Source organism: Pseudoalteromonas aurantia 208, assembly GCF_014858725.1.
In the GTDB taxonomy this organism is placed as follows: Bacteria; Pseudomonadota; Gammaproteobacteria; order Enterobacterales; family Alteromonadaceae; genus Pseudoalteromonas; species Pseudoalteromonas aurantia.
Map to the genome: position 1 here is coordinate 115,343 of NZ_AQGV01000009.1, position 57,671 is coordinate 173,013.

General features: G+C 42.8%; 37 protein-coding genes (2 of these 37 running past the window's edge). 21 read left to right on the plus strand and 16 right to left on the minus strand.

What is annotated here, in order from left to right; genetic code table 11:
- From recQ to PAUR_RS00570, 4 genes are all read left to right on the plus strand, one after another.
- On the plus strand, positions 1-1,111 hold the 3' portion of the coding sequence (recQ, locus tag PAUR_RS00555) for a DNA helicase RecQ (RefSeq protein ID WP_192506073.1). Its footprint begins 707 nt before the window's first position; 1,111 of the gene's 1,818 nt are visible here — the last part of the coding sequence; its start codon lies beyond the left edge, outside the window; it ends in the stop codon at positions 1,109-1,111.
- Positions 1,112-1,129: 18 nt separating this feature from the next.
- Positions 1,130-1,426, plus strand: a complete 297-nt coding sequence (locus PAUR_RS00560; RefSeq protein WP_192505902.1) for a DUF3630 family protein — start codon at positions 1,130-1,132, stop codon at positions 1,424-1,426.
- 77 nt (positions 1,427-1,503) lie between these two features.
- Positions 1,504-3,210 (plus strand): BamA/TamA family outer membrane protein, encoded by a 1,707-nt coding sequence (locus PAUR_RS00565; protein ID WP_192505903.1) that lies wholly within the window; start codon positions 1,504-1,506, stop codon positions 3,208-3,210.
- Positions 3,173-3,838 carry a mechanosensitive ion channel domain-containing protein gene (locus tag PAUR_RS00570; protein ID WP_192505904.1) on the plus strand — a complete coding sequence of 222 codons (666 nt, stop codon included), beginning with the start codon at positions 3,173-3,175 and terminating at the stop codon, positions 3,836-3,838. The genes PAUR_RS00565 and PAUR_RS00570 overlap by 38 nt, the downstream gene beginning before the upstream one ends.
- A 221-nt stretch (positions 3,839-4,059) precedes the next feature.
- Here PAUR_RS00570 and PAUR_RS00575 read toward each other — a convergent pair whose 3' ends face one another.
- Positions 4,060-5,874 (minus strand): alpha/beta hydrolase, encoded by a 1,815-nt coding sequence (locus PAUR_RS00575; RefSeq protein WP_192505905.1) that lies wholly within the window; start codon positions 5,872-5,874, stop codon positions 4,060-4,062.
- 125 nt (positions 5,875-5,999) lie between these two features.
- Here PAUR_RS00575 and PAUR_RS00580 point away from each other — a divergent pair, with 125 nt between their 5' ends.
- On the plus strand, positions 6,000-7,991 hold the full coding sequence (locus tag PAUR_RS00580; protein ID WP_192505906.1) for a winged helix-turn-helix domain-containing protein: 1,992 nt from the start codon (positions 6,000-6,002) through the stop codon (positions 7,989-7,991).
- 292 nt (positions 7,992-8,283) lie between these two features.
- Here the strand turns inward: PAUR_RS00580 and rpmG are convergent, their stop codons facing one another.
- The 3 genes from rpmG to radC form a co-directional block, all read right to left on the minus strand.
- On the minus strand, positions 8,284-8,439 hold the full coding sequence (gene rpmG, locus PAUR_RS00585) for a 50S ribosomal protein L33 (protein WP_010364212.1): 156 nt from the start codon (positions 8,437-8,439) through the stop codon (positions 8,284-8,286).
- A gap of 11 nt (positions 8,440-8,450) precedes the next feature.
- The gene (rpmB, locus tag PAUR_RS00590; RefSeq protein WP_010364213.1) at positions 8,451-8,687 is read right to left on the minus strand and encodes a 50S ribosomal protein L28; all 237 of its coding nucleotides are present in this window, start codon (positions 8,685-8,687) and stop codon (positions 8,451-8,453) included.
- Positions 8,688-8,961: 274 nt separating this feature from the next.
- Positions 8,962-9,636: a RadC family protein gene (radC, locus tag PAUR_RS00595; RefSeq protein WP_192505907.1), complete on the minus strand. Its 675-nt coding sequence runs from the start codon at positions 9,634-9,636 to the stop codon at positions 8,962-8,964.
- 154 nt (positions 9,637-9,790) lie between these two features.
- Between radC and coaBC the strand changes: the two genes are divergently transcribed.
- The 8 genes from coaBC to PAUR_RS00635 all read left to right on the plus strand — a co-directional run bounded on the left by coaBC (position 9,791) and on the right by PAUR_RS00635 (position 20,310).
- Positions 9,791-10,984 carry a bifunctional phosphopantothenoylcysteine decarboxylase/phosphopantothenate--cysteine ligase CoaBC gene (coaBC, locus tag PAUR_RS00600; protein WP_192505908.1) on the plus strand — a complete coding sequence of 398 codons (1,194 nt, stop codon included), beginning with the start codon at positions 9,791-9,793 and terminating at the stop codon, positions 10,982-10,984.
- Between the two features lie 118 nt (positions 10,985-11,102).
- A complete protein-coding gene (slmA, locus tag PAUR_RS00605) occupies positions 11,103-11,693 on the plus strand; it encodes a nucleoid occlusion factor SlmA (protein ID WP_192505909.1) in 591 nt (196 codons plus the stop codon).
- Between the two features lie 215 nt (positions 11,694-11,908).
- A complete protein-coding gene (locus PAUR_RS00610) occupies positions 11,909-14,656 on the plus strand; it encodes a S9 family peptidase (RefSeq protein ID WP_192505910.1) in 2,748 nt (915 codons plus the stop codon).
- Between the two features lie 175 nt (positions 14,657-14,831).
- Positions 14,832-15,455 carry a guanylate kinase gene (gmk, locus tag PAUR_RS00615; RefSeq protein ID WP_192505911.1) on the plus strand — a complete coding sequence of 208 codons (624 nt, stop codon included), beginning with the start codon at positions 14,832-14,834 and terminating at the stop codon, positions 15,453-15,455.
- A 90-nt stretch (positions 15,456-15,545) separates the two neighbouring features.
- Positions 15,546-15,821, plus strand: a complete 276-nt coding sequence (rpoZ, locus tag PAUR_RS00620) for a DNA-directed RNA polymerase subunit omega (protein WP_010364220.1) — start codon at positions 15,546-15,548, stop codon at positions 15,819-15,821.
- A 204-nt stretch (positions 15,822-16,025) separates the two neighbouring features.
- Positions 16,026-18,128, plus strand: a complete 2,103-nt coding sequence (gene spoT, locus PAUR_RS00625) for a bifunctional GTP diphosphokinase/guanosine-3',5'-bis pyrophosphate 3'-pyrophosphohydrolase (protein WP_192505912.1) — start codon at positions 16,026-16,028, stop codon at positions 18,126-18,128.
- Positions 18,129-18,136: 8 nt separating this feature from the next.
- The gene (locus PAUR_RS00630; RefSeq protein WP_192505913.1) at positions 18,137-18,529 is read left to right on the plus strand and encodes a RidA family protein; all 393 of its coding nucleotides are present in this window, start codon (positions 18,137-18,139) and stop codon (positions 18,527-18,529) included.
- Between the two features lie 167 nt (positions 18,530-18,696).
- Positions 18,697-20,310, plus strand: a complete 1,614-nt coding sequence (locus PAUR_RS00635) for a DUF342 domain-containing protein (protein WP_192505914.1) — start codon at positions 18,697-18,699, stop codon at positions 20,308-20,310.
- A 14-nt stretch (positions 20,311-20,324) separates the two neighbouring features.
- Here PAUR_RS00635 and asnA read toward each other — a convergent pair whose 3' ends face one another.
- Positions 20,325-21,323: an aspartate--ammonia ligase gene (gene asnA, locus PAUR_RS00640; protein ID WP_192505915.1), complete on the minus strand. Its 999-nt coding sequence runs from the start codon at positions 21,321-21,323 to the stop codon at positions 20,325-20,327.
- 187 nt (positions 21,324-21,510) lie between these two features.
- On the opposite strand from asnA, the gene asnC reads away from it, so the two are divergent.
- Genes asnC through recG form a run of 3 tightly spaced genes read left to right on the plus strand, consistent with a single transcriptional unit; the run spans position 21,511 to position 24,816 of the window.
- On the plus strand, positions 21,511-21,969 hold the full coding sequence (gene asnC, locus PAUR_RS00645) for a transcriptional regulator AsnC (RefSeq protein WP_192505916.1): 459 nt from the start codon (positions 21,511-21,513) through the stop codon (positions 21,967-21,969).
- A gap of 45 nt (positions 21,970-22,014) precedes the next feature.
- The gene (trmH, locus tag PAUR_RS00650) at positions 22,015-22,713 is read left to right on the plus strand and encodes a tRNA (guanosine(18)-2'-O)-methyltransferase TrmH (protein WP_192505917.1); all 699 of its coding nucleotides are present in this window, start codon (positions 22,015-22,017) and stop codon (positions 22,711-22,713) included.
- Positions 22,714-22,728: 15 nt separating this feature from the next.
- Positions 22,729-24,816 carry an ATP-dependent DNA helicase RecG gene (recG, locus tag PAUR_RS00655; protein ID WP_192505918.1) on the plus strand — a complete coding sequence of 696 codons (2,088 nt, stop codon included), beginning with the start codon at positions 22,729-22,731 and terminating at the stop codon, positions 24,814-24,816.
- Positions 24,817-24,899: 83 nt separating this feature from the next.
- On the opposite strand, the gene galE is transcribed toward recG, so the two are convergent.
- Positions 24,900-25,916 carry a UDP-glucose 4-epimerase GalE gene (galE, locus tag PAUR_RS00660; protein WP_192505919.1) on the minus strand — a complete coding sequence of 339 codons (1,017 nt, stop codon included), beginning with the start codon at positions 25,914-25,916 and terminating at the stop codon, positions 24,900-24,902.
- Positions 25,917-25,995: 79 nt separating this feature from the next.
- The gene (locus PAUR_RS00665; protein WP_192505920.1) at positions 25,996-26,859 is read right to left on the minus strand and encodes a TolB-like translocation protein; all 864 of its coding nucleotides are present in this window, start codon (positions 26,857-26,859) and stop codon (positions 25,996-25,998) included.
- 126 nt (positions 26,860-26,985) lie between these two features.
- Here PAUR_RS00665 and PAUR_RS00670 point away from each other — a divergent pair, with 126 nt between their 5' ends.
- The 3 genes from PAUR_RS00670 (at position 26,986) to yjjG (ending at position 29,565) form a co-directional block, all read left to right on the plus strand.
- The gene (locus PAUR_RS00670; RefSeq protein WP_010366600.1) at positions 26,986-27,885 is read left to right on the plus strand and encodes a phosphoribulokinase; all 900 of its coding nucleotides are present in this window, start codon (positions 26,986-26,988) and stop codon (positions 27,883-27,885) included.
- A gap of 454 nt (positions 27,886-28,339) precedes the next feature.
- Positions 28,340-28,879 (plus strand): inosine/xanthosine triphosphatase, encoded by a 540-nt coding sequence (gene yjjX, locus PAUR_RS00675; RefSeq protein ID WP_119859963.1) that lies wholly within the window; start codon positions 28,340-28,342, stop codon positions 28,877-28,879.
- A gap of 8 nt (positions 28,880-28,887) precedes the next feature.
- Complete coding sequence (gene yjjG, locus PAUR_RS00680; protein WP_192505921.1) at positions 28,888-29,565, plus strand: pyrimidine 5'-nucleotidase; 678 nt, start codon at positions 28,888-28,890, stop codon at positions 29,563-29,565.
- 72 nt (positions 29,566-29,637) lie between these two features.
- Here the strand turns inward: yjjG and rlmB are convergent, their stop codons facing one another.
- The 9 genes from rlmB to PAUR_RS00725 all read right to left on the minus strand — a co-directional run bounded on the left by rlmB (position 29,638) and on the right by PAUR_RS00725 (position 56,582).
- Positions 29,638-30,378 carry a 23S rRNA (guanosine(2251)-2'-O)-methyltransferase RlmB gene (gene rlmB, locus PAUR_RS00685; RefSeq protein WP_138591017.1) on the minus strand — a complete coding sequence of 247 codons (741 nt, stop codon included), beginning with the start codon at positions 30,376-30,378 and terminating at the stop codon, positions 29,638-29,640.
- A 5-nt stretch (positions 30,379-30,383) separates the two neighbouring features.
- On the minus strand, positions 30,384-32,861 hold the full coding sequence (rnr, locus tag PAUR_RS00690; protein ID WP_192505922.1) for a ribonuclease R: 2,478 nt from the start codon (positions 32,859-32,861) through the stop codon (positions 30,384-30,386).
- 132 nt (positions 32,862-32,993) lie between these two features.
- The gene (locus PAUR_RS00695) at positions 32,994-37,076 is read right to left on the minus strand and encodes an OmpA family protein (RefSeq protein ID WP_192505923.1); all 4,083 of its coding nucleotides are present in this window, start codon (positions 37,074-37,076) and stop codon (positions 32,994-32,996) included.
- Entirely contained in the window at positions 37,069-43,335 is a 6,267-nt protein-coding gene (locus PAUR_RS00700) for an SdrD B-like domain-containing protein (RefSeq protein ID WP_192505924.1), read from the minus strand. Before PAUR_RS00700 ends, PAUR_RS00695 begins: the two co-directional genes overlap by 8 nt.
- Complete coding sequence (locus PAUR_RS00705) at positions 43,332-44,477, minus strand: SdrD B-like domain-containing protein (RefSeq protein ID WP_192505925.1); 1,146 nt, start codon at positions 44,475-44,477, stop codon at positions 43,332-43,334. Before PAUR_RS00705 ends, PAUR_RS00700 begins: the two co-directional genes overlap by 4 nt.
- Complete coding sequence (locus tag PAUR_RS00710; RefSeq protein WP_192505926.1) at positions 44,474-52,393, minus strand: SdrD B-like domain-containing protein; 7,920 nt, start codon at positions 52,391-52,393, stop codon at positions 44,474-44,476. Before PAUR_RS00710 ends, PAUR_RS00705 begins: the two co-directional genes overlap by 4 nt.
- 188 nt (positions 52,394-52,581) lie before the next feature.
- Positions 52,582-54,744, minus strand: a complete 2,163-nt coding sequence (locus tag PAUR_RS00715; protein ID WP_192505927.1) for a hybrid sensor histidine kinase/response regulator — start codon at positions 54,742-54,744, stop codon at positions 52,582-52,584.
- Positions 54,745-54,879: 135 nt separating this feature from the next.
- The gene (locus tag PAUR_RS00720) at positions 54,880-55,482 is read right to left on the minus strand and encodes a response regulator transcription factor (protein WP_192505928.1); all 603 of its coding nucleotides are present in this window, start codon (positions 55,480-55,482) and stop codon (positions 54,880-54,882) included.
- Positions 55,479-56,582 (minus strand): sensor histidine kinase, encoded by a 1,104-nt coding sequence (locus PAUR_RS00725; protein ID WP_192505929.1) that lies wholly within the window; start codon positions 56,580-56,582, stop codon positions 55,479-55,481. Before PAUR_RS00725 ends, PAUR_RS00720 begins: the two co-directional genes overlap by 4 nt.
- Positions 56,583-56,699: 117 nt before the next feature.
- Here PAUR_RS00725 and PAUR_RS00730 point away from each other — a divergent pair, with 117 nt between their 5' ends.
- Together PAUR_RS00730 and PAUR_RS00735 are read left to right on the plus strand one after the other, a co-directional pair.
- Positions 56,700-57,563 (plus strand): DMT family transporter, encoded by an 864-nt coding sequence (locus PAUR_RS00730; protein WP_192505930.1) that lies wholly within the window; start codon positions 56,700-56,702, stop codon positions 57,561-57,563.
- On the plus strand, positions 57,563-57,671 hold the start of the coding sequence (locus PAUR_RS00735; RefSeq protein WP_192505931.1) for a glycerophosphodiester phosphodiesterase. Its footprint extends 596 nt past the window's final position; only the first 109 of its 705 coding nucleotides appear in the window; it begins with the start codon at positions 57,563-57,565; its stop codon lies beyond the right edge, outside the window. The genes PAUR_RS00730 and PAUR_RS00735 overlap by 1 nt, the downstream gene beginning before the upstream one ends.

A 57,671-nucleotide genomic window follows, 5' to 3' on the forward strand; every position in this document is an offset into this window, starting at 1 on the left:
TCAAAGCGGTATTATTTATTGTACGAGTAGAAAGCGCGTTGATGAGATCTCTGAAAAGCTGGCTGATGCCGGTTTTAATGCCGCGGCATATCACGCTGGGATGAGCAATGAACAGCGTCAATTTGTACAAAGTGCTTTTGCGCGAGATGACATACATATTGTCGTTGCAACGGTTGCATTTGGAATGGGGATTAATAAACCCAACGTACGATTTGTGCTGCACTACGATATTCCTAAAAGTATTGAAGCGTATTACCAAGAAACAGGTCGCGCTGGACGTGATGGTTTAGCTGCCGAAGCCATTATGTATTTCGACCCTGCTGATATTGGTCGCGTAAAACGCTTTTTTGAGGACATTGAAGACGAGCACCGCCGGCGCGTTGAAGAGCAACGCTTTAACGCGATGGCAAGCTTTGCAGAAGCACAAACTTGCCGTCGCCAAATACTGCTAAATTATTTCAGTGAATATAAAAGAGAACCATGTGGCAACTGCGATATTTGCCTAAATCCACCCACGTGCTTTGATGGCACTTTAGTGGCCCAACAAGCGTTATCCTGTGTATACCGCGCCGAGCAACGCTTTGGCTTAGGTTATATTGTAGATGTGCTACGCGGTGCCAATACCAGTCGCATTCGGGATAATCAACATCATGAGTTAAGTACTTATGGGCTAGGCAAAGACAAAAGTAATGAGTTTTGGTTAAGTGTACTAAGACAACTCATCCACCATGGACTTCTGAATCAAGATATTACTCAAGGAGCAAGTCTTAAACTCACTGAAGCTGCACGTTCAGTGTTAAAAGGGGAATACGCCTTACAATTGGCTGAACCACGTTTACAGGCGAAACACGTTTATCAAGATAAACTCGCCCAATTCAATTACGACAAGAAATTGTTTGCTAAGTTACGCAGTCTACGTAAACAGTTAGCCGATGAAGACGATGTACCTCCTTATGTGGTATTTAATGATAAAACACTCGCTGAAATGGCCCAACTCACCCCGACGACTGATGGCGAGTTCCTATCGGTGTCTGGCGTTGGTTTTACTAAACTCAGTAAATATGGCACGCCGTTTATGCAACTTATCCGTAATTACCTTGCCTCATGCTAATCTAACTTAGGGCCATTTATGACACAAATAACATTCGATGCCGCCTACAATGTGCTCTTAATTCATGTTCCTGAAATACCAGAAGCAGATGAATATTTATTTTGGGCAAAACTATTTTTGCATCAAGAAGCGCTCACTATTATTGAAGAACTCGAAGGGGCCGATCGTCATCAAACCCGCTTTAGCTATGGAAATAGCACATTTAATATGAACTTCGAGCATTATACAGACAGTATTTGGATAGCGCCTGAGGGCACCGAATCTGAAGAGCAACTCGTTAATTTATCTAAATATTTACTAACAAGTTTTCAATAATCAGATAGACTTAAGAAATAGATTATGGTCATAGTGATCATAATAAATTTCAGTCAATTGATTGTTTGTGGAGCTTTATGCTAGCGAGTATAAAAACACAACTTGCACTCATACTGTGCTTAGTTGCCTCATTTTCTGGCTACAGTGAAACTTCTGTGTTCGCCCATACTGACTCAACTCAATGTGCAAATAAGGGCGATAATGTCGCTCACGATATACCATTGACTCGGCAACTTGATACTCACGCACAATTACCTGTGCAGGCTCCGGGGAAAACCATAACGGCTATCGAACTACAGCAATTGAATGTTTTTGACACTAACCTGCCCGAAGAAGATAACCCCGTATTTCGCTTTGCAAACCGCACGCATATTACCACCAAACCAAACGTGATCATGGCGCTCCTATTGTTCGAGCAAGGTGATGACTATTCAATAAAAAAAGTAGTGGAGTCGGAGCGCTTATTGCGACAGCAGAGCTATCTGTATGATGCTCGAATTTACGCTGATGAAAATTGTGATGGCACTATAAATATCACGGTCGTCACGCGCGATTTATGGACGCTCTTACCTGACTTAAGTTTTAGCCGCAGTGGCGGTGAAAACTCATCTCGTATCGGCTTTAGAGAGAGTAACCTATTTGGTTGGGGAAAACGCTTATCACTCACCCATACTAAAGATCAAGACCGTTCTGGTTACCTATTTGTATACGATGACCCAAACATTTTATCTACGCGTTATCGTGGCCGTGTTGAATATGCTGATAATGATGATGGTTCACGGCATTATGTTGGTATCAATTACCCCTTTTTTTCTACCGATACGCCATACAGTTACGGTATATTAAATTATAAAGATGAACGAAATGAGTCTCTATATCAAGATGGAGAAACCATTTCTGAGTTCTCACAGCACAGCGATGTTAGCCAAATTTACTTTGGTCATGCCCAGCAGCTTAATAATAACTGGACACAACGCCTTACTCTGGGTTATCAATACGATCAGCAAACCTTTAAAAAGTTAGCCAATACCACTTTGCCGCTGGCCCACAATCGCACATTGAGTTACCCCTATATACAAGGTCAATGGTTAGAAGATAAGTTCATAAAGGTCCGTAATTTTGATTCGATATATCGTACTGAAGACTTGAACCTAGGTTGGAATATTAATGCACTGCTTGGTTATTCAGATAAAGCTCTCAGTGATAATGACAATCACTTTATCTACCAATTTTCCGCGAACAAAGCCCATTACACTTCAGATCACAGTTTGTGGCGTATCAACCTATCACTGTCTGGTCAGTGGAATAGCCAAGAAAATACCGCAAGAAACTTTATTACCCAAGTAGGCGCCCAATATTACTTAAATACCACTATCCAAGACTCGTGGTACGCCAATATACAACTGAGATTTGCAAAAAACTTAACAGCAGATCAACAACTTACCTTAGGCGGAGAAACTGGTTTAAGAGGCTTTCCCATCAACTACCAGCATGGCAGCAAAAGCGTACTAGTAAACATAGAGCGGCGCTATTATTGGGAATATGATTTACTGCAACTCTTTAAAGTTGGCGGAGCCGTTTATTTTGATATTGGTCGAGTTAGAGGTAACACACTGGTTCATAGTGATCCTAATTATTTGAAAAACCTTGGAGCGGGACTGCGCTTAGCTCCCAGTCGTGCCAATGCCGGACTCGTCTTACATTTAGATGTCGCAGTCCCCCTTAACGGCCCCGATGACGTAGACAATGTACAATGGCTTTTTACTGTCAAAAACCGCTTTTAAAGGTTTAACGTACCACTATGGCTATACACATTTAACGAGCACTTCTATTTTGACTGACCCAACGCTATTTTTAGATTTTATTTTGGCACAATACAAACTGGTCATCACTGGCCTAATCATCCTACTTTTTCCTATATTAATGCGCTTGAGCATACATTTACTTACCCAGCTCACTCGCGGAAAAATTGATATGCACCGCCAACAAAGAGCCGAGCTTTTACTGCGTGTCATTGTCGCAGTTTTGTTAGTTTGCTTATTGCTTATGTTTTGGGGGATCGAACTAAAAGGGTTATTGGTGCTAGGTTCTTCGTTGTTTGCCATGCTCGGTGTAGCCTTGTTTGCAGGGTGGTCGTTACTGAGTAATTTAACGTCCTTTCTCATTCTGTTTATTCAAAATGACTGCCGTATAGGGTTTTGGGTACGGGTTATTGATGGCAGCAACTTTGTTGAAGGTCGTATTTCTGAAATGGGCTTAATGAATGTGATTCTAGAACATATTGACGGCCATAAAGTGATTTACCCGAACAATATATTTGTCACTCGCCCAGTTATGATTTTATGTAAAGCGCCGAACAAGCGCAGTTCATTACCAGAAAAGCGTCTATTGAGGCCAAAAAAATCAAGGTAGGCCACATGATTGTAGCCACCTTATTATTGAACCTGCACTTAGGTGATAAATGTTACAAAGCACCTACAAATCAAATAACTAACAACTCAAACCTGACAAATTAGTCATTTTTTATAATGCAAATCGTCAGTGCTAACAATCGTTGACTATGACTAAAAAACTCAATGTAGTCATACCTAAAAGTAGCGGTGCCGAATTATTTCGCTCACTGTGCCTTTAGATTACTTATTCTTTTTTAATATTACGGATACTGCCATGCTTACCTTATCTGGGTATTCAAATAACACTTGGTGACTCGCATTTTCTAACGGAATGTACTCACCTTCTGTGTTGCTCGCTATCATCCTACTCCACTCACTACCCTGTACTTGCCATCGAATCAATGCAGCTTGTTCTTCCCCTTCAGCCTTTGCTATATCTAAACGCTCAAAATCACTATCAATCACCGTAATGGGGACATTTAAACTATTTACCAAAGATTTCGCCACTTCTAAATCGTCATGGTAATTCATCATCTCCTTAATGCGTGTGACTTGCTTTGCAATATCGAGCCTTTGTTGCGTAACTAAGTCATAATAAACCCAATCCATTTGATTCTCATACGCTTGTGGGATCAGTCCTGCAATTTCAGTCCTTTCATTCTCGATTCTCTGCGCCGTTTTCTCATTCCAATTACCTGCAGCTATATGCTCTATATATTCTTCTCTATAAGCCCGTAAACTTGCTACTGCACCACTTTGATATAGCTCAATTGAATGGGGTAACAAAATATCCGGGTCAATCCATACCATGGCTTTTGTTTCAACATTTGGATTTGGGGTATGCTGATACATGAGTGTGGCTAAATTACTGTTTGAATAAGCGACAAATACGACAGTTTTTACTGCCAATTTTTCAAGTATATCAGGGAGATCAGTCGCAAACCTTGTCAAAGATGGATCTTCACTATTACTGCTCCAAGCATTGCCTAGTCTGTCTATAACATGTACTCGCCCGAGTTTCGCCAGCTGCTTATGCACCAACGCACTCCACGCTGAGTCGCTATGAAAATACTTGTTGGCCCCTGAAAGTAAAACAATATCGGCGTTATTATTAGACTCCCCTAATGTACGGACGTGATAATGGCTTTCACCCACCTGGTAAAGTGATGACCCCTGCTCAAAGTTATATTTACTGTGATGATTAAAAAACCTAAGTACTTCTTTTGAAGTGGCTAAGTTCGTATGAGACCATTGATGGCGGCCTCCCTTAATGGTCAAAAGCTGATTGGTGATCTGCTGCTCATTTGAGTAAGTTATCGCCATGATGTTAGCGGCAACCTCGCTCTGAACCGACGGGGTTTGTATTTGATTTTCCTCAGCAATTAATGCCATAGCTGCAGGCGATGAAATTAACCCAAAATTATCATGAGTCAGCCCTTCATAAGGAAGCACGCTGTCAAGCTCTCCATGGACCATTAAATAATGCGTCGGTTGTGATATCTGGCAACTTGCCGCTAACTGCCGTGACATCGATGCTGCAACACTTGCGACCCCTTTAAATAACTCGCTGTGTTTACACAGCATATTCTGGCTAAACAAACCACCTTGAGAAAATCCAACCGCATAATTCTCCCCTGCGATAAGATTATATTCTTGATGCATCCGAGCAATAATATTAACAATAAACTCAGCATCATTCGCACCAAGACGATGTGCGATATTACAACCACAACCATCATCCCACTCAACTTCTTTTGAGCTTGGGTATACCACTAAATAATCGTCACTATAAGCTTCAAACTGTGTCATGCTCTGCATATTCTGTGCACTTTGACCCGAACCATGAAATGCTAACAACAATTTATACATCTTGTTGTTATCAAATCCAGATGCAGGAAAAGCAAGCCGATAACTACGCCCATTTAACGCAATGACTTTTGTATTACTCTGACTTGCAGCTTCCTCTGTGGGAGGGGCTGGCTCCGCAGTCTGTTCTCCATTACCACATGCTGATAATAAAATTACAGCCGTAAAAATTACCCATAGTTTACACATAACTTATCTCCTTCTTGTTTTGCTAAAACCCTAACTTCCCTGATACATTGTGTCGTGATAAATGACTGAATTAATCGTTACCTTTTCATGAACTAAAAAATAAAAATAATAATCAAAGGGTTAAAATGGATTACATATTGGGAGGGGTACTCTTTAATGTACATCAACGTACCCTGACATACGAAAAAACACAAAGAGAACTTGAGCTCAAATCTTTTGAGCTACTGATGGTATTTGTGAAACACCAAGGGAAAGTACTGACCCGTGACATGTTAGTTACATTAGTATGGGGTGGTCGAGTTGTCTCCGATAGCGCAATTAACAAAGCAATTTCCAAATTACGACATCATTTTGAAATGCTCAGGCCCGGGAAAGAGTTCATCACAACAAAAGCAAAATTTGGCTACACTCTGTGTATTCAAGTGAATGAATATCAAGCGGCTAAACCACAACTCACACACAAATATTTATATACTTTTGCAGCAATCGTTTTAATCACACTCATCATTATTGGGAGCTTCATATTTATCAAGCTTCCCTTTTCTCAAAGTACGCTAGAACTCAAACGGTTTACAGCTCATGATGGTGTCGAACTCAATGTAACAGCTTCAAAGAAAGGCGATATATTATACGTCTCCACCAGCACAGGCGGGCATAATAAACTCATCATAAAATCTGCCCTTACTCATCAAGAACACACATTGCCACTTAATCCAAAAGATTTTAATGCGGCAATAATAAACCCATCAGGCACTCAAATCGCAGGCATTCGAAGAGGCAGTAGCGGCTGCCAGGTAATGCTTTATGATATTTCATCAAACACGCAAAACCTCATTTTTGATTGTACGGGTAAGAAAAATATTAAGCTGGCATGGCAACATAATGAGCAAGCGTTATTCATCCGCTCGAGAAAAGATAACGCGACACCATTTAGTATTTATAAACTCAAACTAGCAACACAAGTACTCCAACAAATTTCCTTACCACTACAACACGCTGATTTCAAAGGTGACTATTTAATAGCATCACACCCCACTCAAGATCTACTCGCTTATGTGCGATATTTAGAGTCAAATAAGTCAGAACTACATATAATTAATAGTCAGACACTTACAACATTGCTAACCCATCAGCTCGACCATACACTCAATGCCATCACATGGAGCGCCAATAACAATGAGCTCTACCTTGCTAATAAAAAATCACTGTTTCTTTTTGATTTCAAAACCAAACAATCACATGTTATTGCACAAATGAGCAGCCCAATTCACTCGTTGGCTACGAGCTTAATCAATGATCACAATAAACTCTTTATTAGCTTGTTTGATATCAGCACTAAATTACAAACATTCAATATCAAACAAAAATCGACCCAAACTTTTTATAGTAATGCTGCATTAAACCGATTGCCACAGGCCCTCCACAACAATACCATGATGTTTATTTCAAATGCTGCCCACCAGCACGATCTATGGCTATATAAAAATAAGCAAGAAAAACGCGTCGTTTTACCTTTTGAGTTTGGCTTCACACGCTACCAACCTAATTTTGATCATGAATATATCACTTTTGAAAAATTCGGAGCGGTCTATGAATATGAGATTAAAACTGGAAATACCACTAAAATATTTGAAGAATCACATCAGGCATACGTCATAAATTACGATGAAAATAGTCAAAACCTAATATATAGCAGCAATAAAAGTGACCAATGGCAATTGTGGCTATTCGATCGTCAAGACAACAGTCATAAACAATTGACGACTAAAGGAGGGTATAGTGGTTATGCATACAATGGAAAGGTATACTTCAGTAAAAGAAATCACTCGGGCCTTTGGGTTCTAGAAAATCAAACTGAACAACTTATCATTAAAGATTTCAGTAATATAAATTGGCTCAATTGGCAGTTAATTGACGGTAAAGTTTTTTTCTATCGCGCTGAGTCCGGCGTTTGGAAATTTGATTTAGATTCAAACACTGAACAGCTGGTTATGTCCGCTCCACCCAATTTTACTCATCAATATACCGTCCATCCAGACCAGAGCGCAATCACCTATGTACAGGCACAGCCAATGCAAAGTGATATACATATTTTAAGCTTAGATAAGAACCAATAACTAACCTCAGGTTTGGATAAGGGTTTTGGAATAGAAAAGGTTTTGAAAACAAACTTACGTACAATCCAATGATGATATCTTGCTCAATATCAAGGCGCTTTTATGCAGTAATAGCGGGCTATTACCAATGAAAGCAACGCCGAGAGTGAGAAAAATAGCTTTATTGGGCAAATTCGCTTATCCAGAGCTGAGGTTAACTAGCTATACTGCGAAATACTTAAGTGTCATCACATATCGCAGAAACAAAAAACCCAGCCTAAGCTGGGTTTTTAATATTCTTTCAAAAGCAAAATTACTTGATTTTTGCTTCTTTGAAAATCACATGTTTACGAACCTTAGGATCGAACTTTTTGATTTCCATTTTTTCAGGCATGTTACGCTTGTTCTTGTCGGTAGTGTAGAAATAACCAGTACCAGCAGTAGAAACTAAACGGATCTTATCACGCATATCCCAGCTCCTTAAACTTTTTCGCCGCGAGCACGGATTTCAGTAAGAACCGCGTCGATGCCTTTTTTATCAATAATACGCATACCTTTAGTGGTAGTACGTAGTGAAACGAAACGTTTTTCGCTTTCAACCCAGAAACGGTGAGTTTGTAGGTTAGGTAGGAAGCGACGCTTAGTAGCGTTGCGCGCGTGTGAACGGTGATTACCAACCACTGGGCGCTTACCTGTAACTTGACAGACTTTAGACATGTCTATGTATCTCCAATAACTTCGCTCGAGCTTTTAATTTCCCCTTGGACAATACTGTGGCCCCAGGGTAAATCAGAGGGCGCTCTTTATACAGCATATACAGGTAGAGATCAAGGATCTGATCCTATCTAATCAGCTCATGTGTAAATTTGATAGCGGCCAATTATAATGATCGAATGCCGTTAGGGAAAGTAAAAACTGCATTTAAATTAAACTATTTTACAAAAAGGCCCACAAAGCGATGTTTTTTACAGCTTTAATAGTGTCAACCCAGCTAAATTAGGCCTCTTTGCGCAAAAGAAACACACTGCTCAGCTGCAACAATCAAATGATCCAAAACCGCAATATCAACCAAAGCCAACGCTTTTTGCAATTTTTGGGTAATTAATTTGTCTGCTTGGCTTGGTTCAGCCAAGCCACTGGGATGATTGTGGGCAAAAATAATCGATGCAGCATTATGCTTTAATGCTGCTTTAACCACTTCTCTTGGGTAAACTGATGCAGCATTGATGGTGCCTCTAAACAAAATTTCATCTGTGATTAATCGATTTTGATTATCCAAATAGAGCACCATAAATACTTCATGGTCGAGTCCTCTTAGCTGTATCGTTAAATAATCATTAACTGCATTTGGTGAGTCTAAAATATTGCTACGATGGCACTGCTCTTTTATATAACGCTTACTTAACTCTAGCACAGCTTGTAGTTGTACATACTTTGCTTCTCCTAGTCCTTTAAAAGCCGAGAAGTCTGCCAAGTTAGCGTTAAAAAGATTATGAAGTGATTTACTCTGTACTAATAAATAATCAGCCAGCTCAATGGCATTCATCCCTTTTATGCCGGTACGTAAAAAAATAGCAAGTAATTCTGCATCGGTTAGCCTACTGGCTCCTTGAATTAACAATTTCTCTCTTGGGCGGTCATGCTTTGGCAGCATTGTTAGTTGCATTTTCTATCCTTAGTGATGCACCTGTGTAAACAAAAGTGTAGTCAGTCATTGATGAATTTCAAAGACGCGTGTACTGCTTACCTAAACAGCACCGCTTCTGTGTGGTATCTTTAGCACCATCGTGAAACTAAATTATTCTATGATGAGCTAAGTTATGGGCCAACCAATTAAAAATATTGTCCTCGGGATCAGTGGAGGTATCGCAGCATATAAATGTGCAGAACTTGTCAGAAGACTGAGTGAACGTGGCTGTCGCGTCAAAGTCGTGATGACCGAGTCAGCCAAACACTTTATTACCCCACTGACAATGCAAGCCGTATCGGCAGAGCCCGTCGCAGATTCATTACTAGACCCAAGCGCTGAAGCCGCAATGGGCCACATAGAGCTGGCAAAATGGGCTGATTTAATTTTAGTCGCTCCAGCAAGCTGTAATATTCTAGCAAAAATGGCGCAAGGTATTGCCGATGATTTACTCACCACTTTACTATTAGCCACGCCTGCCAAAGTGGCTGTTGCACCGGCAATGAATCAGCAAATGTATGCCCATGCAGCGACACAAGCAAACTTGGACACACTGCAGGCACGAGGAGTCGAAATTTGGGGTCCAGGTAAAGGAGAGCAAGCCTGTGGTGATATCGGTGCGGGGAGAATGCTTGAACCACTAGAACTCGTAGAACATTGCTTAACAGTATCTCACGAACCTCTTTTTGCAGGGAAAACCATTACCATCACTGCTGGGCCAACCAGAGAAGCACTCGACCCGGTGCGATTCATTAGTAATCATAGTTCCGGAAAAATGGGGTATGCAATTGCACAAGCTGCACTCTCATTAGGCGCAAAAGTGAACATCATCTCTGGCCCCGTCGCCATTGCCCCCCCTTCGCACGCAAAAGTCTTCCCAATAGAAAGTGCAGAAGACATGTTAAAATCGGCCATGCATTTAGCACCTCAATCTGATATTTTTATTGGCTGTGCAGCGGTTGCAGACTACCGAGCAGCGACTGTCTCACATCAAAAAATTAAAAAACAAGGTGACGAAATCACACTCACTATGATCAAAAACCCCGACGTGATAGCACACGTGGCAGCGCTTAAAGCACAGCGCCCGTATACAGTTGGTTTCGCAGCAGAGACTCAAAATACCTCGGTCTATGCACAAGATAAACTCAAAAATAAAAACTTAGATATGATCTGTGCCAACGATGTGTCTGTGCAAGGTCTCGGGTTTAATGCAAACAACAATGCGCTCAATCTATACTGGCCTGATGATAATCTAAATTTACCAGCTACCAGTAAACAGCAGCTGGCAATGCAGCTCTTACACGCATTAGCCAAACGTCTTAAGTAAGTGGTTTTGAAAATACTGGCACGAAACTGAATAAAACATTAACATATGGATCCAAGTATATGTGTAAACAGCTTGGGGTTTGCACTGACCATAATAACGATAATATAAAGGAAGGTTCATGCCAGCGACCAAACGCAGTAACCGCAAAGAGCAAATACTTCAATCTCTCGCACAAATGTTAGAAACGAGCCCAGGTCAACGCATCACTACTGCAAAATTAGCTGCTGAGGTGGGCGTTTCAGAAGCCGCACTATATAGACACTTTCCCAGTAAAGCTCGGATGTTTGAAGGCTTGATTGAGTTTATCGAAGACACTTTACTCTCTCGTATTAATTTGATCTTAGATAATGAGAAAGAAACTCAGAGCCGTGTTTATAACATCTTGGTACTCTTACTGACATTCTCAGAAAAAAACCCAGGAATAACCCGCATCCTAACAGGTGATGCACTGCAAGGTGAACAAGAGCGTCTGCGTGAACGCGTGCAAAGTTTCTTCGAAAAGCTAGAAACACAATTTAAACAAGTGTTACGAGAGCGAAAATTACGAGAGGGTAAAACCTTTTTAATTGATGAAGCTGCTTTGGCTAATTTTTTTCTCGCCTACGTAGAAGGTAAAATGAATCAATTCGTGCGCAGTGACTTTACTGCGCGTCCAAGTCAACAATTTGAAACTCAGTGGCTTGAGCTTCAAAAGATCTGGTTAAACTAAAATGCCCTACTCACTCGAGTAATTTGAGTGAGTAGGAGTATCTCCTCTAATCTATTTTTTTCTTAAATTCACGCGTTATCGCGCCTTTAGGATTTCTGATACTCTGTGACACGCTATCTATCTGGTTAACCTGCACGCTAAACGCACGGCACTTTATTTACCATACAAAAAAGTGCTAAAACTGACCATAAGTCTAAAAATAAAGAATATAACTCATGATGAAAGTTACTTCGTTTGCCATTGCCTCTGTGCTTTTAAGTACCGCAGCATATGGCCAGAAGCCGTTAGAATTTAAAGATGTATTTGACTTTAAGTATGCTAAAAATACACAATTGTCTGAAAATGGAGCATGGCTATCGTTTTCTGCAACCCCGTATCGTGGTGACGCTGTCGGCCATATTTATTCACTCAAAAACAATCAGCTATTAACGACCGTCGAGCGTGGGACTAAACCGCAAATCAATAAAAATGCACTTTGGATTTCATTTACCAAAATACCGTCTTTATTAGAAACTGAAACTGCCACAAAAAAACAAAAAAAAGCACTCACGAATGATTTAGTACTCATCAATACCACCACAAAAGAACAACAAGTATTCTCTAAAGTAAAAGACTATCAAGTGTCTGACGATGGTCTTTGGCTTGCATACCGTGAAGTACATCAGGACAAGCAGAAAAAGAAAGATGAAACAATAGATGCAGAGATTGCAGCAGATAAAAAAGACGAACATCACACACTGGTGATTGTAAACCTCAGTACAAACACCACACATCGTGTTGCACAAGTTGGCAAGTATGCATTAAGCCCCACAAGTCATGGTGTTATTTTTGCTACCCATAATAGTAATGGTAGTCAAAACCAAATTGGCTTTTTTCATCTGTCTAACGCTAAGCAAACACCCCTTATCAGTGAACCGGGTGTCACACTAAGTCAAGCAACATGGCATCCAACAAAGCCACTTGTCGCGTTCAATATGGGCAACTATGTAAACGACGACCCTCGCCGCCGCAATTACCAAGTAACACTCTGGAACGCTGCGACCAACACACTTAAGTTGGTAAAAAACTCTGACGGATGGTTTACGGCTAAAACAGCCAAGTTGACGTGGTCTGAACATGGAGAACGTCTGTACTTTCAAAATCGTCCCGAGCTCAACGTAAAAACCCCTGAGTTAAAGTACCTCGAGACAGACTCACTGTATGATTATGATACTATTCGCGCGCAAAAAGGCCTAAAAATTTGGCACAATGACGATGCACAAATTAAACCAAGAGAAGTTAAAACATGGCAAGAAACCAATAAACATCGTCATTATCAAGCGGTGTACCATATAAATAATGAAAAAGTAGCGCAACTTTCCGGTCCTCAGGTTCAAGATCTCACACTGCATACGGAAGCTCAATTCTTGTTAGGAAGTGATAATACCGCCTACCTAGAAGAAATCATGTATAACGGCTTCTTCTACGACTACTACGCTGTTAATGTAAAAAATGGCGATAAAAAAAGCATTACAACGCGAACACGCTTTAAACCTTCACTCTCACCAACAGGTCAATTTGCGGCATACTTTCAAAACCAGCAAATTTGGCTCAAAGACTTGACCACGAATACCCGTACATCGCTCACTCATAGTATTAATCATGCTATTTTTGCCGATGATAGGCATGATTACCCCAGTGAACAAGCTGGCTATAAATTCGCCGGATGGCAACTGGATGGTAAAACGCTATACGCCTACAGCAAATATGATATTTGGGCCTTTGACGTAACCACAAAAACAGCCGCTCGCTTAACGCAAGGAAGAGAAACCAAAACACAGTATCGTGTGCGTCATCTTGACAAGTTAGCTACTGGCTTTACACCGGGTCAAACGCTTACATTAAGTGCCCATAACTTGAATAATAAGCAAACGCACATTGCAACTCTATCGTTAAAAGACAATACACTCACTACAGTGCTCAGTGATGCCGCGCGTTTTGATGTACTAAAAAAAGCCAAACATAGCAATACATTACTCTTTACCAAACAAAGTTATCATGAGTTCCCGGATATCTGGCAAACCAATAGTACCTATCGCGATCCGAAAAAAGTCACTAATCTTAATCCTCAAGCCGCTAAATTCTCATGGGGTCAAAAGCCTGAACTTATCAAGTACAAAGGATACAATGGTGAAGACTTACAAGGCGTATTAATCAAGCCTGAAAATTACCGGGCAGGCGACAAATTACCGGTGGTGATTTATTTCTACCGTTATATGAGCCAACGCATGTATGACTTTCCAAAAATGGAGCTAAATCATCGCCCTAATTTCCCGATGTTCACTTCTAATGGTTACGCAATATTTTTGCCTGATATTCGATTTGAAATTGGCAAACCTGGGCCATCTTCTACGCAAACTATGATTAACGCAGCACAAAAGCTCATTGATATCGGGGTTGCACACCCTGATAAAATAGGATTACAAGGCCATTCTTGGGCTGGCTATCAAAGTGCGTATATGATCACACAAACCGATATGTTTAAAGCCGTTGTGTCTGGTGCACCAGTGACCAATATGACATCAGCATACAGTGGTATAAGACTGAAATCAGGCCTCGCACGGCAGTTTCAATACGAAACCGGTCAAAGCCGTATAGGTAAGCCTTTACATCAAGCGCTCGATCTATACATTGAAAACTCCCCTGTCTTTTTTGCGGACAAAGTCAACACCCCTATTTTAATGATGTTTGGTGACAAAGATGGCGCCGTACCTTGGCAAGAAGGTATTCAATATTACTTAGCATTACGACGTTTAGGAAAAGATGCCACTTTCTTGCAATATGAAGGTGAGCCTCACCATTTGAAGCAATTCCCTAATCAAGTCGATTTCTCAATTCGTATGATGGAGTATTACGACCATCATCTAAAAGGACACCCCGCCGCCGATTGGATTTCCAATGGAAGTCCCTATCAGAGCGAATAACCATTCGCCGGTGCTTCTAGTTATTTAGAAGCACCTTTGTGGCGTTGCGTCACCTCAAAAGCGTTGAATTCATTTGCACCGCTGGTAACTCAAGCCAGTAAAGTTTAAAATACCTGACTCTATTAATTTTCATGGGCAGGTCACGGCATCTGCTCAAATAAACTGGCGATTGACGATGACCGAAACAGCTCGCGGTAACTTATTTATTTTATCAGCCCCATCAGGTGCTGGGAAATCAAGCCTGATCAAAGCATTACTAGATAAACATAATGACGTGAAAGTCTCTGTTTCTCATACCACCCGCAACCCTCGACCGGGTGAAAACAACGCCGAACATTACCATTTCATAAATGTTGAGCAATTCAAATCACTCATCGAGAAAAATGATTTTTTTGAATGGGCGCAAGTGTTTGAAAACTATTACGGTACTTCAAAAGCCGCCATCGAGCAGCAACTCGCCGCTGGTATCGATGTGTTCTTAGACATTGATTGGCAAGGTGCACAACAAGTCAGAAAGCTCATGCCTGAGGTTAAAACCATTTTCATTTTACCTCCATCAAAAACTGAATTAGAGCAACGTTTAAATAACCGTGGGCAAGACTCACAAGAAGTTATCGCCAGCCGAATGGCACAAGCCAAATCAGAAAGCTCACACTATAGCGAATTTGACTACGTGCTCATAAATGATGACTTTGCAGCAACACTAAAGCAACTTGAACACATAGTGATCGCTGCTCGATTAGAGCTGAAGGCACAAAATATTCGTTACCAGTCACTCATTTCAGATCTTTTAAAGTAAAATAGAGATAAATTTTAACCACCCACTTGGCGAAATGGCTTGTGTGCAGTAAACTAGCCTTTTGGAAATGAATAACTTTGGAGTGCTTCGATGGCTCGCGTAACTGTAGAAGATGCAGTAGATGCAATTGGTAACCGTTTTGATTTAATCTTGGTAGCAGCGCGTCGCGCTCGTCAAATCGCTGTAGGTGGTAAAGATCCTATGGTTGATCCTGAAAACGACAAACCAACGGTTATCGCTTTGCGTGAAATTGAAAAGGGCTTGGTTGACAGCTCTTCACTTGATTTAATTGATCGTGAAGAACAACAAAACCAAGAAGCAGCTGAACTTGCAGCTGTAGCAGCAATTGTTGGCGGAAACAGCTAATAACCTGCAACAAAAATACGACAATGCCAGCACTTTTGCTGGCATTGCTGTTTTTATTAGACAAGAATTACTTTCGATTACCTTGAATCCCTCATATTTTTATTTATGTAATCACCATAAAGTCCCAACTAGCCGTTGGTTTATCTTGAAATTCATCGTATATTCGTAACATATCTATTACTTCACTGGAACATCGGAGTGTGAATGTACCTTTTTGAAGGCCTAAAAAAGAAAATCTCTGAGTATTTACTTCCTGCTGACGTTGAGCTCGTGCAAAAAGCTTACGTTGTAGCCCGTGAGGCACATGAAGGACAAACTCGCTCAAGTGGTGAGCCTTATATTACTCACCCTGTTGAAGTAACCCAAATTCTCGCAGGAATGCGCCTTGATCATGAAACGCTCATGGCCGCGTTAATGCATGACGTTATTGAAGACACTGATTTTAGTCAACAAGACCTTGCTGAGATATTTGGTAATACCGTCGCAGAATTAGTCGAAGGTGTAAGTAAGCTTGATAAGTTAAGCTTCAAAGATAAAAAAGAATTCCAAGCTGAAAACTATCGAAAAATGATCATGGCAATGACACAAGACATTCGTGTCATTTTGATTAAGCTGGCTGATCGTACTCATAATATGCGAACTTTGGGAGCATTACGCCCAGACAAACGCCGCCGAATTGCGAGAGAAACGTTAGAAATATTTGCCCCGATTGCTAATCGTTTAGGTATTCACGATATCAAGAACGAATTAGAAGATTTAGGGTTTCAAGCGCTTTATCCAATGCGTCACAGAGCACTGAAGTCGGAAGTTGCGAAAGCACGTGGTAATCGAAAAGAAGTCATCAGCAATATACAGACTGAAATTGAAAGCCGCTTAAAAGAATCCGGTATTGAAGCATCGGTTAGTGGCAGAGAAAAACATCTCTATAGTATCTATCGAAAAATGTTAAACAAAGAATTATTGTTTAATGAAGTCATGGATATCTACGCATTTCGCATTAATGTAAACAGTATGGATACTTGCTATCGCGTATTAGGTGTCGCACATAATCTCTACAAACCGATAGAAACACGATTTAAAGATTATATCGCAGTACCGAAAACCAATGGTTATCAATCACTGCACACGTCACTCGTCGGCCCTCATGGGATCCCAGTAGAGATCCAAATACGAACACTCGATATGGATCAAATGGCAGATATGGGGGTCGCGGCCCATTGGATGTATAAAAAATCTGGTGACAGCGCAGGTAATACGGCGCAACAGCGCGCACGTCAATGGATGCAAAGCTTACTGGAGCTTCAACAAAGTGCCGGTTCATCATTTGAGTTTGTGGAAAACGTCAAAACAGAGCTCTTTCCTGAAGAAATTTATGTCTTCACGCCTGATGGCCGTATTGTAGAACTACCAATGGGTGCAACAGCTGTTGATTTTGCTTATGCAGTGCATACCGATGTAGGTAATACCTGTGTTGGCGCCCGAGTAAACCGCAAACCTTACCCACTCAGTAAGGCACTAGACACAGGGCAAACGGTTGAAGTAATTACCAGCTCTGGTGCTCACCCTAATGCCACTTGGTTAAACTTTATCGTCACCGGTAAAGCACGACTTGGTGTGCGAAATTACCTTCAGAGCCAACATCAAGAAGAAGCTATATTGCTAGGTCGCCGATTGCTCGATTCAGCGTTAGGCGAGCAAAAGCTCGATGATATCGCCCCTGAACAAGTCGACTTGGTACTTGAAGAACAAAACCTCTCTAGTTTGCTGGAACTGCTGGTTGAAATTGGCAGTGGTAATATCATGAGTGTGCTCGTTGCAAAAAGATTATTGCAAGCAGAGGAAGGGCTTGAAAATATTGCACAACAAGCCAAAGCCGCGATCATCGGTACTGAAGGCATGCTTGTGAATTACTCCAAGTGTTGTCGCCCGGTACCTGGCGATGCAATTACCGCGTATGTAAGCCAAGGCAAAGGATTGACGGTTCACCGCCAAGAATGTAAAAACATTAAAGGATGGCAAAGTGAGCGTTCAAAATATGTCATCGTAAAATGGGAAGATAACCCAGAAAAAGAATATATCGCCGCCTTGCGTGTAGAAATTATTAATCATCAGGGTGCATTAGCTAAACTAACCAACGTAGTTGCAACAACCAATGCCAATATCGTGGAAATTGCAACAGATGAAAAAGAAAGCAATTTGTACATCATTGATTTAGGTGTCACAGTAAAGGATAGAATACATGTCGCTAATATTATGCGTCGTATTCGCGTGATGCCTGATGTACAACGTGTATATCGGAAAAAGTAGGACACACAATGAATAAAGTGATTATTTCCACAGATCAAGCTCCGGCTGCTATCGGTACTTACAATCAAGCTGTTAAAGTAGGTACTGCGGTTTATTTATCAGGACAGATCCCACTCGTGCCTGAAACAATGGAAGTTATTTCTGAAGACTTTGCAGAACAAGCACAACAGGTATTCAAAAATTTAACGGCTGTGTGCGAAGCCTCTGGCGGTCAATTACAAGACATGGTGAAAGTTAATATTTTTCTAACGGACCTCAGTAATTTTGCAACCGTAAATGAAATAATGAGCCAGCACTTTGCAACGCCATACCCTGCTCGCGCAGCCATTGGTGTACGCGAGTTACCAAAAGGTGTACAAATTGAAATTGATGGAATTATGGAGTTACCGTCAACAAATTAATTTGTGTATGAATAAAAAAACCCACCTTTTGGTGGGTTTTTTATTGCCGGAACTTTGACCTTAAGCACTTGACTACATACTATTAATTTAGCACTCTGTGAATATCCAATGATTTGTTCAATGTTTGAGCTAATCTCTCACAATAATAACAGTAAAGGATGATACTCGTGTTTAAATTGGCACATAATGGCAATATCCTTCTAAATGTCGCGGAACTTAATCCGCCCAGCGCTGCATTTATTGTGGAAGCGCTTGAACGCTCACCTTATGCTGATTGTGCAGTCGATCATGAATCTATCAAAGCGCATTTCACTAACGAATATCCTGAACAACAACTTGTGGTTGCCAAGCAACATGATGCTTGCTTTTCAGTGCAAGTTTCTGACGATCAAATGCAAGCCATTGGTAATTTAACGATAGCCCAAGGGGGTAAGTCGGTTACTATTGAAGATGCAAAAAAAGAAATTGTCAAAGCAGGTGTCAGTAGAGGCTATAAACAAGCTTATCTAGAACAAATCCTTACCAAGCAACTTGAATTAGAACCAGGGGTTGAAGTCTCAGGTATCGTGGCACAAGGCCGCCCATCTGTAGATGGACAACCTGCAAAAATCATACAGCATGTGCAAACCGTAAAAGAAAGACTCAAACAGCCTAAACTAAGGGAAGATGGTACGGTTGATATGCGTGATTTTGGGGCACTATCAAGCGTAGCACCAGGGACCGTCTTAATTACGCAACGCCCAGCCACACCTGGCAAAGAAGGTTTTAATGTCGTCGGAGATTCAATCATTCCACTGCCAGGTGAATCTTTTCAATTGATGGCAGGTGAAGGCACACAAATATCACCAGCTAATCCTCTTGAGCTCGTTGCCACTATTGCAGGCTGCCCTTCCAGTATTCAAAATGGCATGCGAGTAGATGATGTATTTACCATTGGTGAAGTCAACGTACGAAGCGGGCATGTCGATTTTAATGGCAGTGTTATCGTTACTCAAGGCGTTGCCCCCGGTATGAAAGTCACGGCTAAAGGTGACATTACAGTGATGGGTTCTGTTGAATCTGGAGAGTTAAAAAGCGGTGGCAGCATAGAGGTCAAGCAAGCCGTGATAGGCCATCTTGACCATAAAAATAATGACGAAGGACTCACTTGCCGACTGATTGCTGAAGGAGATATTCATCTCTCTCACGGACAATATACCTATATAGAAGCCGACAACGTCTTCATTGATAGGCAAAGTAACCACTGCGATATAAAAGCCAACAAGCTCATTCAAGTCGGTATTGATGAACACCCGAAAGGGAAACTGCTCGGTGGAGAAATATTAGATGCTAAAATGGTCATTGCTGGAGAGATAGGCAGTGAATCTGGCGCTAAAATGTCTATATACTTAGCCCGTAGTGGGATGAAAATAACGAAAGAATCAGATGACTGTTTAAAAGCACTTAGTCAAACTGATGACCAGTTAAGCACACTACAACAAGCAATCGAAAAAGCAGATATGCTAAAAGATGTAGAAAAGAAAAAGCAGCTGATGGCAAAAATAGGTGCAACCCAGCAACATTATTGCCATCAAGCTGAAGAACTAGAACAACAACTCTCACAACTCGAATTAAACTTACATGACTTACTTGAACAAACAAAATTAACGGCAAATCAAGCACTTAACCCTGGAGTCGAGATCCATATATTTGATAGAGTGTATAAAACCAATCGAAGTTATCCACCCTGTACTGCTAGTTTACAAGATGGAAAAATCGAGATTGATTTCAAAACGAGTTAATTCGTCCCCTGTTATTATTTAAGTGTTCCTTCCACTTGCGTAACGATGTCATTCGTCCAGACACCCACCTGCACCTGCGCAATATGCTGTTTTTGTAATAACAACATAACTAAACGTGATTGTCCGATGCCTCCCCCAATGGTTTGCGGCATATCACCCGCTACCAATTGTTGGTGCCAGTCATGTGCTAAACGCGCTGTATCCTGAGTTATTTCCAGTTGACGTTTTAAAGCTTCAGGGCACACTCGAATACCCATTGAAGAAATCTCAAATGCATCTTCTAAAATAGGGTTCCAAACTAAAATATCACCATTTAAGCCATTGTATTTATCACAGGTTGGTGTCGACCAATCATCATAATCAGGCGCACGAACATCATGAATTTTACCATCACTCAATGCACCGCCAATGCCTATGAGAAATACTGCGCCATATTCTTGGGCTATGGCTTTTTCACGTTGTTTCGCAGTAAAGTCTGGGTACATTTTCAGTAAATCTTCACTGTGTACAAATGTAATTGATTCAGGTAAGAATGGCGTTAATCCAAACTGGCTCGCAACACTTTGCTCAGTCGACTTAATAGCCTCATATAACTCGGTGACAGTTTGCTTTAAACCCACTAAAGAACGATCTACCTCGGTGCTAATTACTTTTTCCCAGTCCCACTGGTCTACATATACTGAGTGAATAGGTGAGAGCCTATCTTCATCCGGGCGCAGTGCCTTCATATGCGTATAAAGTCCCTCTCCAATTGCAAAGCCATAATCACCAAGTGTTTTGCGCTTCCATTTCGCCAATGAATGAACCACTTCGAAGTCTGCATCAGGGATCGCTTTAACCGACACTGAAACAGCTTTTTCGGTGCCACTTAAGTTATCTTGAATGCCATCACCGACTTTAGCCAAAATAGGTGCTTGCACTTCCATTAAACCTAAACGGCTTTCTAACTGTTCAGAAAAAATACGTTTTACGCTGCTAATTTGTTGCTGTGTTTGCTGATAAGTTGTTTTCATAACCGGACCTCATTCCCAATTTAAACCTGTTGAATTTTTATTGCCCTGCTCTGCATGGCTTAAACACATCGTCAACAAAATCGAACCAAAAATCAACATACCTCAACAAAAATAACAAAAACCTATATTAATACCCAAAAAATACCGTTATATTTTATATAATCAATAAAAAACAGCGGTAAATCTATTGGAAAATTATCAAATCGATAATCTCGATAAATCCATTTTGAATGCACTCATGGACAATGCAAGGGCTGCGTATGCAGAATTGGCCAAGCGTTTTGATGTAAGTGCAGGAACCATTCATGTTCGTGTAGAAAAAATGAAGCAAGCAGGGATCATTCAAGGGACTCGCGTCACCATAAATCCTAAAAAGTTAGGCTTCGATGTGTGCTGCTTTATTGGCGTCAACTTGAAACATGCCAGAGATTACCCTGATACAATAATGCAGTTAGAAGGTTTTGAAGAAGTTGTAGAAGCCTATTACACCACAGGTAATTACAGTATTTTCATCAAGGTGATGACACGCTCCATCGAACATTTACAAGATGTATTGATCAATAAAATTCAAACTATTGAAGCCATTCAATCAACAGAAACCTTGATCTCACTGCAAAACCCTATCACCCGTGAAGTTAACCCATAATTTCGGTATAATCGCCAAAATTTTGATTCTGTGAGCTGTATAACGATGGACAATAAACGCTACCATCGCGTGAAACGCGTCTTAGATAGGCGACAAACTGATTTAACCGTCTGTTTAGATGAGGTACATAAACATCATAACCTATCAGCAATCGTGCGTACTGCTGATGCAGTCGGGTGTCACCATGTCCATGCTGTTTGGCCGCAAGAGCAGCGCCGCTTAACCAACAATACCTCTGGTGGCAGTAAAAACTGGGTAGAAACCCATATGCACGACGACATTCATGATGCCGTTGGCGCCATTAGAGCACAAAACCCAGACATTCAAATACTGGCTACTAACCTCAGCGACAGTGCAGTCGATTTCAGGGAAATTGATTACACCAAGCCTACCGCTATTATCGTCGGTCAAGAGCGCACGGGTATATCAGATGATGCTTTGGCACATGCCGATCAACACATCGTGATCCCGATGGAAGGCATGGTGCAATCATTAAATGTATCGGTGGCTGCTGCACTCATTTTATATGAAGCACAAAGACAACGAGAAGCCGCTGGCTGCTATCAACGTAATGATATGCTTGATGAAAGTATTAAACATCGCTTATTGTTTGAAGGCTGCCATCCGATTATCGCAGAGCGTTGTGTGGAAAAAGGCTTACCTTATCCTGAGCTAGATGACGATGGCGACATTGTTGCAGATGAGACCTTTTGGAACACGCTTAAGTTTAGCAACCCCAAATAAATAACAAGGAAAAGTATGTCGAACCCCACTCTATCGAGTTACCCAATCACTGAGTTAAAAGGTGTCGGCCCTAAAGTGGCTGAAAAACTGGCTAAGTTGGGTATTCGCAGTGTCCAAGATATGCTTTTTCATTTACCGCTGCGCTACGAAGACCGCGCCAGAACCTACTCAATAGCACAATTGAGTGCCCATAGCCACGTGAGCATTGAAGCGGAAATAGAACATGCACAAATTACCATTGGCAAACGTCGCATGTTGGTCTGCCAAGTCAATGACGGTACGGGCCGTTTAACTCTGCGGTTTTTTAACTTTAACGCCGCACAAAAAAATGCCATGGTGACGGGAAAAATTATTCGCTGCTTTGGTGAAGTACGCAGGGGCCGCACAGGCTTTGAAATGGCGCACCCTGAATACAGTATTAGAGAGTGTCAAAGTGAACCATTAGACCCAGAACTAAGCACCTTAACAGCGGTTTACCCTACCACTGAAGGGCTAAAGCAGCTCAATATTCGGTCTATCGCTAATAAAGCTCTGGCTCTATTAGAAAAGTATCAAATAGAAGAGTATTTACCCAGTCAATATCGCCCCTCACAGCTGAGTGTCACTGAGGCGGTACTTCTGCTACATAAACCACCGCAAGACATTAACCTGACTGAGCTTGAACTAGGCCAACATCCTGCCCAGCAGCGCCTGGCATTTGAAGAATTGCTGGCACAAAACCTCAGCTTGTTACAATTAAGACAAAAAGGCCAAACAGTTAAAGCGGTGTCTTTACCACCAACGAATACATTCGAACCGCTGTTCTTGGCTGAGTTGCCTTTTTCGCCTACCAATGCACAAAGCCGTGTTGTGGCAGAAATTAAACAAGATTTACAACAGCCATTTCCGATGATGCGACTCGTGCAAGGCGATGTTGGTTCTGGTAAAACCTTGGTTGCAGCACTAGCGGCACTCACCGCAATTGCCAAAGGGTATCAAGTGGCCTTAATGGCCCCCACCGAAATACTGTCAGAGCAACATGGTATTAACTTTACCGCCTGGTTTACTCAGCTTGGTATTGAAGTAGTTTGGCTCGGCGGTAAAACCAAAGGCAAAGAACGTGAAAAAGTACTGGAGCAAATTAGTTCTGGTCAAGCGCAAATGGTCATTGGTACCCATGCATTATTTCAAGAACAAGTGCAGTTTTATAACCTGGCATTGATCATCATTGATGAACAACATCGTTTTGGTGTTCATCAACGACTCGCATTACGTGAGAAAGGGAAATTTAATGACTGTTACCCCCACCAGCTAGTCATGACTGCGACGCCGATTCCTCGTACCTTGGCAATGACCGCCTATGCCGACTTAGAAACCTCCGTCATTGATGAACTGCCCCCAGGGCGAACCCCGATCATGACGGTCGCAGTGCCTGATACACGCCGAGAGCAAGTCATCGATCGTGTAAAAAAAGCCTGTGTAGACGATAACCGCCAAGTATATTGGGTATGCACACTTATTGATGAGTCAGAAGCATTGCAATGCCAAGCTGCTGAAGATACCGCACAACAGCTCACTGAGTTATTGCCTGAACTTAAAATTGCCTTAGTGCACGGCAGAATGAAAGCCAAAGAAAAACAAGAAATAATGGCAGCCTTTAAACGCGGTGACACACACGTTTTAGTGGCTACCACGGTTATAGAGGTCGGTGTAGATGTACCAAACGCCAGCCTGATTATCATTGAAAACCCTGAAAGACTGGGATTAGCACAGTTACACCAATTACGTGGTCGAGTGGGCCGAGGGGCCATCGCATCCCACTGCCTACTTTTGTATCATGCACCTTTGTCTGTCACTGCACAAAAGCGCTTAGGCGTTTTACGTGATAGTAATGACGGGTTTGTAATTGCTGAGCGTGATTTAGAAATTCGCGGCCCAGGAGAAGTACTTGGTACGAAACAAACTGGCCTTGCCGAATTTAAAATTGCCGATTTAAACCGCGACAAAGCCTTATTGAATCAGGTACGCCCACTGGCATTTACGCTGATGAAAAGCCACCCAGATATGATTGAGCCCTTAGTCAGGCGCTGGCTTGGTGCTAAGTCTGAGCTGGCCATGGCATAACCACGTTAATTCCAATAAAACCACCAAAAATGAAAAGCCCCAACATGGGGCTTTATTTGAATTGTCGACCTGCAAAAATACGTTTATGCGCTATAGCCTTGTGGGTTACCACTTTGCCAGCGCCATGTATCTTGCATCATCTCGTCAATACCACGCTCAGCTTGCCAGTTAAGTTCCGTACGAGCTTTCTCTGGGGCTGCATAGCATGCCGCGATATCACCTTCTCTACGCGGTGAAATCGTATAAGGCACCGCTTTATCTGACGCAGTTTCAAATGCCTGCACCATTTGTAACACTGAATAACCATTGCCTGTGCCTAAATTATAAATATGCACGCCACTATGACGACTTATGTGTATCAGCGCTTTTAAATGCCCTAAAGCCAAATCAACTACGTGAATGTAATCGCGCACGCCCGTGCCATCCACCGTGTCATAGTCGTTGCCAAACACCCCTAAGCTTTCTAGCTTACCTACGGCAACTTGTGCAATATACGGCAGCAAATTATTCGGGATACCATTAGGGTCTTCACCAATGCGTCCAGATTCATGTGCCCCAACGGGGTTAAAGTAACGCAATATAGCAAAGGCCCAGCGTGAGTCTGACTTCGCCACATCTTGTAAAACCATTTCAACCATTAATTTAGACGTACCATAGGGGTTAGTCGTGCCCCCCACCGGGAAATCTTCACGAATTGGTAAACTCGCAGGATCGCCATATACCGTCGCCGACGAACTAAACACCAACTTAAATACGCCAGCATCACGCATCGCATCCAATAACGTTAATGTGCCCTGTACGTTAGTTTGATAATACTCAACCGGCTTACGAACAGACTCACCCACCGCCTTTAACCCCGCAAAATGGATTACCTGATCAATAGCGTGTTGTTGAAAAACAGTATCTAGAAAAGCTTTATCTAAAATATCACCTTGATGAAACACCACCTCTTTACCCGTGATATCTTTTACGCGGGTGAGCGACTCTGAAGATGAATTACACAGGTTATCAACCACCACAACCTGCTCACCTTCATTCAAAAGCTCTAACACTGTGTGTGATCCAATATATCCTGCGCCACCCGTTACTAAAATAGCCATACCTTGCCTTTACCTTTACCTTTACCATTCATGATGCTTGCTGCACATTTTAGCCAACAAGTCTGTTCTTGCGCAATAATTAAAGCGTATTACATACAAATGCTAACTTGCCATCATTATAACTCAATCGTGAAATCTGTGTTTTACAATATTGGGTTAAGTTCATCCATTGTGATACCACTTTTGGTGACGTAATTTCACGGGTAAAAATGCGATTATTTAACGCGTATGCAACTGTCTCATCATCTAACCAAGTATAATCTCGTACTGACTTTGGCAAAGCAAAATGGGACGTAACCAGCTGCGTTTTTGGTGAATACGTTGCAAACCATAACTGTTGACTTTTATTGTAGGTAAATGAGTAAACTTGTTTGGTTTTATTAAATGCCAAACTTCTATCAATGTCTTTAGCAACTAACTTAGGTAAATGACCATCGGTATCTGTGAAGTGCAGTTCATGTGGCGTGCCCAACACAAATAACATCACATCTTGCTGTTCACCCCACACGTGATAACCCACAGGATCTATATGTGCCAATAAAGGCGTTGCTTTACGAGCACTATCAAATGGATAAAACCAAAGCCGCTGCTTACCTGTACTTTCAACCACAATGGTTGATAGGCCGTCATCGTGAGGGTATAAAGTCGGTGAATATTCCGAGATGGGGGAATTTGTGAGGTTACGCGTTTGCTGCGTGGTAAAGTCATAGAAAAACAAATCTGTTTGACTGCCCTCCAGAGTGCTTAACTCTTTGGTAAAATACACACCGCTATCAGTTGTAAGTGGCTGGTTATGGTAACTATCATCCGATGTAATGGCTTTCACTTTAACACCTTGCGGCGTTTTTTCAGCCACAAACAATTGACTACTTGGCATGGCTGAAATGGCATGCATACTGGTAAATGCACACCACAGCGTGCTGATAAAAACTAGAACCTTCATAATATTCCCTGTCTTTTTTGCCTATGATAACCACTTGCTAAACAAAGCACAAAGCTTGCTATCTTGCCGGCATCAGGTAACATCAATTTCACAAACGTTCCCAATTACTGAGATCATGAGGCGAATATGTCGCAAAAACATCCGATAATAGCCATTACAGGTAGCTCTGGTGCAGGAACAACGACCACCACCAATGCTATCAAACATATCTTTCGTAGTCTTGATGCCAATGCTGCATTGATTGAAGGGGACAGCTTTCACCGTTATACTCGCCCAGAAATGGATAAGCTCAAACGTGAAGCATTACAAGAAGGCAAACACATCAGCTACTTTGGCAAAGAAGCCAATGATTTTTGTGCGCTAGAGGAGCTTTTTGACAATTATGGTCAGCTCGGTGAAGGCCGTGTTCGCCGGTATTTGCATACTTTTGATGATGCCGTTCCGTATAATCAGCTGCCCGGCACATTTACACCTTACCAGCAGCTTGATAAAAATACCGATGTGCTTTTTTATGAGGGCCTTCATGGGGGCGTAGTAACACAAGAACATGACGTTGCTAAACACGTTGATTTACTCATTGGGATGGTGCCAATTATCAACCTTGAGTGGATCCAAAAAATGATCCGTGATACCAACGAACGCGGTCATTCACGCGAAGCCGTGATGAGCTCGATTGTACGCAGTATGGATGATTACATTACCCACATCACCCCCCAATTTTCACGTACCCATATCAACTTTCAACGAGTGCCGACAGTCGACACGTCAAACCCATTTAGCGCCAAAGATATTCCCTCTTTAGATGAAAGCTTTGTGGTGATCCGCTTTCGCGGTATCGACGACGTTAACTTCCCTTATTACCTGCAAATGATAGAAGGCAGCTTTATGTCAAGAATGAATACCCTTGTCGTACCGGGTGGGAAAATGGGCTTAGCAATGGAGCTAGTATTAACCCCGCTTATCAAAGATCTATTACTCAAAAAACGCGCTTTAGAAAGCATGGTGCAGGTCGACTTACCTATTTAACCTCAGCTCTGGATAAGCGAATTTGCCCAATAAAGCTATTTTTCTCACTCTCGGCGTTGCTTTCATTTGTAATAGCCCGCTATTACTGCATAAAATCGCCTTGATATTGAGCAAAATATCATCATTGGATTGTACGTAAGTTTATTTATAAAACATTTTCTATTCCAAAACCCTTACTCAAATCTGAGGTTAATTAACCTCAGTTCTGGATAAGCGAATTTGCTCAATCAAGCTATTTTTCTCACTCTCGGCGTTGCTTTCATTTGTAATAGCCCGCTATTACTGCATAAAATCGCCTTGATATTGAGCAAAATATCATCATTGGATTGTAGTTAAGTTTGTTTTCAAAACACTTTCTATTCCAAAACCCTTATCCAAACCTGAGGTTATTTAACTTGCGGGCAAATAACACCAAGCTTACACTGTTTGCTCTTTTGTACAGCACGAGATTTCAATGACACAGTTAAGCATCTTAGTCGGCTCGCAAAACCCAATAAAAATAAATGCTGCAAAGCAGGTTTTTAGCAATTACTTTCCTGATAAGACTATCCATTGCGAAGGGCTGCATGCGCCTTCCTTGGTGCCTGAGCAACCGTTAGGGGAAGAACAAACACGACTTGGCGCACAAAATAGAGTCGAGTATTTAATGCAGCACCACAACGCAGACTATTATTGTGCAATGGAGGGCGGCGCACACCAGTTTAGCTATGGCCCTGCAACATTTGCCTATGTCGTAATAGCAAACTCACAACACACCAGTGTAAACCGCAGCAGTAACCTGCCGCTCCCTCAAGTTATTTTCGACGCACTGATCGCAGGAGAGGAGCTTGGGCCGGTAATGGACAAAACTTTCAACACCACCAACATAAAGCAAAAAGGCGGTGCGATTGGTTTGCTTACCAACAACTTAGCGACCAGAGAAAGTACCTACACGCAAGCCTTAACCCTTGCTATGGCACCTTTCATTCATGCAGAACTGTTCAACAATCAATAAAGGGTACTATGAAATACACACATATTTTATTTGATGCCGATGAAACCCTGTTTAGCTTTAATGCATGTGCGGGGTTGCAAGTCATGTTCGCACAATATGGGGTCACATTTACAGCTGAGCACTTTACAGAGTATCAACAGGTCAACGCCCCACTGTGGCTAGATTATCAGGCTGGCCTTATCGATGCTAAAACATTGCAAGTTACCCGATTTTCATTTTGGGCCAACAAGCTTAATGTACCTGCGGAGCAACTCAACGAAGGGTTTTTAACGGCAATGGCGTCGATTTGTGAACCTTTACCCGGCGCGCGCGCATTATTAACCCAATTACAGGGTAAAGCCAAGCTAGGGATCATTACCAATGGGTTTGCAGCATTACAGCAACGCAGATTGGCTCACACCGGTCTTACTGAACACTTTGAGCACTTGGTTATTTCTGAGTTGGTCGGCATTGCCAAACCAGACCCCAATATTTTTCAACACACTTTATCGCTGTTTGGTGAGCCAGATAAATCTAAAGTACTGATGGTCGGTGATACCCCGAGTAGCGACATTTTGGGCGCTAACCAGTTTGGCATTAACAGCTGCTGGTTACAGCACCAAAATCAATCATGCCCAGCTGACATAAAGCCTACTTATACTGTGCGCTCATTGAACGAGTTAGCCCGTTTGCTGGCTGAGGAATAGTGAGGTAACAAAAGAGAAAGAAGACGATGAGGTTAGAATGTTCTCTAACCTCGGTATGACAATATCAATGAGTTATACCGCGTTACGTTGACGCAACACTTCAAACAAACAGACCCCAGTTGCCACAGACACGTTCAAACTTGACACCGTGCCAACCATAGGAATTTTCACCAAAATATCACAATGCTCACGGGTTAAACGGCGCATACCGTCTCCTTCTGCCCCCATGATGATTGCAATGGGACCCGTTAAGCTTGCATCAAACACATGCGTGTCTGTTTCACCCGCCGTACCAGCAACCCAAACACCCGCCTCTTTAATATCACGCAGAGTACGTGCAAGGTTGGTAACTTGGATCAACGGCACCGTTTCTGCAGCCCCACAAGCAACTTTACGAGCCGTACCGGTTAATTTAGCCGACTTGTCTTTTGGTACGATCACGCCATGTACACCCGCAGCATCAGCACTACGTAAACAAGCACCAAGGTTATGCGGATCAGTTACACCATCTAATACTAAAAAGAAGGGATTGTCTTCTCTTGCAATGATGTCATCTAAATCACGTTCGCTGTAAGTACGTGCCGCTTTCACATTGGCAATAATACCTTGATGTTGCTCGCCTTTTGATTTGTTATCTAACGCTTTACGCTGCATAAACTGCACCGAAATACCAAATCTACGTGCTTCATTAATGATTGGATTTAAGCGTTTATCTTCACGCCCTTTTAATGCGTAGATCTCTAAAAAGCGCTCAGGCTCTTTGTTTAAAATGGCTTCAATAGAATGAAAACCATAAATTAATTCATTACTCACTGCGTTTATGCTCCAGTGCTTTTACGTTTACGGGCGTTTTTACCAGGGCGCTTTGCTTTGGCTTTTTTGGCTTTAGGTTTTGCTTTGCCTTTAGTCACTTCAGCACTCGACGATTTCGCTTTTTTCAGCTTACCTTTCGGCGTGGTCTTTTTACCCTTACTCGGCTTTTTAGACGGCTTACTCTGCTCATCTTGCTGGTCTTTGCCGGGGATTTTACCTGCTTTTAGCTGTGAACGCACACTACTTGGCGCATGTTGTTTTGATTTAGTCTGTGGTTTTGCACGTCGACGAGCGTATCTATCAGGTACCGTCTCTCCCGCCAATACCAAGTTAACTCGACGCTCGTCTAAGCTCACAGACGCAACGGTCACAGTAAGCTTATCACCCAACCGGTAAACTGAGTGAGAGTGCTCACCAATTAGGGTATGTTTGGCCCCATCATATTGGTAGTACTCTTGCCCCAAGTTAGAAACATGAATTAAGCCATCAATTTGTAAGTCATCTAAGCGAACAAATAACCCAAAGTTGGTCACTGACGACACCACCCCAGAGAATTCATCTCCTACATGATCTTGCATATATTCACATTTGAGCCAATCAGCCACTTCTCGGGTCGCATCATCAGCACGTCGTTCAGTGGTCGAGCATTGCTCACCTAACCTATCGACTTCATCATTTTCGTAAACATAGGCACCCGATGTTTGCTGGCCTTGGCTTGCCAATATGCCTTTAATCGCTCGATGAACCACTAGATCAGGGTAACGGCGGATAGGCGATGTAAAATGCGCGTACGCCGACAGCGCTAATCCATAGTGTCCAATGTTGTCAGCCTGATACACGGCTTGCTTCATAGAGCGTAATAACATGGTCTGGATCAATTCTTTTTCTGGGCGGTCACCCAATTGTGCCAGCGCCGCCGTTAATTCTTTTGGCTCAGGCTCGTTAGGCAGTAAACTTTCAATGCCTAAATCATTTAAAAATTGTCTAAAGTGACTGAGCTTTTCTTGATCCGGCTCATCATGAATACGATATAGCGCGGGTGCTTCATGTTTTTCTAATAATTTAGCCGCTGACACATTGGCTAAAATCATACATTCTTCAATCAGCTTATGCGCATCATTGCGTACCAAGGGCACAATAGACTCAATTTTGCGATGGGCGTTAAACACAAAGCGAGTTTCAACGGTTTCAAACTCTATGGCACCTCGTGTCTGACGTGCCGACTTCAATGCCATATACATTTGCTGTAAATCAGTCAAATGCGGCACAACCGCGGCATATTGTTCGCGCAGTATTTCATCACCTTGCAAAATAGCATGTACTTTGGTGTAAGTGAGGCGTGCATGTGAGTTCATGATCGCTTCGCAAAAACGATAACCAGACAACTTACCCGCTTCAGAGACCGTCATTTCTGCCACCATGCATAAGCGGTCGACTTCTGGATTCAGTGAACACAGTCCATTCGACAGCACTTTAGGAAGCATCGGGATCACTTGCTCAGGAAAATACACGGAGTTACCGCGTTCAATGGCTTCTTTATCCAGTGCACTGCCTTTTGGTACATAATGAGATACATCGGCAATGGCGACCCATAGGCGCCATCCACCTGACTTTTTACGTTCGCAATAAACGGCATCATCAAAGTCGCGGGCATCTTCACCATCAATGGTGACTAACGGTAGCTCGCGTAAATCAACCCGCCCGGCTTTATCAGCTTCATCAACAAACTCACCATGTTTCGCTACTTGTTCTAACACCGCTTCAGGCCATACATGCGGAATGTCGTGATTACGTAACGCCACTTCAATTTCCATGCCTGGCGCCATGTGGTCGCCAAGCACTTCAAGTACTTTACCCACCGCATTCATTTGTCTGCTTGGGCTTTGTGTGATCTCAACCTGCACCATTTGATTATGACGCGCACCATTTTCACTGCCTGGTAATATAATAATGTCTTGGGTAATGCGTGGATCTTCTGGCACCACAACCGCAGTGCCATGCTCAACGAAATAACGTCCAACAATTGGTGCACGCTCACCTGCAAGTACTTTTATAATACGGGCTTCGACTTTACCGCCAGAACCACGGCTTGCTGCTTTGGCTAAAACAATGTCGCCGTGCAAAACCATATTCATTTGATGTTTTGCAACAAACCAGTCTTTAGGTTCGCCTTCCACCACCAAAAATCCAAAGCCATCACGATGCCCGATCACTCGACCTTTAACCAACCCATCATCGGTTGGGATCACATAACGTTTAAACTTATTGAAATGTAATTGACCGTCACGTTCCATTGCGCGCAAACGACGTTTAAAGGCTATTTGCCGCTCTGATTCGAATACATTCAAATCACTACAGAGGTGACTAAAGGTGGCCGCTTTTGCTGACACTTTTTTAATGTGCTCTAAAATAAATTCACGGCTGGGAACTGGGTTTTCGTATTTATCTTGCTCTCGGCTAAGGTAAGGATCCTGTTTTGACATTCACTATCTTGTTAATGGAGTTATGTCGTTATTTTAACCCAAAATCGAACAATGAGACAGCCGCAGACAATGAAAGTTTTGTGTAGCCCAGTAGCACTGCTAACATACCGACTGGGCCAGTGCGTTTATTTGTTAAAATTTTCCGGTTAAATTTATAAACCAACCTTTTGAGTCATAATCAAAATCCGTTAAATCATCAGAGAACTCGGTAAAATTATAACCAATACCTACTTTCATATGCTCGCCGATATGGCGATGAATGGCTGCAAGTGCACCGCTACGCTCGTCTTGCGCACGATCGACAGCTAAATTACGCCACTCTATGGTTGCATCCCAGTTATGTGCTAAGTGATAGTCTGCTCTGAGTACATGCAACTGAGCAGTTGAGTCAAACCAAGGTCCTGCGTCGCGCCCTAATCGCACCTCTCCTGTACGCTGAGCAAACTTAGCACCCACTCGCCAACGCGAAGTTAAGCGGTAATTCACATCAACTGACCATACCGTACTACGTTGCTGTGGGGTGTTATCTAAGCCAATGCCATTGAGTTGCTGCGCGGGTGCTAAATCTTCTAAATAAGTCACACTCGCCATCGCGGACCAAGGGCTTGCTTCTATAGGACGATAAGCAAATCCTAACTGAAACTCCGTAAAGTCACTGTTTAAGCCACTATTTTCAGTTTCAGCATTACTCTCACTTATTGCCGTATCAAAACGTAACTGCGCTCGCCAATCAGGTGACAACTTAGCGGTAAAGTTATGCCGCATCAGCCAGTTAGTACGCTGCTCATCATCAGTGCTGTCTTGGCGGTATTCTAGCGCGCCCGACCAGCGCAGGCCTTGGTGTAAATACCCTACCCCTAACGTGACGCTGTCTCGCGCCAATTGACCTTGCTCAAATAAATCTATGTCGCCATTTTCAAAGCCAACCTGCACTTGCCAACGTTCGTTAATGCTATGATCAACGCCATAAGCGTGCGTGATGCCCGTTTGACGATCATCTTTTTGGAATTGTTGCTCACCATACACACTGGTTGAATCACTAAAACGATGTCGAGCACCCGTTACCCATTGACGCTGTTGACGAGAATTGAATAAGTCATCTCCATCAGGGTCTAATTGATAATTGAGATATACATTGCCTGACGCACTGTAAGCATAATCAACCCCAGCAACAGCCGCAAAGCCTTGCTTTGCTTGAGATGTTTCGCCTTTGAATGTGATCGCTTCAGAAATCTGAACCTCTCCCCCAAAGCCAATTCGATCATTGGCCTGACGCGTTACTTCTTTATCGAGTGTGCCTTGCACAAACCCATACGCTAACCAGTCTGTTTTAGGATTATATTGCAGTTGTACAGCTACATCCTTGCGCTGACCTTCATCTGCTTGCCCTACCACAAGTGCATTTGCAGATGATACAGCATGTAGCTGCTCACGCTTATCCATGCGGATCCCTGTGCTCACTTGCCATTGCTCAGTCAATTCGTGTGCAATGTCTAGCTCAACCGCTTGGCGATGATAACGTGCTTTCACCTTATTCTCGTCAGCTTTAAGTTTAACCTGCGTATCTGCTGTTGCTTGCCAAGTTAATAAAACCCCAGCGGTTTGTGCTTCATCGGCATTGACTTGACCAAGCCCCGCAAAGCCTTGTTGTAGCTTTTGCCAATACACATTGACTTTGCCATCGTTATTTAACCCTAATTCGTGCCATGTAGAGGCAGCTTCAACACGCATTCCTTGTGCATTCGTTGGCGTGTCAGCAGAGTGTGTATTATCAAAACTAAAGCCTCCATTAAAAGTGCTTAACGCACTCGCGATACCTTGTGTTTCAGCCGCTTCAACTTTCACATAACTGTGTTCACTGTGCCGATATATCGCATCCAAACCATATAAGTTATCATCATATTCATCGAGCTTTTGCTGACGTACTGTTGCGCCGATTTGCACTTTGTCGTTTAACCATTGGCTAATACGGCCACCATAGGTCAAATTATTCAGCTGCGAAAATCCTGCGCTGTATTCATAATTAGCGATTAAATAGGTGGGGTTGTTATCTAAGCTCGCAGCACGGACCAATAAGTCATCAAATTCAAATGACGACAAAGGTTTGGTGAGTAATATACGCCCTTGCAAAGCATCAATATCATAATCTTGCCCAGCCACTAATGCTCGACGTACTAACACTAACCCAGAGATTTTATCTCGTACTTCAACGGCTACTTGCTCAGAGCCAATGACAATATCTTGATGTTGAAGGTAATAAAGCGAGCCTCCGGTGGCCCTATGCGTTTCATAAGCAGGTAGGGTTTCAGCTTCAGCGACAAATAACTCGGCACCAGCGGTATGTTCACCAAACTGTGTTACATCAGCACTCACATACTTTGCCTGTAGACCGTATAAACCACGCTCTACTCGGCTTAACTCTGTATCGCTTATTTGCGTGTTAAAGTTACCCCATAAAACCTGATTATCATCTTTGGCAATTTTTAAATACAGCTTACCATTACTGGGCGCATCATCTCGTGTGGTTGAGTCATCACCAAATTCACTCGGATGGGCTTGCTCTTCCAAACGCCTGAATAAGCTTTTAGGATCTTTTTGATGAATGTTCGAAAATAGCTCGTTAAGAGGCGCTTCACGGGTATCGATTCTTGCTGTGACTTGGTACTCGTCTTGCCATTTTCCTGTGATGTAGCCAGCCAAACGGCCATCAGCAAATAGCTCACCACCTTTATGTTGAGTTTTATTGAGTAAATCAACCGGTCCATTATGGCTATTTTGTCCAACCGTTAAGTCAGCCATCGCTACATAAAACCAATCACTTTTTGGTAGCGCTAAATCTCGGTGGATCAAAGTGCCATTGCCATCATCATCCAAAACAGCCACTTCAGCACGATGAAAGCCGGAACGAACAATTTGCTGATGGACAAATTTACGCTCGCGGGTGATAGCCACCACACGACCTAAAAAGAACACATGGTGCTGCTCTGGCACTTGCTCGCCATATAACGTCAGCGTGCCTCCTGCTACTTTGATATTTTGCTTTTCTAATTGAGACTTGCCATAGCTTGTCAGTAAGTAGCCTGTTACTTTTTCTGGCTCTACCGCAAATTTAGGCCGAAAGTCTGCACTATTGAGCACTGTTTCGTCGAAGCGGCCGCTATTGTCATACACTCTCAATCGGTACGCTAAGCTCATCCCGAGTAAGTTACCGGGTAAACGCCACTTCCCCTCCAAATTATCATTGAGTGACACCTTACTGAGTACCTGCTGATCATCCGGCGCCATAACCAAGACTTCTGCATATTTTATAAAACTGCTGTAGTTACTGTAACCCTTCAAATGCATCATCAAGGTATTACCCGATTGGGTTAATGCATGTTGAATACTGAGCTTAGGCAGTGCCTCAAGTGGATCGTATTTCAATTGCAGCTGCATTTTTTTAAGCGCCACATCTGCACAGCGTTGTTGATCAGCATTATTGGCGCTATCACCAGACGCAAACGGTTGTCCATCCAGCGTAATGGCCATTGCGGGCTGTGGTAACATGGGGTTGTCACATATTAGCTGTCGTTGTGGCCCAGCTTGTATCACTGTTTTGGTTGTGGTTTTTTCTTCAACATACACCGCTATCACTTCAACGCGGCGATTTCGCGCCATACCCGCTAAAGTGGCGTTACTGGCAATAGGTTCGCGGTTTGAGCGCCCATCAGTGGTAGTCGCATCATTTTTTAGCCCTAATTGCTGGCGGAAGTAGCCAGCCACAATATCCGCTCGATGTTCTGACAGGCCCTGATTGGTTTTATAAATTTTCTTCGCATTCGGGCTGAGCCGTTGGCTGTCAGCATGGCCAATGAAGTGTAATTTTAATTGTTTTTTTCCGCGAAGCTGGCCAATGATAAAATCCATTTCTTGTTTTGTTGAGCCGGTTAGAAAGTGCTTTCCTGACACAAAACGAATGGCAGAATCTTTCACGTAATTGGCTTTTTTTGCCACTTGCTCAGTGTGTGGTTGTTCTACCTCTTTGCCACTGACCGGCACCAGCGCGTGTAGCACAAAGTGTTTTTGTACTAATTGCTGTTCAGTATTGCTGCCGATGCCAGTACTTCGCACCATGTTATATTCTAAGCTCGCTGCCAAAGCGACACTGCTCATGTTGCAACTCAGTACTGCGATTACTGAAACCGATACAGGGTTTAAAGCACGTAACTTAATCATAACCTTCCCCCATATTTACGCTCTGATGCTGCGAAAATACCGATTCAACTATTTCTTCTTCCACAGTCAAGGTGTGATCCTTATTGCTGTCTTGCCATTGTTCAACAAGCCATTCTTTTAGCTGCGTAACGCGCTGTTGTGCTATCTCATAACCTTCATTTTTAGCATCACTGTATTCCAGTCTTATCACCACATCGGTTGATGCAACGGCATCCAGTAGTTGATTTAACTGCGCCCGATAGTTTGCTTTGATCTGTCCATTTTCAAATGCTTCATCACTTAATTGAATACGTGCCACACGATGAATGCTGGCAGCAAAATTAGCTTCCACATTTTTACCTCGCGTAAGACGCACCACTCGAGGGTTTTCTGTCGTCACTCGATACCCAGACGGTAAACTGCGCGTATCAACTTTAATGATGAAGTTGCTACCACGACTTTGATGTGGCACATCGGCACACGCAAGGTGGTAACGACCATAGTGATCTGTGGTGATCCAAAGCCCTTGTGCTGTGGCTAATTTAACGGCTGGTAAGCCGGGTTCTTGGGGATCATGAATGCCATTACGGTTCATATCGTCAAATACTTGCCCGGTCAAATCACTACAATCCATGATTGAATCAGGGATCACACGCACTGTTGCACTGGCTATATTTGAAATGCGCTTAGTATTTAAACCATTAAATTGACCACCACTAAACTCAGCCCATGCTTGGTTGACAAACTTGCCTTCACTCACACCAGCACCAACCACAACCAGTAAATCAATCAGCACAATTTGCTGAGGTGACAAGGTGCGTCCATACCAACGCAACTGACGTCCCATTTGTTGCGGTTCCATAAATTGCCCGTCAATGCGAGCGCTCCCTGCGACATACTTAAACCCAGCGGGAAGCTGATCAATAAAATCAACTGGGTTAATGCTTATTTCAGCACGATTATGAATGGCAATTTGATATGGGATCAGCTCACCAATCACCACATCTTGTTTCAGTGCTTTTTTACTCACTTGCACCATATTTTCATCATAGGGATCTAATGGAATATGGTTATTAACCACATTACCTGATGGCAGTTTTGGCTGAATGAAAAAACGGGTGTAGTACTGGGTTGAATCCATTGCGGCATAAATGCCTTGTGAATCGCTAGGACATGCCAAAGGATCATGTTTTACCGCCGCTAATGTCGGCGCCGTATTTACTCTATGTATCGTCACAGGTAATTCATGAGCACCGACTTTCAGCTGCACATCACATACCGGTAACTGTTTTGACAGACCGCTATAATAACCACTCGGTGAAGTTACCTCTAAACGGTATTCTCCAGCTGGCGCTTGTGCAAATAATAAGAATTGATAAAAACCATCATCCCCAGTGGTTTGCTCAACATTCGGCTGCCCACCCACCAGGTGTAAATCAGGATCAAACCCCACTGGGCCTGTGATCTCAATTTTGGCACCTTGTATTGGCGTACGTGAATTGACATCGTAAATCACCCCTGATGGATCAACTGGAAGAGATTGCTCAGACACATGCTCTCCGGCACTGAGCACAATATTTAAAATAGTGCCTTTGTCTGTATTGGTATCAGGATTATTTGATACTGGAATGCCATAAATCACGCCTCCCTGAGGATGACGAAAACGCACTTCGTATACCCCCACAGGTAAGCCTTCAAATCGATATTTACCACTTTGATCAGATTCAACAACCGCTAGCGGTTCAGAATCTAGTTCGTTAGCTTCACCATTTAATTGATCAGGTAGTAACTCAACTAACCATCCAGCTTGGCCGTTACCATCATCATCAGCACGGTTATGGTTGTTATCTTGCCAAACTGCACCGCTGATCGTCGCCGGATCCATTAACTGTTCGCCAAAGTTATACGCTGTAGCATCAGTAATATGGCGCTCTATGATGATTTCACTGATTTGGTCGTCGCCAATTCTCGGGGCAACGACTCCCCCAATACTGCCTGCGGCTTCTTTACCATCTTGGGTATTTTCTGGTTGCGTTTCTGTCAATGCAAAGCCATTTTGATCTGACAGGGGTAAATTACGGATCTGATAACGACCATAACGATCTGTGATTGCGGTACGTGACACACTCTGATTGTTTAAATCTACACCTGAAATATGAATCGCAACATCACTTAAGCCAACTTCTGAACGCTGTTGCTCGCCATCATCGTTTAAATCAACATACACCGTACCGGCAATATGACTGCCACGCTCAGCAAAGTTGTATCCAACGCCCTGCTCTCCCAGTCCTAAGGTTATATTTAAAAAACCATCATTTTGCACATCGCCGCCAAGAGACCCCAATTGCTCTTTCCCATCGAGCCAAGCTGTTGGATGTGTTTGAATTACCTGATAAACACCTGGGCGTAAGAAATCAAACAAGAACGTCCCTTGATCATTACTGGTTGTGACTATTTCTACCGCTTCATTATCCGTTGTTACTCCTGACAGTGTGAGGGTAACACCACTAATACCGATGGTTTCATCGTCATCAAGAAGCCCATTTTCATCACTGTCTACCCAAACGGCGCCCCCTATAGAGGCTTTCGGTAATTCAGCAAAATCGAAATACGCATAGTTTTTTGTGCCTAACAACTGAGGTGTGGTGATAATATCTTGGCCTTTAGAGTTGGCAACTAATTGTGCCATAGCCATTTCTTGGCCATCCACGTACTGCTCAGGTTGTAGCTGTTCAATCACATACCCTTGTGCTGAGCTAGGGGCTAAATCAGTAAACTGGTATTCACCCAATTCATTAGTTCGTGTTTCATGCTTAACTGCTTCACCGCGATAGTCACTCCCTGATAAAGTGATCAAAACATCACTAATAGCAAGCGCTTGATATTCATTTTTACTTAATAGTGCCGGTAGTTTGGCATCGTCATCCATATCAACGAATACTCTTCCTTGCAATTCGATTGCATAACGCTCAGTAAAGTTATTGTTGATTAAATCGCTGCCAGGCCATACCTGACCAAGTAAAATCACGTCAGTTTGATCACTGTCGGCAATACGCTCACCGCCTAAGGCATCAAAGTTATCAGCGTAATTATTGGGTTGAACTTGACTCAGTTGGTAGCCTTGATGATTACTTGGTGGTAACTCAGTGAATTGATAAAAACCGCTTACATTGGTTTGCACTGATAATTCAATGACTTCGCTATTGATACTGATACCACGTAACGTTATAGCGACGTTCGAAATACTGCGCTCCTCTGAGCTAAGTAACAAATTATCGTCAGTATCAACAAACACAAAGCCACTAACTTGTGACAACGCTAGTTCAGCAAATACCAAGCTATCAACATCTTGTGAGGAATCGAGCACAATATTAAACACGTCATTCTCACTGGTTTGAATTTGACCTGCGAGAGACTCTAGGCCGTCATACCAACCATGAGGCTGTATTTGCTTAATTTGATAGCCACGAATATCACTGGCAGGCAAATGCTCAAAAATAAATGTCCCATTTGAATCACTGCTTACACTGTGGTTAACAACCTCGCCATAACGTGATGTACCCGTCAGTTTAATCTCAACATTGGCAATACCAAGTTCACTGCCTTGCTGTAAACCATCATGATTAACATCACTTATCACCACACCGCTGATACTTGAATTAGCTTGCTCTAACTCAGTAAATAAGTAGCCGCTTTGCTGAGCACTTTGTGCAACAGCAATATTGCTAATTTGATCATTATCAACAGTTATCGCGCCTTGTTTATAATCAAGACCATCCAAATACTCCGCTGGCTGAGACTGGACCAAACGATACCCTATTGGATTCGAAGCATATAACTGCTCAAAATTAAACTCACCATTGCTGTTGGTTACGGCCGTTGCTTGTACTGCACGGTCAAATATATCCGCCCCTTGCAAAGTCACAGTTACATTTGCTAACCCACTGTCTGTTGCCTCAAATTGACCATTTTGTTGTTGATCAACAAAGACGCGCCCAGTTATTACCGCATCATTAACGGGTGCTAACTCCGTAAACACTGCAGTTAATACATTGCTGCCCGTTACACGCAACTGAGCAATAAGATCGGTATTGTCACTGTTGCTTATTAAGCTGTCTTGCACATAGTCTTTACCATCAAAGTGATATGCAGGTTGTATTTGGGTAAGTAAATAACCCTGCACATCAGACGCATAAAGTTGTGTAAATGACGTTCTACCTTGACTATCTGTCAGCGCACTGAGATTTACCCTCTCACCCAGTATATTCTTACCCGATAAAGAGATTTCTGTATTCGCCAAAGCCGAATCTATCGTATCCAACTGACCATTTTGATTTTGATCTGCAAACACGATGACATTGATAACACTGTCGTTAGCAGGTAATTTTTCGGTTAAATCAACATGTGTAGTACTTGAGGTGCTAACACTGACTGTAACAACATCATCAGGATTGGTTTGTTTGGTATGATTCAGGTAGTCTGCACCATCAACATATATCTCTGACTGTGTATGAGTGAGTCGATATCCCGCACTATTGGCAGCATATAACTGAGAAAACTCAAACTGACCCAGACTATCTGATGTTGTATTCAATGATACTTCATTATCAAATAAATCTTTGCCTGCTAATTTAATTTCATAGCCAGAAAGCATTTTGTCATTAGCACTAAATTGACCATCTTGCGCAACATCAACAAAAATAGTGCCTGTAATTTTGGCATCATTGGCAGGTAACTGCTCAGTAAAATCTAACCGAATATGTGCTGAGTTTACCAATGCCATATTATCAACCACATCACTTTTATGGCTATTACTAATCGCCTTAGATGCTAAGTAATCAATTCCATCATTGTACAAAGAAGGGTGAACCTGTTTTACTGTATATCCTTGGCTATTCGAGGCAAATAAGTTATCAAATACGTAGTTACCCTGCTGGTCGGTAGTGGTTTTTAAATTCACCTCACGACCTAGAATATCTTGGCCTGAAAGGATCAGTTCCACGCCAGAAATATGTCTATCTTGAGACTGCTCGGTTCCATCTTGCGCAACATCAACATAAACTCGGCCACTGATCTTTGCTTCATTCTTAGGATGCTTTTCAGTAAATAAAACTACGCCTTTCGCTAACGCAACCTGATGTAATTTAATTCCATCTTGCTCTTTAACCACAGCGCCCGATAGGTAATCTCGCCCATCTAAATAAACATCGACCTTTCCTTGCGACAGCCAATAACCGTCAGGCGAGGGCTGGCGTAACTCTGTAAATACAAACTCACCATTAGTATTTGACGTTGTACTTACTTTAACATCAAAGCCAAATTCATCTTTTCCTGATAACTCGAACGAAATATTTACCAAGCCTTTATCGTCGCTACCAAATACTCGATCTTGATTAACATCTAAAATCACTCGACCTTCAAGCTGCAAACTCCCAGCATTGGCTTGCTCGGTAAAGATCACTTTACTTGGTTTACCAATCTTGATGATCTTGACGACGTTTTTACCCGCATAGGTATTCTTTATGCCATCAAGGTAATCTTGGCCGTCTTCGTAACTGGGTGTGTCTGCGCGCGTCACCACATATCCATCAGAATTCGGTTGGCGCAGTGCCGTAAAACTAAATGCACCATTGCTATCTGTGTTGGTGCTCAATGACACTGCGTTGCCAAATTCATCTTTACCGCTTAGCGTGACTGCAAGGCTTGGGATCGCCAGATCTTTAGGCTCTTTAACACCATTTTGATTGCCATCAACAAACACCGCGCCCTCAACACGGGCTTCACCCGCATTAGGTAGTTCAGTAAAGATCACCTTACTCGGTTTACCTACTTTAGTGATCTTCACCACATTTTTACCCGCATGGGTATTCTTGATACCATCAAGGTAATCTTGGCCGTCTTCGTAACTTGGCGTATCTGCGCGCGTCACCACATATCCGTCTGTATTCGGTTGGCGAAGCGCGGTAAAACTAAAGGCACCATTACTGTCAGTGTTAGTGGTCAGTGACACAACGTTGCCAAATTCATCTTTACCGCTCAGCGTGACTGCAAGGCTTGGGATCGCCAGATCTTTAGGCTCTTTAACACCATTTTGATTGCCATCAACAAACACCGTGCCCTCAACACGGGCTTCGCCCGCATTTGGTAGTTCAGTAAAGATCACCTTGCTTGGCTTACCCACCTTAATGACCTTCACCGCGTTTTTACCCGCATAAGTATTCTTTATGCCATCAAGGTAATCTTGGCCGTCTTCGTAACTTGGCGTATCTGCGCGCGTCACCACATATCCGTCTGTATTCGGTTAGTATTCTTTATGCCATCAAGGTAATCTTGGCCGTCTTCGTAACTTGGCGTATCTGCGCGCGTCACCACATATCCGTCTGCATTCGGTTGGCGCAGTGCCGTAAAACTAAAGGCACCATTGCTATCTGTGTTGGTGCTCAATGACACAGCGTTGCCAAATTCATCTTTACCGCTCAGCGTGACTGCAAGGCTTGGGATCGCAAGATCTTGACTTTCCTTCACGCCATTTTGATTACCATCGACAAACACAGCGCCTTCAACTCGGGCTTCACCAGCATTAGGTAGTTCGGTAAAGATCACCTTGCTTGGTTTACCTACCGTGGCTACCTTCACCGCGTTTTTACCCGCATAAGTATTCTTTATGCCATCAAGGTAATCTTGGCCGTCTTCGTAACTTGGCGTATCTGCGCGCGTCACCACATATCCGTCTGCATTCGGTTGGCGAAGCGCGGTAAAACTAAAGGCACCATTACTGTCAGTGTTAGTGGTCAGTGACACAGCGTTGCCAAATTCATCTTTACCGGTAAGCGTGACTGCAAGGCTTGGGATCGCAAGATCTTGACTTTCCTTCACGCCATTTTGATTACCATCGACAAACACAGCGCCTTCAACACGGGCTTCACCCATATCGGCCAGCTCGGTAAAGATCACCTTGCTTGGTTTGCCTACTGTGGCTACCTTCACCGCGTTTCTACCAGCATGGGTATTCTTCACACCATCAAGGTAATCTTGACCATCTTCATAGCTGGGTGTGTCTGCGCGCGTCACCACATATCCGTCTGCATTCGGTTGGCGAAGCGCGGTAAAACTAAACGCACCATTACTGTCGGTGTTAGTGGTCAATGACACTGTGTTGCCAAATTCATCTTTACCGGTAAGCGTGACTGCTAGGTTGGTGATCGCCAGATCTTTACCTTCTTTTATGCCATTTTGATTGCCATCAACAAACACCGCGCCTTCAACTCGGGCTTCACCCACATCTGCCAATTCCGTAAAGATCACCTTGCTTGGTTTACCTACCGTGGCTACCTTCACCGCGTTTTTACCCGCATGGGTATTCTTGATGCCATCAAGGTAATCTTGACCGTCTTCATAGTTTGGTGTATCTGAGCGTGTCACCACATACCCGTCGGCATCGGGTTGGCGCAGCGCCGTAAGTTTTGGTTACCATCAACAAACACAGCGCCTTCAACACGGGCTTCACCCATATCGGCCAGCTCGGTAAAGATCACCTTGCTTGGTTTGCCTACTGTGGCTACCTTCACCGCGTTTCTACCAGCATGGGTATTCTTCACACCATCAAGGTAATCTTGACCATCTTCATAGCTGGGTGTGTCTGCGCGCGTCACCACATACCCGTCTACATCCGGTTGGCGCAGTGCGTCAAATTTAAATACACCATTGCTGTCTGTGTTAGTGGACAGTGACACGCTGTTACCGAATTTATCTTTGCCGCTCAGCGTGACTGCAAGGTTGGTGATCGCGAGATCTTTACCTTCCTTTATGCCATTTTGATTGCCATCGACAAACACAGCGCCTTCAACTCGGGCTTCACCAGCATTAGGTAGTTCGGTAAAGATCACCTTGCTTGGTTTGCCTACTGTGGCTACCTTCACCGCGTTTTTACCCGCATGGGTATTCTTGATGCCATCAAGGTAATCTTGCCCATCTTCATAACTTGGCGTATCTGCGCGCGTCACCACATATCCGTCTGCATTCGGTTGGCGAAGCGCCATAAAACTAAAGGCACCATTACTATCAGTGTTAGTGCTCAATGACACGGCATTGCCGAACTTATCTTTACCGTTCAGCGTGACAGCTAGGTTCGGGATCGCCAGATCTTGTGATTCCTTTACACCATTTTGATTGCCATCAACAAACACCGTGCCCTCAACACGGGCTTCGCCCGCATTTGGTAGTTCAGTAAAGATCACTGTGCTTGGTTTACCCACTGTGGCTACCTTGACTGCGTTTTTACCCGCATAGGTATTCTTTATGCCATCAAGGTAATCTTGGCCATCTTCATAACTGGGTGTATCACCGCGCATCACCACATATCCGTCTGCATCCGGTTGGCGAAGCGCAGTAAAACTAAACGCACCATTACTGTCGGTGTTGGTGGTCAATGAGACACTGTTGCCAAATTCATCTTTACCGTTCAGCGTGACAGCTAGGTTCGGGATCGCCAGATCTTGTGATTCCTTTACACCATTTTGATTGCCATCAACAAACACCGTGCCCTCAACACGGGCTTCGCCCGCATTTGGTAGTTCAGTAAAGATCACTGTGCTTGGTTTACCCACTGTGGCTACCTTCACTGCGTTTTTACCCGCATAGGCATTCTTCACACCATCAAGGTAATCTTGGCCATCTTCATAGCTGGGTGTGTCTGCGCGCGTCACCACATACCCGTCTGCATCCGGTTGGCGCAGTGCGTCAAATTTGAATGCACCATTACTGTCGGTGTTAGTAGTCAGTGACACTGCGTTGCCAAATTCGTCTTTACCGCTCAGCGTGACTGCAAGGTTGATGATCGCCAGATCTTTGCTTTCTTTCACACCATTTTGATTGCCATCAACAAATATTGACCCTTCAACACGGGCATCACCGACATTGGGCTGCTCGGTAAAGATCACCTTGCTTGGTTTACCTACCGTGGCTACCTTCACTGCATTTTTACCCGAATAGGTATTCTTTATGCCATCAAGGTAATCTTGGCCGTCTTCATAACTTGGCGTATCTGCGCGCGTCACCACATACCCGTCTACATCCGGTTGGCGCAGTGCGTCAAATTTAAATGCACCATTACTGTCAGTGTTAGTAGTCAGTGACACTGCGTTGCCAAATTCGTCTTTACCGCTCAGCGTGACTGCAAGGCTTGGGATCGCCAGATCTTGTGATTCTTTAACACCATTTTGATTGCCATCAACAAACACCGTGCCCTCAACACGGGCTTCGCCCGCATTTGGTAGTTCAGTAAAGATCACCTTGCTTGGTTTACCTACCGTGGCTACCTTCACCGCGTTTTTACCCGCATGGGTATTCTTGATGCCATCAAGGTAATCTTGGCCGTCTTCATAACTTGGCGTATCTGCGCGCGTCACCACATACCCGTCTACATCCGGTTGGCGCAGTGCGTCAAATTTGAATGCACCATTACTGTCGGTGTTGGTGGTTAATGACACTGCGTTGCCAAATTCATCTTTACCGCTCAGGGTGACTGCAAGGCTTATGATCGCCAGATCTTGTGATTCTTTAACACCATTTTGATTGCCATCAACAAACACCGCGCCTTCAACTCGGGCTTCGCCAGCATTTGGTAGTTCAGTAAAGATCACCTTGCTTGGTTTACCTACCGTGGCTACCTTCACCGCGTTTTTACCCGCATGGGTATTCTTGATGCCATCAAGGTAATCTTGGCCGTCTTCATAACTTGGCGTATCTGCGCGTGTCACCACATACCCGTCTACATCCGGTTGGCGCAGTGCGTCAAATTTGAATGCACCATTACTGTCGGTGTTGGTGGTTAATGACACTGCGTTGCCAAATTCATCTTTACCGCTCAGGGTGACTGCAAGGCTTATGATCGCCAGATCTTGTGATTCTTTAACACCATTTTGATTGCCATCAACAAACACCGCGCCTTCAACACGGGCTTCGCCTGCATTAGGTAGTTCGGTAAAGATCACCTTGCTTGGTTTACCTACCGTAGTGATCTTCACCACATCTTTACCCGCATGGATATTCTTGATGCCATCAAGGTAATCTTGACCGTCTTCATAGTTTGGTGTATCTGAGCGTGTCACCACATACCCGTCGGCATCGGGTTGGCGCAGCGCCGTAAAACTAAAGGCACCATTACTGTCGGTGTTGGTGCTCAATGACACTGCATTGCCGAACTTATCTTTACCGGTCAGGGTGACTGCAAGGCTTATGATCGCCAGATCTTGTGATTCTTTAACACCATTTTGATTGCCATCAACAAACACAGCGCCTTCAACACGGGCTTCGCCAACATTAGGTAATTCAGTAAAGATCACCTTACTCGGTTTACCTACCGTGGCTACCTTCACCACATCTTTACCCGCATGAGTATTCTTTATGCCATCAAGGTAATCTTGGCCGTCTTCATAACTTGGTGTGTCTGCGCGCGTCACCACATACCCGTCTACATCCGGTTGGCGCAGTGCGTCAAATTTAAATACACCATTGCTGTCTGTGTTAGTGGACAGTGACACGCTGTTACCGAATTTATCGTTACCCGTTAGCGTGACTGCAAGGCTTGGGATCGCCAGATCTTGTGATTCCTTTACGCCATTTTGATTGCCATCAACAAACACTGAACCTTCAACACTTGCGTCACCTGCAAGTAACGTTTCAGCAAATAAGTTTCCAGACGATGATTGATTTGCAGTAAGCGTAATATTACTGATCACATCACTGTTGTTGCTTCCAGATATAACGCTATTATTGCGACTATCAAACCCATCTTGATAACCCGATAATTGACTTTGCTTAGACTGTTTTAACTGATAAGTGCCTGCTGATAAATCTTCAAAAACAAATTCGCCGCTAGTGCCGGTATTTTTTAACAACGGGCCAATGTTTTTACCGGTGCTCTCGGTACCACTTAATTCAATAGTGATACCTGAAATCCCCGGGTCTGTTGCCGCTTGTAATACGCCATCATTATTCGCATCGAAGAACACCTGCCCAGAAATATTTCCTTTACTCAATGGAAGTGTGAGGTCATCTCGATTATTGCTAGAATTAACATCAAATCCTTTGGTTTCAATCCATGCATCGTTGTATAAAGTGCTGCCAGAGGGAAGCGATTTCAATTTGACTGGTATCGTCGCTGTTAAGGATTGTCCTTTCGCGATTGTATCGACAGTACACCTCACCCGGGTTTTCGCGCTCGATTCTCCCGATTTAATCGCTTGGTCGGTCACACAACGTCCACCAGCAATTGAAGGTGTGCCAGCCAATTCAAGGTCATGGCTTAAATAATCATAAATGATATTATCTGCGGCATCACCAGGACCCGCATTTCCCACATCAAGAAAGTAATTAAACACGCTGCCCACAGCGACTTTGCTCAGTGAAGCCCGTTTTATTAAAGATAAATCAACTGCAACTCGAATAGAGGTTTGCTCTGCTTCGCTATTGTTTGCAGTGATTGGATCATTTTCATTTGAGAAAATACGTGCTGTGGTCGCACTCACTTCACCGGTTGTTTTTGGTCGAGATAACACTTTAAAATAAAGATATCGCGTATAAATATTATCCTCAGAGCCATATCTATTTTCGCGTAATTCAAACTCAGCCAAATCATTCCCTGAGTTTTCAGGTCCTTTACAGGTGATGGTGTGTGCAGAGGAGATCAATGTATTGATGCTATTACATCGCGCTTGTGCCACTGTACAACCAGTTTTTGCACTGCCATCACATAAAAATTGGAGCTGTTTATCCGCACCTGATGGTGTCATGGTAAAATCGTAACCTACACCACTGGCAACCGATAAGTCGCCGGTATTATCAAATAAATATTCAAGGTCAACTTTATACACGAGTACATTATCTAATGAACCCGGAAACGCACGAGGAGCCGGATACCATGCCACAGGATCCGTAACATCGTTATTTTCAATTTTTAAGTTCGCGTTTCGTACATTGACCTGCAGTGAGGTTACTTTTGTGTTGTTATCTATATTAATATCGTTATCAATATTGGCTGCTGTAATGTTAGATGTGCTGGCCAATATCCAGCTTTTTCTGTCGTGGTAACTTTTTGGTCGCAGTTTAATCGTGACAGTTTGAACTTCATTTCCAGTCAAAGTGCCTATCGGGCAACTCAATACATTACTGGCATTAAAGGTACATATATTCGCTTGTCCTGCCCGCGAGAACACACTACTTATAAATTGAAACGTTCTCCCAGATGGCGGCGTAAAGGTATGCTTTAGCACCACATCAGTTGCGGTTGTGGCACTCATATTCGACACTTCAAGCGTTAACAAAGCCTCATCACCACTTAAAATAGGAGCGGTAGCATACGAGGCGAGTGTAATACCTACATCAAATTTCGGCACAACTGGTACAGATACATTGCTTTTATTATTACTGGTATCTGTATCGACATGGGTTGAAGAACTGACCTCAACGAGGTTGTTTAAATTGCCATTGACCGTAATGACGGGTCGGCTCACCTGCATGGTTAAAATTAACTTGTCGCCGACTTTAAACTGTTGGCTATTACCTAGCCGACAAGTTATGGTGCTTACGGTATCTTGGTACTGACCTGCATCACTTCTTGCACAGCTAAATGTTGCGCCAAGCTGGCTACTGGCGCTCGCTGCAAAGCGAATACCGGTTTCAACCTTGCCCTTTTTTGCCTTAAATGTACCCGCAAAAGTATCTTTAATTAATAACGCACTAAGCCCATCACCAATGACGGTGTCACCACTGACATTCTCCACCACAATTTGATAACTTAGCTCACTCTGCGCCGCAGATAATTGACTAAGATTGGCTGTTTTAGTGACTTTTAAATCTGCAGACACCGCTGAGCGGATTGTTGCTGACTGCTGAGCACTGCCCGGCAACCCATTATGATCCGTCACGGTTGCGGTATTCTTCAAATTCCCTAGCTGTTTTGCATTAGTGGTAATGGTAAGCAATGAGGGCGGACTGGCTTTGGTGACTGGGATCCCTTGCCAACTACCAGAGCTCGACTTTTGATACAAACACGTAACTGTCCCCCCCAGCCCCTCTCCCGAATGACTACAATGCCAGTTTTCACCATAACTTCCGGTTGCGACAAAAGACTCTCCACTGGCGAGTACATCAACAACTTTCAATGTGCCTTGTGTCGGTTTATCAGCATCATTAGACACCGTCACTGTGATTGCACTACTAATATTCTCTCCTCGACTAACCAAACTGGTATTCTTTGTAGTCGATGCAAATTTATGCTTAGAAATTGTAAGCGTCATAGGGTTTACAGGCGCGTTACCCCACCCTTCATAGGTTGCAGTTAAATCCGTTGCTAATGCGCTATGCTTCACCACAGCAATATTTCTGGGTCGTTCTGTTGTATAAGGGCTACGAGCCGTGATCACCACTTCAGCATTTGAACTAACACTGATATCCCCTATACATTTCACCTCATCAGGACCTTGTTGTGGGCACGTCCAACTATCGCTATTATTACTTTTGATCACAGTCACTGACTCAGCTTTATAGCCATTAAGCAATGTATCAGACACTTCGACACCGACTGCCTTCGCACCACCTGAGTTGGTTACTTTGATCTTGAATTCAAAGCGTTTCCCCATGTAGTTTTTATTGTCCCATTGCAAATTACTCGACTTAGTGACACTCAGTGCAGGTTGCGCTCCAACCGTTTTAAACACGGCAGAAGCTGCCACCGATTCATTACTACTGTCATTTGAATCAAAAACAATATTGGCACGATTGGTAACACTGGCATTAGAGACCGACGCCTTTACCTTGGCTACGATCGTGGCACTTATACTATTGTTAGCCGTTAACTGCGCTGTGTTTGGCGTACACACAACCTGACTGCCTGCAGCCTGGTAATTACAATTAAAAGCTGTTGAAGAGTAACTGACAAAATCGACACTATCAGGTAATGCGTCAGTCAATGTTTTTACTGTCAAAGTTTGTGCTGAAGCATTGCGTGCAGTTAATAAAAAAGTGAGGGTGTCATTAGCATAATATGCTGATTTTGCTGAACTAATAGACTTAATCAAGATCATCTTCGCGGCAGTGCTTTTGACAGTTTTAATTTGTGCACTGGCGGTATTATTCGCTTGATTGCGATCTGTGAGATTCGCCGATACCAACGCATTATTTGTGTACGTTGCCTCGGTATTTGGTGCTTTGGCGGTAACTTTAAGCGTATCGCTCACTCCTGAGGCAACCGCCGTTTTATCACATGTGATTTTAGGTTGCGCCCCAGCCATATTAACCGAACAACTCCAACCACTGGCTTGTGCCACTGCCACATCACTGATTCCTGCGGCGAGTGTTAAAACAAATCGCGCAGAAGAAACCGTGTTTGGTCCATTATTCTTCACCACAATTTGATATTGGTGCGCCTCATTTGGCGTTAAAGAAAGAGGCCCCCAATAAGATGGCGTACCATTGCTTTTTAACGCTTTCAGTTCTACTGCCACATCAGCATGTTCTTTAACTTGATTGCTTACACTGGCTTGATTATCCGCGCTATTAATTTCTGCCGTTGCACTGCTTACACTGGATGTCGCTGTTACCGTACCACTGCCTAGCTGAGATAACTTTGCTTTGATCACGAGCGATTGTGATGCACTCACTGCAAGCTTACCTAAGCTACAGGTTAAAATTTGTGAGCCGCTACATGACCAACCATTACTATTGCTCACCGATGCTTCAGCCCAAGTTGCATAACTGGGAAGCACATGCTTTACGGCAACATTCGTTGCCTCATCAGGGCCATTGTTGGTAATGTTTAGGGTGTAGGTATAAGTTTCATTAATATAGACTTGTTGAGGCTCTGATCGTAACGATACAACTTTTAAGTCAGTACCCGCCACAATAGAAGTATTCTGGGTTTCTGCGTTATTTTGTAGTTTACTCGCATCTTCATTCGACGCCGACACGGACACCTCGGACGCAATGGTTTGCGCGGTATCTTTACTGGTTTTTATCGTAAATTGAACGCGTTTTCGCTTATCAAGCACATCAGTGCCGTCAATACTGACCCAATTACACTCAAGACGACTTTGACTTGCATTAAACTTACAGACAGCGTTGTCACTCGAAACAAAAGAAGTGGTGACTGGAATAAGAAAAATCAGTTGGACATTGTTAGCAACATCTTGCTCAACATTTTCAAAGTCAACTTGATAACGTATTTGTGCGCCGCGTGGCACCTTAGTATCTAGGTCAATAAAGGTAGATATTTGCAAATCCACAGCAAATACCTGAACACTGACAAGTATCAACCACAATGCACAAAACAATCTCTTCAAGTTAACTACCCCTAGATACTACATATTTTGAACACATTTGTGTGTTTCAATTTAAAGTACGAAAAACGGCGTAGATTTTATTGATTATAGGTACTGTAATCCAGTGTAATTTTGCGTTTTTATGGATATTAGTAAGAAAAGAATAAGGCTTTAGAATAAAAGCCCTACTTAAGGCGTGTTTGTATTTTTTAGGCTACAACTTTAGAGTGTACTGCCTGAAGCGCAACAATGCTTTCTTTAGCGAAACTATGCAACGCTTGCCAGTCAATTTTTTCTCCTCGTTGCAGTAACTCGCTCGCCAACTTTAACTCTTGACTAAGCGCTATCATGCCAAGCTCTTTGCTCTCTTGACCTACGTGTATTAATTTATCATGCAATATATCGTTCGCTTTGATATCCGCCAAGCCTTGTAATTGAGCAAACTCATAATCAAAGGTGTCTGGTAAGTACTGTAATTTGGTACTTAAAAACTTGATGTCCAACGATGTGCTTAATTGACGTAATACGTCTTCATCAACTAGTGCGCTATCCAGTACTTCAGTGCTTTGAGCCGCACAAACTTGTTCTAACACAGCAGATAAAGTACTTTGCGATACGGGCTTACTAATACAATACGTAATGCCATGTTCAAGATAAGCTTGCTGAGCCTGTTCATCAGCATCTCCAGTGAGTGCAATCACAGTGGGCGACACTGATAAATTCATCAAGCTAAACTCATCAACAAACCAGGATAAACCATGACCATCTGGTAAGTGCATATCTAGAAGAATAATATCGAACGGCTGCTGAACAACTTTTTTACTTGCCTGTGCTAAATTATGAGCAAATACAAAGTGTGCGCCTAATTCCGTTAAATAATGTTTAAGCACTTCTCTGTTTAATAAATTGTCTTCAACAACCAAGATATTACAAGCCAGCAGACCATTTTGATGGTTAGTATAACGCTCTGTTACGCCAATATTAATGGTGGGGTCAATTCGCTCCAGCAACAATTCAAAAAAGAACTCGGTACCACACCCTACTTGACTACGAACCTGCAGCTCTCCATTCATATTTTCAACTAATTGCTTACATAAGGACAAACCTAGCCCAGCCCCTTGTGCAACCGTTTGCTCTGTCGACACCGTCACAAAAGGCTCAAAAATATTAACTAAATCATCATCGTTTAAACCAACCCCCGTATCTGACACAAAGAATTGCACACTGTGATGGTTACTTCCTACTTGTTCAGACTTAACGGTGACAGTAACGCCCCCCTCAATCGTATACTTAATTGCATTTGAGAGTAAATTTTTCAAAATAAGCGTTAATGATTCCTTATCTGCTAAATAACTCTTTATAGACAATGCGCTTGTATCTAACGCGACGGATAAGTGCTTTTCTTTCGCTAAAGGTGATAATAAATCAATAATTTCTTGTGATACTTGTTGAATATCAACAATCGCGAGCTCATGAGGTTTGGTCTCACCTTTTGCTTGTAACAGCACTTGATTAGCCAAATCTGATAATGACATTGCAGCCCCAGTGATAATATCGCATAACTGGGCGTGTTTAAGGGGTTCTCGAGGTACGCTTTTAAGCATTTCAGCATGACCCACAATGGCATTGAGTGGTGTTCTTAATTCATGGCTAAGTAAGGTCAAATAGCGACCTTTTAGCATAGATGCTTTTTCAGCCGCTTGTTTTGTCTGTTCTACCTGCTCGGCACGTCGACTACTACATAATAAACTCAAAGAAAAGCAGAGTAATAAAGGGATTGCAATCACTGTTATGGTAAAGAGCTGATTACCAAAATTATTGGTCTGTAAGCTATCTGATGGCTGATATCCATCCAGCATCAATAAACGTAACGTAAAAATAACTAGCATGCCAATACATGCTAGTAAAAATGTCCACCGTGCAATAGTTGCTTCCGTGAGCTCGCTGACTTTACTTTGAAAAAGGGCATGAATACATAACCCGAGCGACAATGCCCAAACCAAATAATTTAAACATACTCTCACTATGAAGTTTGAATCAATAAAAGTGAACCAGATATATCCAGCGAGGTGAATTAACGACAATAATACCCACGGCCAATATTTTGACTTTATTTGAAAAAACCGTTCAGTTCCAAGAGTCAAAAAAACCAACCCTAGCAATATCAGGTGATTAGCAACAAAAACACGCCAAAAGTCTGATAATTGTGGTTGAGAAATCAATATGCAAGCTATCGCAACGCTGGTTACGAATAGCATCCACTGTTTGGTGCCTGCAATCGTGCGATGAATTAACCAATTCAATAACATAAACACCCCACAAACCGAAGTTGTGAGTGCTAATACTGGTAAAAGTAATTTTGGTTCTAACATCTAGCACTTAATAGTTAAGAATTAAGGATGAGTATATTATCAAAAAACATACCAATAAAAAGGTATTTTAATAAAAAGGTCGCTTTTAAATTAACATTACCAAAACCAAACCGTACAAATTAGCAACAATTTTCCCTATAACCAACCTTTTTGTTGCGCTATTCGAGCAGCATCAATGCGATTCGTTGCATTGAGCTTAGCGATCGCGTCTGATAAATAGTTTCTGACTGTGCCTTCACTCAAAAACAACGTATTGGCTATTTCTGCTGTTTTATACCCTTCGCTTGCCAAACGTAATGCTTTTCTTTCTTTACTTGATAACGGATCTTTTTCATCCAAAGCGGTGAGTGCCAATTCAGGATCTATGACCCTCTGGCCGCATATGACTTTTTTTAGAGTGCTAATTAAATACTCACTTGGCGCTTCTTTTAACACAAATCCTCTTGCACCACTGTCCATGGACCTTCGAATATAGCCAGAACGAGAAAAGGTCGTCATAATGACCGTATGACACTGCTCTTCCTTTTTTTGAATATACTCTAGTAATTCTAACCCTGTCATATTTGGCATTTCAATATCGGTTAATACAATATCAGGAGTCACAACGGATAAATGCTTGATAGCTTCAAGCCCATCAGCCGCTTCTGCAACTACTTCAATATCACGATCTAAGCTCAGCAATGCACTGATCGCTCCGCGTACAAGAGCTTGATCTTCAACTACCATCACTCTAATCATGCCACAGCTCCTGAAAACTCTACCTTCACAGTGAACCCTTGTTCAATATTAATGTCCACAATAGCACCGGCTTGATGTGCTCGTTCAATTAACCCGGAAAGCCCATTCCCGTGGGTGAAAGATTCAACTTTACCATCATCACTTATGCATAGCTGCACAGTGTTTTGCTGAGTTAATTTTAAATTTACTTCTCTTGCGTTACTATGGCGCAGTATGTTTGTCACCAATTCTTTGGCGATAAAGCATAAAGCACTCTCCTGCTCTGCCCCCATAGTTACTGACTCCACTTGCTGAACCACGTTAAATTGTGCCTCTTTCAAACGCTGCTCTAGCAAATTCAACTGCGCGTATAAACCAACTTGCTTTAATCCAGATACTGCTTCTCGTACATCACTGAGTAGCGCACGCGCTAAAGTCGCTACTTGTTGAGATTCATCACTGGCTTTTTCTTGCAACCCCGCATGGCACAACTTACTTGCTAACTCAGCTTTAAGTGCAATGCTAGATAAAGAATGGCCTAACGTGTCATGTAAATCGCGCGCGATCCTTTCCCGTTCTGCAATCGCTGCCAATTGCTCTAATTTTTGCTGATTTTTTTGGTGTAATAGTCGATGGACGCGCTCCCGATGCTCCATTAATCCAAAGCTAAATAAACCAACAGCAATGAGAGCCGAAGGTGCCCAAAAATAAAATGGCTCAGTGGTTATTAAAAACTCACTACTGAAAAAAATAAAGAGAAATAGCACCCCCAACATCAAGAAATTATATGGACGCCGGTAATTAAAACCACACAACGGCGCTATATAACCAAACAAAGTGCTCGTTCCTGATGTAACAAGCGTGCCACAGCTCGTCAGTAGCAACATCAGTATAATAATGGGCGTAACCTTAGTTCCTGGTGTATGAAGACCTGCACAATATAGAGCAACAAAACCTACATATATAAGCAATTGCGCAAGTAAATTTTGCCAACCTATCTCACTCCACTGGCCTATTATTGGTAAAAAGTAAAACAATGAAAATATCAACGGGCCAAGATTACGAAAGAACTTACTCGGATCTGCAAGTGTCATTTTATCTACAGGGAGGACAGGTTCCATAACCCAACTTTTTATTAAGATTCAAAGAGTCAGTAACATATCAAAAATAACATAAAACGTTTAGTGACAATGGTCACCTAGTTCGTAATAATCTAAATAAAAATAGACAGACTGGTTATGCGCCCAGAACAAACATCCCTACTTTATTTGCACACAGCAGTACTTTTATTTGGTGGTACGGCATTATTTTCAAAATTAATTAACCTATCCGCACTCGATATCACTGTATACCGAACCGCTGTTGCTTTTATAGCCCTCACAGCCTTATTAATCGTACAACGTAAACGCATTAAGCTTAAAAGCAACCAGGATTATCTCGTCGCCATCTTGTTGGGTGTAGTTGTTGGCCTGCATTGGCTCACCTATTTTGCAGGTATGCAAATGGCGGGAATAACCATTGGCATTATTGCCTTTTTTACCTACCCTGTAATCACCGTCTTTTTAGAACCCCTGTTTACCAAGAAACAAATTCTGAAAAAAGATATTGTGTGTGCCATTGTCGTATTAAGTGGTATTTACCTGCTAGTACCAGAAGCCAGTTTAGGGAACCAGATTACATTAGGTATCGTAACAGGCGTCAGTTCAGGCGCACTATTTTCACTGCGGAACTTACTACAAAAACGCTATTTTTCTCATTATGGTGGCCCACAAACTATGCTATATCAAACGCTAGTCGCCAGCGTCATGTTATGCGCTTTTGTGAGTGTGCCCCCAGTCGAGCTCGAACAGATCGACTTATATTTAATTTTATTAGCGGGCGTAGTCTTTACGGCACTACCGCACGCTCTTTTTTCTAGTAGTTTACGCCATTTGTCTGCAACAACCGCTGGGTTGATTTCTTGTTTACAGCCCTTGTATGCAACGCTTTTGGCCTTTATTCTATTACTAGAAACTCCCAGTGTTGCAACTTTAATTGGTGGCTTACTTGTTGTTAGCACTGCTTTTTTTGAAACTTGGTCTGTTACAAGGAAAAAAGTATAATGCATATTATTGCTCATCGCGGTGCCAGTGGCAATTACCCAGAAAATACTCTATGTGCAATTGAGGCTGCTTTACAAGCCAATGTTGATGGTATCGAATTAGATGTAC

What these genes read in the sequence shown, in the direction of transcription:
- PAUR_RS00560 (WP_192505902.1), top strand. Translation starts at nt 1,130, where the DNA reads ATGACACAAATAACATTCGATGCCGCCTACAATGTGCTCTTAATTCAT.
- PAUR_RS00565 (WP_192505903.1), top strand. Translation starts at nt 1,504, where the DNA reads ATGCTAGCGAGTATAAAAACACAACTTGCACTCATACTGTGCTTAGTT.
- PAUR_RS00570 (WP_192505904.1), top strand. Translation starts at nt 3,173, where the DNA reads ATGTACAATGGCTTTTTACTGTCAAAAACCGCTTTTAAAGGTTTAACG.
- PAUR_RS00575 (WP_192505905.1), bottom strand. Translation starts at nt 5,874, where the DNA reads ATGTGTAAACTATGGGTAATTTTTACGGCTGTAATTTTATTATCAGCA.
- PAUR_RS00580 (WP_192505906.1), top strand. Translation starts at nt 6,000, where the DNA reads ATGGATTACATATTGGGAGGGGTACTCTTTAATGTACATCAACGTACC.
- rpmG (WP_010364212.1), bottom strand. Translation starts at nt 8,439, where the DNA reads ATGCGTGATAAGATCCGTTTAGTTTCTACTGCTGGTACTGGTTATTTC.
- rpmB (WP_010364213.1), bottom strand. Translation starts at nt 8,687, where the DNA reads ATGTCTAAAGTCTGTCAAGTTACAGGTAAGCGCCCAGTGGTTGGTAAT.
- radC (WP_192505907.1), bottom strand. Translation starts at nt 9,636, where the DNA reads ATGCAACTAACAATGCTGCCAAAGCATGACCGCCCAAGAGAGAAATTG.
- coaBC (WP_192505908.1), top strand. Translation starts at nt 9,791, where the DNA reads ATGGGCCAACCAATTAAAAATATTGTCCTCGGGATCAGTGGAGGTATC.
- slmA (WP_192505909.1), top strand. Translation starts at nt 11,103, where the DNA reads ATGCCAGCGACCAAACGCAGTAACCGCAAAGAGCAAATACTTCAATCT.
- PAUR_RS00610 (WP_192505910.1), top strand. Translation starts at nt 11,909, where the DNA reads ATGATGAAAGTTACTTCGTTTGCCATTGCCTCTGTGCTTTTAAGTACC.
- gmk (WP_192505911.1), top strand. Translation starts at nt 14,832, where the DNA reads ATGACCGAAACAGCTCGCGGTAACTTATTTATTTTATCAGCCCCATCA.
- rpoZ (WP_010364220.1), top strand. Translation starts at nt 15,546, where the DNA reads ATGGCTCGCGTAACTGTAGAAGATGCAGTAGATGCAATTGGTAACCGT.
- spoT (WP_192505912.1), top strand. Translation starts at nt 16,026, where the DNA reads ATGTACCTTTTTGAAGGCCTAAAAAAGAAAATCTCTGAGTATTTACTT.
- PAUR_RS00630 (WP_192505913.1), top strand. Translation starts at nt 18,137, where the DNA reads ATGAATAAAGTGATTATTTCCACAGATCAAGCTCCGGCTGCTATCGGT.
- asnA (WP_192505915.1), bottom strand. Translation starts at nt 21,323, where the DNA reads ATGAAAACAACTTATCAGCAAACACAGCAACAAATTAGCAGCGTAAAA.
- trmH (WP_192505917.1), top strand. Translation starts at nt 22,015, where the DNA reads ATGGACAATAAACGCTACCATCGCGTGAAACGCGTCTTAGATAGGCGA.
- recG (WP_192505918.1), top strand. Translation starts at nt 22,729, where the DNA reads ATGTCGAACCCCACTCTATCGAGTTACCCAATCACTGAGTTAAAAGGT.
- galE (WP_192505919.1), bottom strand. Translation starts at nt 25,916, where the DNA reads ATGGCTATTTTAGTAACGGGTGGCGCAGGATATATTGGATCACACACA.
- PAUR_RS00665 (WP_192505920.1), bottom strand. Translation starts at nt 26,859, where the DNA reads ATGAAGGTTCTAGTTTTTATCAGCACGCTGTGGTGTGCATTTACCAGT.
- PAUR_RS00670 (WP_010366600.1), top strand. Translation starts at nt 26,986, where the DNA reads ATGTCGCAAAAACATCCGATAATAGCCATTACAGGTAGCTCTGGTGCA.
- yjjX (WP_119859963.1), top strand. Translation starts at nt 28,340, where the DNA reads ATGACACAGTTAAGCATCTTAGTCGGCTCGCAAAACCCAATAAAAATA.
- yjjG (WP_192505921.1), top strand. Translation starts at nt 28,888, where the DNA reads ATGAAATACACACATATTTTATTTGATGCCGATGAAACCCTGTTTAGC.
- rnr (WP_192505922.1), bottom strand. Translation starts at nt 32,861, where the DNA reads ATGTCAAAACAGGATCCTTACCTTAGCCGAGAGCAAGATAAATACGAA.
- PAUR_RS00695 (WP_192505923.1), bottom strand. Translation starts at nt 37,076, where the DNA reads ATGATTAAGTTACGTGCTTTAAACCCTGTATCGGTTTCAGTAATCGCA.
- PAUR_RS00715 (WP_192505927.1), bottom strand. Translation starts at nt 54,744, where the DNA reads ATGTTAGAACCAAAATTACTTTTACCAGTATTAGCACTCACAACTTCG.
- PAUR_RS00720 (WP_192505928.1), bottom strand. Translation starts at nt 55,482, where the DNA reads ATGATTAGAGTGATGGTAGTTGAAGATCAAGCTCTTGTACGCGGAGCG.
- PAUR_RS00725 (WP_192505929.1), bottom strand. Translation starts at nt 56,582, where the DNA reads ATGGAACCTGTCCTCCCTGTAGATAAAATGACACTTGCAGATCCGAGT.
- PAUR_RS00730 (WP_192505930.1), top strand. Translation starts at nt 56,700, where the DNA reads ATGCGCCCAGAACAAACATCCCTACTTTATTTGCACACAGCAGTACTT.